Here is a 40,882-nt window from a genome sequence, read left to right as displayed (position 1 = left end):
CTGACCCGTGGCCGCCCCGATGGGGTGGTGGACTACCTGGGCCGGGTCGACCACCAGGTGAAGATCCGCGGCTTCCGGATCGAACTGGGTGAGATCGAGGCGCGCCTGCGTGAGCAGGAGGCTGTGCGGGAAACCGTGGTGGTGGCGCAAAGTGGCCTCAGCGGCAAGCAGTTGGTGGCCTATGTGGTACCGGTGGACCCGGAGCTGGTGAGCGACGCCGTGGCGCAAGCGCAATGCCGCGACGCGCTGCGCCAGGCGCTCAAGGCGCGCCTGCCGGACTACATGGTGCCGGCGCACCTGATGTTCCTCGAACGCATGCCGCTGACTCCTAACGGCAAGCTGGATCGCAAAGGGCTGCCACAGCCGGACGCCAGTCAGTTGCAGCAAGCCTATGTGGCTCCGCAGAGTGAACTGGAAGGGAAAATCGCAGCGATCTGGGCCGAGGTCCTGCGCCTGCCACGGGTGGGAATCAACGACAACTTCTTCGAGCTGGGCGGTGATTCGATCATCTCGATCCAGGTGGTGAGCCGTGCGCGGCAAGCCGGCGTGCGCTTTACGCCCAAGGACCTGTTCCAGCACCAGACCGTGCAAAGCCTGGCCTCGGTCGCCAGGGAGGGGGGCGAAGGCCTGGTCATCGACCAGGGGCCGGTAGCAGGAGATGCACTGCTGCTGCCGATCCAGCAGTTCTTCTTCCAAGAGGACATTGCCGAGCGCCAGCATTGGAACCAATCTGTGGTTCTGCGCCCTGGAGAATTGCTCGACGGATATCTATTGCAGCAGGCACTTGGAGCTTTGATCGCACACCACGATGCCTTGCGTTTGAGCTTTACTGAAGCGCCCACGGGTTGGCAGGGACATTATCGTGGCCTGGATGAACTGCAAGCGGCTGAAGGCTTGCTCTGGCAAGTGACCCTTGACTCTGTCGAAGCGCTCGAGCCTTTGGGTAACAAGGCGCAGCGTAGCCTGGACCTGGCCCAAGGGGTATTGTTGCGCGCTGTCTTGGCTGAGCTGCCCGATGGTTCCCAGCGATTGCTGTTGGTAATCCACCATCTGGTTGTCGATGGTGTGTCTTGGCGGATTCTTCTAGAGGATCTGCAAACGGCCTATTGCCAGGTTCGCGCTGGGGCTCAGGTGGTATTACCTGCCAAGACCAGCTCTACCAAGGCTTGGGCTGAGCGTCTGCGAGTTCACGCACAGGGGCCTGCGCTCCAGGACGAATTGGGGTTCTGGCAAGCGCAATTACGAGGCGTCGAGTCTGGATTGCCTTGTGACAACCCCCAAGGCGGCTTACAGAACAAGCTGGCGCTATCCGTAAGCACGCATCTGAATCAATCCTATACCCGTCGATTGTTGCAAGAGGCTCCGGCAGCTTATCGCACCCAGATCAACGACCTGCTTCTGACGGCGCTTTCACGGGTTATCACCCGTTGGACCGGCCATGCTTCGCTGCTGGTCAAGCTTGAAGGACATGGTCGTGAAGATCTGTTCGATGACATTGACCTGACCCGTACCGTGGGCTGGTTCACCAGCCTGTATCCCGTGGCATTGACCCCTGCGCAGACACTCGCTGACTCGATCAAGCGGATCAAGGAGCAGTTGCGTGCGATTCCCGATAAGGGCGTTGGTTTTGGGGCTCTGCGTTACCTGGGTGATGAGCACGCGAGGAAGACCCTCGATGAGTTGGCAAAACCCAGAATCACCTTTAACTATCTGGGCCAATTCGATGGCAGTTTCGATGATTCTGCAGACCGCCCATTCTTTACTCCCACCGGTGAAGCAGTCGGCCCGGATCAGAGTGATGAGGCCATGTTGGGCAACTGGTTGGAAATCAACGGCCAGGTTTATGGTGGTGAGTTGAGCCTGAACTGGAGTTTCAGTCGTGAGATGTTCTCCGAGCAAACCGTGCAGCACCTGGCCGATGATTACGCGCTGGAGCTGCAGGGTTTGATCGAGCATTGCTGCCTACCGGCAAGCCGCGGTTTTACTCCATCGGACTTCCCCCTGGCGAAGCTCAGCCAGGGGCAATTGGATTCTTTGGCATTGATGGAGGTAGATGATCTCTATCCGTTATCACCCATGCAGCAAGGGATGCTGTTCCACGCACTGTATGAGCCGCAGGCGGGCGACTACGTCAACCAGATGCGGGTCGATGTAGAGGGGTTGGATCTGCCGCGGTTCAAGGCTGCCTGGCAGGCCACCGTAGAAAATCACGACATCCTGCGTACCGGTTTCATCTGGCGTGGCGATCTGGAGCAGCCGCTCCAGGTGGTTCATCGCCATGCAGAGGTATCTTTCATCGAGGCGGATCTACAAGACAGGAGCGAATCGCCACGGGAGCTGGATACCTTGGCCGAATCCGAGCGAGTGCAGGGCTTCAACCTCGAGTGCCCGCCCTTGATTCGACTGGCGGTGGTTCATACCGGTATGCAGCGTTGTCATTTGATCTACACCAGTCACCACATCCTGATGGATGGCTGGAGCAGCTCACAACTGTTTGGTGAGGTATTGGAGCGTTATGCCGGGCATGTTCCAGAGGCCCAGCTAGGTCGCTACAGGGATTTCATCGCCTGGCTGCAGGTGCAGGACAAATCGTCCCAGGAGGCATTCTGGAAAACCCAGTTGGCCAATCTGGATGAGCCAACGAGATTGTTCCAAGCACTGTCGCAGAACCTGCGTCACGGGTCTTCGGGGTTGGGAGAGCTTGCACATGAGTTGGATCGCCAGCAGATGATCAAGCTCAAGAGCTTCGCCCAGGGCCAGAAGATAACACTCAATACCTTGGTGCAATCGGCATGGTTGTTATTGCTGCAACGCTATACCGGACAAGACACTGTGGCTTTCGGCGCTACAGTATCAGGTCGTCCGGCAGAGTTGCGTGGGGTAGAGCAGCAGGTTGGTTTGTTCATCAATACCCTGCCCGTGGTTGCGACATTGAGACCGGATGTGCCTGCAGCGCAATGGATGCAGCAGATACAGGGGCAGAACCTTGCGCTGCGTGAGCAAGAGCACACGCCCTTGTTCGAAGTGCAGCGCCTGGCTGGCTTGGGAGGCGAGACGTTGTTCGACACCATTCTGGTGTTTGAAAACTATCCTGTTTCGCAGGTATTGGAGCAAGGAGCGCCTCAAGGCGTCCGTTTTGGCAGCGTAGTCAGCCGGGAACAGACGCATTACCCATTGTCGATAGCGGTAGGTGTCGGAGAGACCCTGACGCTGCACTACAGCTATGACCTTGCTGAGGTTTGCCCGGAAACCATTGAACGTCTCAATCAACATTTACTGCATCTGTTGAGTGAATTGGTTGAGAGGCCTCAAGCCCCCCTGGGCTCGCTGATGCTGCTGACTGATATGCAGCAACAATGTTTGGCGGCTAACGAGCATGGACTCTCTGCAGAGTACTCTTGGGCCCCAATACAGCATCTGATCGAGCAGCAAGTCGAACGCACTCCTCAGGCCACGGCACTTATTTTTGGTGAGCGACAACTGACTTATCGTGAACTGAACAGCCATGCCAACCGATTGGCTCATGCGTTGGTCGAGCGTGGTGTCGGAGCCGAGACGCTGGTCGGGATTGCGGTGGAGCGTTCCTTTGAAATGATTGTCGCGCTGCTGGCGATTCTCAAGGCCGGGGGGGCTTATGTGCCTCTGGATCCTGAGTATCCGGAAGAGCGCCTGGCCTACATGATCAAGGACAGCGGCGTGAAGTTGCTGCTGAGTCAATCCCATCTGCAGTTGCCATCCAGCGATGGGGTACAACGCTTGGATTTAGACGGTGATCATGCCTGGTTGGCGGGTTACGGCGAGGCCAATCCGCCGCAGGTAGTGAGCGGCGAGAATCTCATGTACGTGATTTACACCTCTGGATCTACTGGCAAGCCCAAGGGGGTGGGAGTCAGTCATGGGGCGCTGGCACAACGCTTGCTTTGGATGCAGGCAACTTACGCCCTTCAGGTCGATGATGTGCTGCTGCAGAAGGCTCCGATGAGCTTTGACGTATCGGTCTGGGAGTGCCTGTGGCCGTTGTTCACAGGTTCTCGGCTGGCTTTGGCAGCGCCAGGCGAACACCGTGATCCGGTACGTCTGATGGAGCTAGTACAGCGTTATGCCGTAACCACTTTGCACTTTGTGCCGCCATTGCTGCGGATGTTCATGGACGTACCAGGTATTTCTGCTTGTACAAGCTTGCGCCGGATGTTTTCCGGGGGGGAGGCGCTGACGACCGACTTGCGTGACCAGGTGCTGAAGCTGCTTCCGGGAACGATCCTGCACAACCGGTACGGACCTACGGAAACCGCAATCAATGCCACTTACTGGCATTGCACCCCGTTAGATGGTGCGCGTTCGCCGATAGGCCGTCCTTTGGGGAACGTAATTTGCCGAGTGTTGGATCGTGACCTGAATCCTCTTCCCACAGGTGTGGCCGGAGAGCTGTATGTCGGTGGTGCTGGCCTGGCTCGTGGTTACCTCGGACGTCCGGGATTATCAGCCGAACGTTTCATCGCCGATCCTTTCATGGGCGAAGGTATGCGGTTGTATCGAACCGGCGACCGTGTGCGTTGGGCTGAAGATGGGGCATTGGAGTACCTGGGGCGTCTCGACCAGCAGATCAAGGTTCGGGGGTTCCGGGTTGAGCTGGATGAGATCCGCTCCTTGCTGCAGGTCCAGACCGGTGTGGTTCAGGCCGAAGTGATTCTGCGCCAGGGAGAGGCAGGCAACCAGTTGCTGGGTTATTACATCGCTGAGTCTACAGCTCTTGAGGAGACCGAGCACAGCCACCGGCTACGTAGCGCTCTGCAGGACCAGCTTCCGGAGTACATGGTGCCGAGGCTGCTCATGCGCTTGCCCCATATGCCCCTTACTCCAAGCGGAAAGTTGGACCGCAAGGCCTTGCCCGAACCAGACACTCGTGTGTTGCAGGGCGAATACGTGGCTCCCCGAAGTGACTTGGAAAAGCAGCTTGCTGCTATATGGCGGGATGTTTTGGGCGTTGAGCAAGTGGGTCTTACCGATAACTTCTTCGAGCTGGGCGGGCATTCGTTGCTTGTCATCAATGTCATGTCCCGTATCCAACTCGAGCTAGGGGCGAAGATCAGTGTGCAGGAACTCTTCCAGCATGCCGAACTGCAGCAGTTGGCGCAGCGGCTGCAAGCACAGGATTCGGCCGTCAGCATGGAGAAGCTGTCGTTGCTGGATTCTCTTCTCGATGAAATGGAGCAGCTGTGATGGATAGTCTGGTAGCGAACAAGATTGTTAAACGTTTTATCGGACTGCCATTGGAGCAACGTAAGGTCTATTTGCAACGAATGCAGCAGGAAGGTGTATCACCTGCCAACCTGCCCATCCCCGAGGTGCGGCTTGAGACCCATGGTATTCCGCTTTCTTATGCGCAGGAGCGCCAGTGGTTTCTTTGGCAACTGGAGCCTGACAGCAGCGCTTACCACATTCCTAGCGTGATGCGCTTGAAAGGCGAGTTGGATGTAGCTGCGCTACAGGCCAGCTTCCAGGCGTTGATCGCACGGCATGAAAGCCTGCGTACGCGATTTCGCCAGGAAGGTGAGCGGATGCTGCAGGAGATTCTGCCTGACGCCACGGTAGACATCGTTTTCGAGGATATGGAGGAAGATGCGCTACAGGCACGTGTCGAGCAGGAGATAGCCCGTCCATTTGATCTGGAGCGCGGGCCGTTGCTACGGATCAACCTGATCCGTCTGAGGGAGCGAGAGCATGTGCTGGTCCTGGTTCAGCATCACATCATTTCCGATGGCCGTTCGATGCATGTGATGGTGGAAGAGCTGGTGCAGCTTTATGGCGCCAAGAGCCGTGGATTGCAGGTCGACCTGCCGCGCTTGCCGATTCAATACGCGGACTATGCGTTGTGGCAGCGCAGTTGGATGGAAGCGGGCGAGAAAGAGCGCCAGCTGGATTATTGGTGTTGCTTGCTGGGTGGAGAGCAACCCGTTCTGGAGTTACCGCTGGATCATCCACGTCCAGCAATACAGAGCTATAGAGGGGCGTCGCTGGATCTCATGCTGGACAAAGCCCTGGTGTCAGGTGTCCGGGCATTAGCTCAGCGTGAAGGCGCCACCAGTTTCATGGTCCTGCTCGCCTCGTTCCAGTTGTTGCTGCATCGCTATAGTGGCCAGCAGGACATTCGCGTCGGTGTACCTACGGCCAACCGCAACCGGGTAGAAACCGAGCGACTGATCGGTTTCTTCGTTAATACCCAGGTCATGAAGGCAGACATCGATGACCTGACGAGTGTCAGCACACTGTTGCGCCAGGTTCGCCAGCGAGCGTTGGAAGCGCAGGCCCACCAGGACCTGCCTTTCGAGCAGTTGGTAGAAGCCTTGCGTCCTGAGCGTAGTACCAGTTACAGCCCGTTATTTCAGGTGCTGTTCAACCATCAGAGCCACTCAGGGGGCGGTACCTCGGAACAGCCTGCCTCAGAACTTGTTCTGGAGAGGCTGGACTGGACCAGCCGCACTGCGCAATTTGACTTGAGCCTGGATATCAATGAGGGCGAGGACCGTATCTGGGCCTCATTCAGCTATGCCACCGATCTCTTTAGTGGGGCGACCGTCGAGCGTATGGCTCGACATTGGCAGAGCCTGTTGCGTGCCATGATCGATACGCCTGACGCCAGGGTCGATACCCTTGAAATGCTCGATGCCCAGGAGCGCACCCAGATCGTCGACGGTTGGAACTCCACTCAGGTCGTGTATCCATTCGAGCGACGCGTTCATCAGTTCTTCGAGGAGCAAGTCCTGCGGGTACCCGATGCTCCAGCACTTGTCTTCGCTGCGCAATCTTTGAGTTATGCACAGTTGAATCGCCGGGCTAACCGTCTGGCCCACGCACTGATGGAATTGGGAGTAGGTCCTGATAGCCTGGTGGGGATCGCATTGGAGCGCTCCCTGGAGATGGTGGTAGGGCTGCTGGCCATTCTAAAGGCGGGAGGCGCCTATGTGCCCCTCGACCCGGACTATCCGCCGGAGCGGCTGCAGTACATGCTTGAAGACAGTTCAGTGAAGCTGCTTTTGAGCCAAGCGCACTTGCATTTGCCGGAGGCAGAGGGCGTAAAGCGTATTGATCTCGGCCAAGATGATGCCTGGCTCGAGAGGTTCAGCGAGTGTAATCCGGCCATTGAGCTGGCTGGTGAGAACCTTGCCTATGTGATCTACACCTCTGGTTCTACTGGGAATCCCAAGGGGGCAGGTAATAGCCATCGCGCATTGACCAATCGACTGTGTTGGATGCAGCAGGCCTATGCGATTAGCGGCAATGATACGGTGTTGCAAAAAACACCGTTCAGTTTCGATGTATCGGTATGGGAGTTCTTCTGGCCTCTGATGACAGGAGCGCGCCTGGTGATGGCCGCTCCGGGTGATCACCGTGATCCAGCGAGGTTGGTCGAGCTCATCAATCGTGAAGGGGTTACTACGTTGCACTTCGTGCCATCGATGCTGCAAGCGTTTCTCCAGAATGACGAGGTGCAGAGCTGTAAGGAGTTGCAACGTATCATCTGTAGTGGCGAAGCGTTGCCGGTCGATGCCCAGCAGCAAGTGTTCGGGAAATTGCCACAGGCAAGGTTGTATAACCTATATGGTCCTACCGAGGCAGCGATCGACGTAACTCATTGGTCCTGTATCGATGAGGGCAAGGATTCGGTGCCGATTGGCATCCCGATCGCCAATCTTGGCTGCTATATCCTCGACAGTAATCTGGAGCCGGTTCCTGCTGGAGTGCTCGGTGAGCTGTATTTGGCCGGCAAAGGATTGGCCCGTGGATATCACCGTCGGCCTGCCCTGACGTCCGAGCGCTTCGTTGCCAGTTCGTTTGTGCCAGGAGAGAGGATGTACCGCACGGGTGACCTCGCACGTTACCGTGCCGACGGAGTGATCGAGTACGCCGGTCGTATTGATCATCAGGTCAAGTTGCGTGGTTTACGTATTGAATTGGGTGAGATCGAGGCCCGCTTGCTGGAGCACGAGCAGGTACTGGAGGCTGCAGTGCTGGCCCTGGATAGTGTCCAGTTGGTTGGTTATGTCGTGTTGGAGGGCGATGTGCCGCGGTGGAAAGAACTCCTTGTTTCGCATCTCGCGCAGAGCCTGCCAGGGTTCATGGTTCCTGCTCAGTGGATGAAGTTGGATCGTATGCCGTTGAGTCCTAATGGCAAGTTGGAACGCAAGGCTTTACCACGACCAGATACACAGAGCCGATTACATGAATATGTTCCGCCTCAGACTGTGTTGGAGCAGAAAATCGCGGACATCTGGCAGGATATCCTGGGTGTTGAGAAGGTGGGGCGCGAAGACAATTTCTTCGAGTTGGGTGGTCATTCGCTGTTGCTGCTGATTGTGAAGGAGCGCTTGGCCAGCCAATGCGGACTGTCCCTGACAGTCAACCAGTTAATGACCCGTTCGACGGTAAAGGCATTGGCCGATGATGCCAGTGAAGAGCCGCAGCGATCTTTGATCGTCAATCTGAATGGTTATAAGGGCGCCACGGGACTTTTCCTGCTCCATCCAAGCTTTGGTTCGGTGCACTGCTACAAGGCCGTTGCAATGGCTTTGCGCGGTGAGATGCCGGTGTACGGGATTATTTGTCGGGCACTGATAGAGCCGCAAAGCCAGGTGCCAAGCTGGAGTGAAATGGTCCGGGAGTATGCAGAGCAGATCCTGGATACCCAACCTGAAGGGCCTTGCTTCCTCGGTGGCTGGTCCTTGGGTGGCAACCTCGCGTTGGAGGTTGCCGAGTACCTGGAGGCTCGCGGAAGAACAGTAGCGTTCGTCGGTGCGATTGATGCTCCACCGCCGATGCATGTCAGCGCGTTCTGGGATCGAGATAGGACCATGGTTGAGGAAGTTGTCGCAGCCGGCTCGGATGATGACAAGCGCATCGAGTTGCTGACAGTCATGTTTGGGGAGTCCGCTGAGGCCATTGAACAGGCCTGGCAGGACATCAAACACTCGGATAGGCCAGCAGAGCAGCGTTGGAAGAAATTCGCCGAATGGGCTGAGTTGCATCTGGGGCAGGCATTCATCAGCTTGTGTGACGAGCTGGCGCAGGGCGGTGAGCTGGAGGTTTCATGGGCTCTGAAGCGCGTGCTTGACGAGCGTTTGCAGGACGCTGACTACAAGCCTCTTCTAGCGCCCATCAGTTGTTGGTGGGCTGCTAGGAGCAAGTCTGAAATGGATCGCCAGGTTATTCAGTCAGCGTTGGAGAAGGGAACCGGGCAGCGCCTGAATGCTTCGCTGGTGATCGACTCTACCCATGATCGAATTGTTGATAACCCCGAATTTGTCGAGTCCTTTGCAAGGCTTTTGAAAGAGGCCAGGCACTAACCTGGCTTTATTCAGGTTCGTTGTGTCGCAACCATGAAAAACCCCGCCTAGGCGGGGTTATTCATGGTGCTCATAGGTACTTGCTTTAGAAGTCCCAGCGAGTGCTTACCATCACGTTGCGTGGGTCTCCATAGTAAGCAGTGTTATAGAAGCCAATGTTGGTGTAGTAGAACTTGTCGAACAGGTTGTTAATGTTCAGGGAAGCAGACAGGTTTTCCGTGACCTGGTACCGCGCCATTACATCCACCAGCCAATAGGCCTCTTGCGAGAAGTCTTCGTAGCTTTTCTTGGGGCGGTTGTACAGGTTCTGCCAACTCTTGTTCTGCCAGCGAGCGCCGCCACCGATTGTCCAGCGGTCCAGAGGGCCCTTGAGTTTGTATGAGGTATAGAAGCTGAGTTGGTCCTGGGGTTCCCAGGTCGAGACTTTGGTACCACCCTGGTCACGCACCACCTTATGGGTATAACCCGCTTGGGCTTGCCATCCGGGAGCCAGCTCACCGGACATTTCTGCCTCGAACCCTTTGGTCTTGGCGGTAATGCCTTTGTATGCGTAACCGACTGCCGGATTGGTAGGATTGCCATTGTATTCAGCGTCCGGTTCCCGACGGTTGTCTTCATGTACTTCGAAGTACGCCAGGCTGGTATTGAGTCGGCCGTCGAAGAATTCGCCCTTCAGACCCACTTCGTAGTTCTTGCCCTCATCCGGTTCCAGCAACTTGTTGTTGCGGTCGCGATCGACCTGAGGCATGAAAATATCGGTATAGCTGGCATACGCGGTGAAGTTGTCGTTCAGGTCGTAGGTGGCGCCGACATAAGGCACCAGCCTTCCGGTTTCCTTGGAGTCATCGGTTCCTGTCAATCTGTAGTTGGCGACCCGGGTTCCAAGAATAAGATTCAGATCGTCCGTGAGGTTGAAGCGACCAGTGATGTAGGTGGCGGTTTGCCGGGTAGTCTGATCATTAATCTGGGATGGTTCTCCCCAGTCTGGCTCCGGGAAGTTACCGTTGAAGTTCCAGAAATCGATGACGTTGCCATTGGCATGGATCGGAGCACCATAGCCCTTGCCTTTCCAGTGGGCCGTTGAAGCTGCGGCACCTATGACCAGTTCATGTTCACGGCCCAGCAGGCTAAACGGGCCGCTGGCGTACACATCGACCGCATCGGTACGGGTCTTCCCAGTGTACTTGTTTGCATAGAGAGTCGATTTGCCGGTAGCAGGGTACGGGCCGAGCTGGATCGCTCCCAGCGGGGCGTCATAGCCATTGATCTGGTGAGTCAATTGACCCTTGGCTACCCAGCCATTTGCGAAGCTGTGTTCCAGGGTCGAGAACACGCTTTGAGTGTACTGTTCCCAACTGCTCCATTTGGCTCCGTTGTTGAAAGAGCGTTTGGCGTCGATCCGGTCGCCGTTGCGATCGAACAGAGGACGGCTACCCGACCATCCTGCGTTGCGAGGATCGCTGTTCTGATAGTCGAATCCTACAGTCAGCAATGTGTCATCGGTCAGGTCTGCCTCCAGAGTGCCGAAGTACACGCTGGTCTTGCGTGAGTAGCGGTCCATGAACGAGCGCTTGTCCTGATATGCCGCTACTGCACGTCCGCGCAGATTGCCACTGTCCGTCAGTGGGCCGCTGACGTCGATTTGCGAACGATAATTGTCCCAGCTGCCGGCACCCAGTTCGAGGCTGCTCTTGAAGTCGCGAGTCGGTTTCTTGCGTATCAGGTTGATGGTGGCGCCGGGAGCACCAGCTCCGGTGAGCAAGCCCGTGGCCCCCTTGAGGATTTCCACCCGATCATAGATGGCCATGTCGCTCAGGGTTTGACCAGAGGAGTAAGCCGAGTTGCGCAGGGTAGGGATGCCGTCATACTGGAAGTTCTCGACGGAGAAGCCCCGTGCATAGTAGTTGGTTCGTTCGCTGTCATAAGTCGACACGGTAATACCCGGCGTGTGCCGCATCACATCGTCGATGGACTTGAGTGCGAAGTCATCCATGTGCTGGCGCGTGATGACAGTGATCGATTGTGGAGTTTGCCGGGGAGTCAAGGCCAATCGAGTCGCGGTGGCAATGGTACCGGGCGTGTAGGAGCCTGTGCCTTCGGTAACGTTGCCTAACTGGTTGGCAGTTACTTGGGTCGGGGCCAGTTCAAGTCCGGCGGAGCTGGCGCCGAGAGCATTGATGGTCAGCGAGCTACCATTGAGGCTGTAGTTCGTACGGGTCCCTATCAGCAGCTTGCGAATGGCTAGCTGGGGTTCCATCTTGCCTTTGACTGCAGTGCTTTGCTGACCCTGTACATCCGCCGGGTTATACAGCACCTGCAGGTTAGTCTGCCGACCGAATTCCTGGAGGGCACTGCCCAGAGATTGCGCCGGTACATCGATTTCGATTTCCTGAGCTTGAACGTAACCGGCGATCGGCATCGAAACTGCCAGCGCCAGGGCGCTGGGTAGCAGGTTAACGTTCAAGGCTCGTCGCATGGATCGCGCTTTACTCAGGGAACTGAGACCGAGTAGTGCAGACATGGATGATTTCTCTTCTGTGTAGTGGGCAGTTATAGATATTTATTGCGGTTAATTCTCATTACCACTGGTAAGACGTTCCTCCTTGAACAAACCGGAAAAAAAACTCAAGCCGGTTCCATTTCGTGTACGACCTTGCCGGCGCGCAGGCGCACCAGTTGGTCGGCGATGTCGAAATAACGGTCGTCGTGGCTGATCACGATGATGGTCTTGCCCAGGCGCTTGAGGTCGGGCAGCAGCTCGGTATAGAAAATCCGCCGGAAGGCCGGGTCCTGGTCGGCGGCCCATTCGTCGAACACCAGCACCGGTCGTTCTTCCAGCCAGGCGTTGACCAGGGCCAGGCGCTTGCGTTGGCCGGTGGACAGGTCGGTGGTGGTGAACGCGCCATTCTTGACGCTGACCTTGTGGGCGATCTCCAGGCGATCCAGGTACTGGGTGGCGACGTCCAGCGATTTGCCGGCATTGCCCTGGACCAGGTCGTCGAACAGGTAGTAGTCGGCAAAAACCGTGGTGAACAGTTGCCGGTAGTCGTCCCGGGCCTGGTCGGTCACGGTTTCGCCGTTGAGGCGGATCTCCCCGGACTGGGGCTGGTACAGGCCCAGCAGCAGCTTGATCAGGGTGGTCTTGCCGCAGCCGTTCTCACCGACGATGAAGACGATGTCGCCCTGCTTGATGCTCAGGTTGATCGGCCCCAGGTGGAACGGTTCGCTGCCCTCTACCGGTGGAGGGCTGTAGCTCACCCCGCGCAGCTCCAGGCTATGGACTACCGACTGCGGGGCTTCGCTATCGACCAGTAGTAAATGCGGTTCAGGTGAGGAGAAGCGCTCGGACAACTCGGCAATACGCCTGAACGCGATCTGTGCGCGGCTGACGATGGGAAGGGCGGTAACTACGTGCTCGAGTGGTCCCTTCATGTAAAGCAGTACCAGCACGAAGCCGGTGATAACTGAGGGGTCTGGATCCGGATTAAAGGCCTGGATGGCCAGTGCCAAGCCGATGACCACGAAGAACAGCATTGAGCCGAATGTTTTGGCAACGATGAAGATGTTGACCGAACGCACTTGAATATCGCTGATGCGGTCGGCGGTAGCCTGAATTCGATGCGCGTTCATCCGGAAGCGCCGAGGGCGGTGTATACGCAGCTCCTTGGCGCCGGAAGCAATTGCGGTGTAGTAGCGTTGTAGTTCGTCTTCCTGGTCGCGAGCGGCATCGAACCCCTTGATACCTGCTGAGCGCGCTACGTACTGCACGGCAGTACCGATCACAATCGCCAGCACCATCATCAGGAACATGGGGATTGAAAGGTACGCCAGGTAACACAGGCAGCCGAGGGTGACAGTGCTAGCGATGGCTAGTGGAGTGAAGGAAAAGGAAAAGTCGCTGATGGTATCGACATCATGGGTCAGTACCGGGATCAGGCGATGGGTGCGATATCGCTCGATTTGCTCGATGGGCGCTGAGAGCACCTTCTCGCCCAGGTCCTTGCGCAGGGCGGCGATGATCCTCTGGCCCACGTAGTTGGTACCGACGTCCGAGACGATCGAACTGACCAGGGCCAATGCGCAGAGTGCGGCGAAGGTCAGGACCACGCCCTGGGTCATGCCGCCGTCCGAGTGCAGGGCGTTGTTGATGGTGGCCAATAGCAGGGTGATGGCCAGGCCGCCGGCCATGCCCAGGGCAACGGAAACCAGCACTATGCTGCGAAAGGGCCTGAGCAATGCGAGCAGGCCTTTGAAGGCGCCGCGCTTGGGGTCGGTCATAAGTACTTCCCAGAGAGTGGATAGAGGGTCGGGGCACACGGACCCTTACCCCTGAACAAACGAAGCGTCGCGGCGACTATTTAGCTTTGCCGGCCACCACCGGGCGCAGGCGTCCCGGATAAATTGCCCGGAGCCTGGTTCGTTCTTGTTCTGTGGGCGCACGTGTATCGACGCAGTGCCTGATCCATTGAGCGAGAGCGAACGAATGACGAAGAAGAATCTGGTGTATGTCTGGTCCCTGCGAAACGCCGCGGCCGACAAGGCGGGGCAGCCGGTGGCCTACAAGGACCACGAGCGCTACATGAAGTCGGTGCTGGAGTCCCTGGTGGAGGCGTTGAACCAGACTCCTCTGGGCGAGGCCTACAACCTGGTGGGCGTGGTCTACGACGATGACGAGCAATCGCCACGGGACCAGAAGCTGGTGAGCGACTACGGTTTCGCCTACCAGCCGGGGCGCCAGTGGCTATATCCGGCGGACCTCGCCGTGCAGGGGCGCTTGGTCAACGACCTGCTGCTGAGCGTGCCATCCACCTACCGTCGCCATCCACGCGGCAGCGCCGAGCACATCGCTGGCAAGCAGGATTTCGAACGTCGCCTGTACGACACCCTGGTGGAGCTCAAGGCCGATATTGTGGTGCTGGACGGCTTGCTGGTGATCCTCGACGAGCTGGTGCGCCCGGGTGCGCCGTTCGCCCGGCGGATCATGAACATCCATCCGGGTATCACTCGTATCGAGTCGCCCTATGAGCGCCGCGGTGCCTACGCCACCTGGAATGCCTTGTATGGCGCCCGGGGCGAGAAGGTGGTGGATTGGGCGACCCGGGAGACCGTGCCAACCGAACCGCTGTATCTGACAGGGGCTTCCTTCCACTACGTGGACAACGGTATCGACTCCGGCGAGGTATTCCACGACGTGCTCAATACCGAGATTTCCCCCGAAGACACCATCCTCGAATTGCGCTGGAACAACTTCAACAACAGCCTGTTCCCGGCCTTGCACGAGGGGCTGGCGTTGTTGGCCAAACAGCCCTGAGTTGGCTTGCGGCGCGGCATGGCAGGCTTGTCCTGTAGCCGCTGTCGCAGGCTGCGACCAGCTGCACAGCAGCCGTAGGCAGAGGGTGTGGGGCCAGGCTATTGGTGCCGTCAGGGTTGACGGCCTTTGTGGTGGGCCTCGTAGCCTGCGGTAGCGGCTACACCGGTTGCGGTGTAGCCGACAGGAGAGGATTAGAGGACGCGTACCACGCGAAAACCGATCCAGTCGCCGCGGGTTTGCGGGTAGATATTGTTGCGGTTGCCCGAGCGGGAGAACACCGGGGCCTCGCCCCAATCGTTGCCGCGCAGTTGCAGCGATTCACAACCCGGATCGACCCAGGCGCTGCCGTCGGTGGGGGCGCCTACATAGTTGGGGTGTTCACAATCGGCGATCCATTCATAGACGTTGCCGTGCATGTCGTACATGCCGAAGGCGTTGGCCGGGTAGCTGCCTGCCGGCGAGGTATAGCTGTAGCCGTCTGCCGGACCGTAGGTATTGGCATGCTTGGCGATGCTGTATTCCTTGCCTTCATCGAAGGGGAAGGGAAAGGGGCCGGTGGAGCCGGCGCGCGCCGCATATTCGCGCTGGGCTTCGCTGACCATCTGGTATTGGTGGCCGGTCTTCTTCGACAGCCAGGCCACGTAGGCCTGCACCTCGGCAAAGTTCATGCACACCGCCGGCTGGCGCGGCCCCTGGGGGTAGCGCGGCTTGCTGGCGATGCATTCACGCCCGGGGCGGGTGTCGCCATCGGGGATCTTGACCCCGGTCTGGCGGATGTAGCTGTCCCACTCCGCAGCGGTGATCTGGAAGCGGCTCATGGCAAAGGGCTTGGCGAAGGTCACTTCGTGCATTGGGCCTTCATCGGGCTCGCGGCCGACCTCGTCGTCCGGGGTGCCCATGATGAATTTGCCGGCTGGCAGCACCACCATTTCCGGGCAGTCCTTGCAGTCCTTGAAGACTTTGCCCGGTTGCGGTTCGCCGGCTTGGGCGGTGCCCGGCAGGAGGCCGGCCAGCAGGGCGCCCAAGGCCAGGGTAGCGAGTGCCTTGAACGGCGGTCGGGAGGAACTCTGGTCTGAATTCATGAGTGTTCTCGATCAGGGTTGGAGGAGGTGCAGCGGCTCAGAGCCGCTTGGCCAGCAGTTTCATGAAGCGCTCGATTTCACCTTCGTTGTTGAGCAGGCCGGGAGCAGTGCGCACCACTGGGCCGACATCGCGGTCCACGGCGTCGACCACGACCCGGTTCTGCATCAGGTAGGCCGCCACTTGGTCGCAGTCCTGGCCCTTGACCCGGAAGAAGGTGAAGCCTGCCGACAGGCTCGGGTCCAGCGGGGTGACCAGCTCGATCCCGGAATGGGCCTGCAGGCGCTGCTTGAGCTCGCTGTTGAGCTGGTGGATGCGTGTCTCGACCTTGGCCTTGCTCAGTTGCAGGTGCAGTTTGAAGGCTTCGTCCGCAGCCCAGCGATGCTCGAAGGCGTGGTAGCCGCCCGGGGTCATCGAGGTAGCGAAGTTGCGGTCCTCGGAGAAGGTCGGGATGGTCGGGGTCAGGTCCTGGAGCTTTTCCGAGCGGGCGCAGATGATCCCGGTGCCGCGAGGGCCGAACATCCATTTGTGGGTGCCGGCGATGAAGTAGTCGCAATGCATCTGCGGGAAGTCCAGATTGTCCACGCCGAAACCGTGCACGCCGTCGACCACGTAGATGATCCGGTCCTTCTCGTCGCGGTCTCGGTTGAGCTCGTCCACCAGTTGACCGATGGCTCCGATCGGCAGTTTCACGCCGCTGCCCGACTGCACCCAGGTCATGCCCAGCACTCGGGTATTGGGGCGGATGGCGCGTTTGATGGAGTCCAGCACTTCGGCGCTGGAAACCTGGCTGGAGTTTTCGAACAGCTTGATCTTGCGGACCTGGGTGCCTTGCTTGCGCATCCGGAAGTCCAGGCTGAACTCGGTGGCGTAGTGTTCATGCACCGTGGTCAGGATTTCCTGGTCCGGGCGGACGTGCAGGCCACCGTAGATCATTGCCAGGCCTTCGCTGGTGCTGCCGGTGAGGGCGATCTGTTCGGGCTTGGCTTGCAGGTAGCGGCCGGCCCACAGGCGTACCTGGGCTTCGCGTTTCCAGGTTTCCTGCAGGTCCCAGTCCATGGCCAGGCCCGGATTGCGGTCGATTTGCGCGCGATAGCGCTCGATGGCCTCTTGCACCGGCCTGGGGTGGGTGGTTACCAGGAAGTTGGCGAAGTGGATGTAGTCCGGGTCCTGGGTGAACAGTTGGCGCAGCTCGGGCCAGGAGGCGATGGGCTGCGAGGAAGCGGTTCTGGTTGCGGTCGACAGGGCAGGCTGGGTGGCGGCGCCTGCCGCCATGGGCAGGCCCACGGCGAGGATCCCGGCCTGCTTGAGAAAACTACGACGGTCGGTCATGAAGACAATTCACTTCTAGGCAGATAAGGACTTAACGAGTAGCGACGGGCTTGGCAGATTTTTGCACCTGGTCCCAGACCCGCAGGAAGTTGCCACCCCAGAGCTTGGCGATATCGGCCTCGCTGTAGCCGCGTTGCAGTAGCTCGGCGGTGATGTTGCGGCCCTCGCTGACGTCCTTCCAGCCGTCCAGGCCGCCGCCATCGTTGAAGTCCGAACTGATGCCTACGTGGTCGATGCCAACCTTCTTCACGGCGTAGTCGATGGCATCGCCGAAGTCCTTGAGGGTGGCCTTGGGTTCTGTCTCGAGAATGCCGTACAGGGCGCTGGCGTATTCGCCAAAGCGCTGTGGCGGCCAGACGGTGATGATCGGGTCGCCGGGCATCAGGGCCATTTCCAGGCCGGTCAGTGGCTGCAGGTCGAAGCGCGCCCGCAGGGCATTGAGCTTGTCCCGGGTGGGCTGGCTCAGAGGGCGGATGTAGGCGCCGAAACCGACGATCTGCACCACGCCGCCGCTGTTCTTGATCAGCTGCATTTCCTTGTCGCTGAGGTTGCGCGGGATGTCCACCAGGGCCCGGGGGGCGGAGTGGGAGGCGACGAAGGGCGCGCGGCTCAGCTGGCTGACCTGCTCCAGGGCCTTGGTCGACATCTGCGAGACGTCGATGATCACCCCCAGGTCGTTGAGGCGGTGCACCGCCTGCTTGCCCAGCTCGGACAGGCCGCCGAGGGCGTCCGGGGTGTCGTTGAAGAACGGTAGCGGCCGGGATGAGTCCGACCAGGCATTGTTGCCCACGTAGCTGAAGCCGAACATGCGCATGCCGCGAGCGGTCCAGTGGTCCAGCTGGTCGAGGTCGGTACCCAGGGGGTAGGCGTTGAGCATGCTGAGGAATATGGCGAACTTGCCTTCGCCGTGCAGCCGACGGAAATCATCCGGGGTATAGGCGATGGCGACCTGGTTGGGGAAGTCGCGGACCATGCCGGTGAGGATCTTGTAGCGGGCCTCCTGCTCGTTGCGCGCGGCGTCGACGAAACCGTCGGTGGGGCGATGCGGTGCGTTCGGGCCGTTCCAGATTTCCGGCCAGCCGAAGATCGTCAGGGCGGCGCCCGAGAGTCGCCCGCGCCCGGCCTTGGCCAGGTCGAACTGGCCGGAGCCGTCCTTGTCCGCCTCGTTGCCGGTACTGCCGAAGTCCAGTGGTACGGTCACATGGCTGTCGAAGGAAATAATCCGCTCTTGCAGCTCCTCTGCCTGTTTCATCACCTTGACCGGGTAGCCGGGGTTGTCCCTGAACCAATAGTCCCAGGCCAGGAAGCCGGCGCCGGCACCAATCGCCAGGGCCAGTGGCAGGCCAATGTAGAGAGCCTTCTTCGAACGTGGTTTAGTCATTGCCATCTCAGTCGGATTCGCCATCAGGGTGCAGGCACAGGAGCCTTTGCTATCTGGGGAGAACGAGCGGCGGCGGGGGAAATTTAACGTGGTGGCGCGGCCGGTAAATTTCCCCCGGCAGCAAACGTCCTTGCTTGGATAAAGCCTGCTTCATGGCTGACACAGGTAGGGCAATGACGATTTCTCGACGAGGGTTCATGGCTGGCTTGGCGCTGACTGGCGCTGCGGTGCCGGCGGCGCTTTACGTGCATCGTGAGTTGACGCGTGAAGAAGAATTTCCGATCACCCCCGGCGAAGCGGCGGTGGAGCTGGCGGATACCGCCGGGCAGCGCCTGGCGGACCAACTGCGAGGTATCTGGAGCATTCGCTTCGAGGGCGCTGACGCTGGCCTGGAAGGCCTGCCATCCCGGAATCTGGAGCTGTTCATCGACGTCGCCCAGCGCGGGCGTGGCTTGCGCGGCTACCTGGATACCGCCGAGGGGCTGCGAGGGCCGGGCGAGCCGCGCTACCAAGTGGTGGGCGACCTGGTCAGTCCGCAACCCGGACAGATGTACTGGCGCCTGATTCGCTCCGATGCTCTGGATGGTGCTGCCAGCTACGAGTTCAGCATGACCCTGGATGAGGTCTGGGCTGATTTCGGCAACGCCGGCAGCGGCACCCTCAGTGGCCGGGTCGAGCGATTGGACCGGCCGCTGATGCTGGTTGCCCAGGACAATCGCTTCGTAGCCACCAAGCACCTGTTCCCCGAAGCCCGGCAACGTATCGCGCTCAACTCGACCCTGATGACCTGGCTGATATCCCCCGAACATCGGCTGTTCCACCAGCTGTGGCATGCCACCCGGGACAAGTGGCATCGATTGACCGAGGAAAAACGTGAGGCCCTGCGTGGTATCGGCTGGCAGCCAGGCCCCAGGGACAAGGAGCGTGATGCCCGTGGCCCGAAGAAGGATCGCAATGGTTCGGGGATCGATTTCTTCTTCATGCACCGGCACATGCTCGGTACTGCGCGGTCCATGCAGGACTTGCCGTCCTGGCAGCACTTTCCCCTGCCGCAGCCGGAGTTGTTGCGCGATCGCCTGGGCTTCGCTCGTTACTTCGACAATCACGATGGCGGTTCCCTGCCGCCCTGCTGGTTGGCCCAGGACGATGACGAATACAGCCAGTGGGTCAGCGATATCAAGGCCACCGAGACCTACCAGGGCAACTTCCTGGTCTGGGAGTCGCAATATCGCGACCCGCGCTACCTGGCGAAGCTGACCCTCGGCCAGTTCGGCTCGGAGATCGAGCTGGGCCTGCACGATTGGTTGCACATGCGCTGGGCGTCGGTGCCGCGTGATCCTTCCAGTGGCGTACCGGTGCCCATGGCCCGCGATCCGGCGGACTTCTCCGCACGCTGGTACCAGTCGGAAAACGACTTCCTGGGAGACCCTTTCTCATCCCATGTCAGTCCGGTGTTCTGGCGTTTCCATGGCTGGATCGACGATCGCCTGGAAGACTGGTTCCGTGCCCACGAGCGCTTCCATCCTGGAGAGCTCGAACGCCTGGAGGTCAACGGCGTGCCCTGGTTCGCTCCCGGACGCTGGGTCGAGGTGGATGACCCGTGGCTGGGGCCGGTGACCCATGGTTGCAGCACCACGCCGGGATTGCAGGTGGGCAAGAGCGTGGAAATGGACCCGGAAACCATGAAGCTGGCCCTGCGCATCACCTTCATCGACGATGAAAAGCAGCTGGCCGACCTGTTCCGCAAGGTGCCGCGTCGCCCCTGGTATGCGCGGCACTTGAAGGTCAAGGAGCGGCTGTTCTAGCGGCAGGAGCCGCCTTGGTTCCGGGCGGCGCCACGTTCAGTTGGCAAGGGCCGTGGCGGCCAGGAAGCTGAACAGTCCTGGGTACTTGGTCTGTTGCCATTGTTCGAGGCCGTGGTCGAAAAACAGCACCTGCTCCAGGCATTGGCCGTTTTCTATCCCGAAGCCGTAGAAGTCGCCGCAGCCATTGTCTGAAAACAGCAAATGGCTGCTGCCGGCGCTGTTGTTTCTACCCAGGTTGAAATCGCTGGTTGGGTCCAGCGAATACACGATTCCCAAGGCAAAGTAACCGCCGCCACATACCTTGAGGAAATGCCGGTATTGAGCAGGGAGGCGCAGCGCCATGGCCTTTTCAAATTCGATGATTGCAGCTTCGCTGGCGAGGCTGTCCGAGGGCAGTTCGAACCAGATGGGGTTGGCCTTGCGCTGGTGGTCCAGCTGTTGCTTGAAGTGGTCGAAATCCATTGCTCGGTCCGTCGATGCGTCGGGTATTCAGTCGTCAGCCAGGAGCTTGGCGACGCCGTGGCGGTGCAGGTGGGTGTTCAGCGATGCGATCGCCTGCTGGCTGGGTTTGGCGAGGGTCACGGCCTGGTGGATGTCGTTCAGCACGAGTGCGGGGTCGCGCTGGGTCAGCTGCGCAACGACTTGCGCCAGGTTGCGATCGGAAAAGTGCTCATACAGGACGGCCAGCAGGGCGTGGTAGTCGGAGGGCGCGACACCGTCGGGGAAGGCCTCCTTCAACGCTGATACGGCTTCTGCCAATGGCTCGTCCAGCTCGGTTCTGCAGGGCATTGGTCGCTTTGCTCGGGGATGGGAGGACGAACCGTCGATTCTAGGCGAACAACCGACCGGTTGTCCTGGCGGCTGGCGATGCACAAGGTTTGGCCAGCCGTCCAGGGGCTTTTGCAGGCTTAGCGCGTCGGTGCCGTGGATACCTGCCAGCCGCCCCCCAGCGCCTTGTACAGCGCAACGCTCGATTGCAATCGCGACAGGCGCAGTTGCACATTCTGGTCCTGTGCAGCGTAGAGGGTGCGCTGGGTGTCCAGGACCGATAGCAGGTCTTCGGCCCCGGCCTGGTAGCGACTCTGGGCGATATCGAACGCCCGTTGCGCCTGTTCCAGCTCCTCGCTCTGCCATTGCCGTTGCTGGTCCAGGCCGCGAATGTTGTTGAGGGCTTTTTCCACATCGGCGAAGCCGTTGATGATCGCCCCGCGGTAGGTCTCCAGCAGCTCTTCCTGGCGTGCCGTGGCCCGGTCGCGTTCCGCGCCCAGGCGCCCGGCATTGAAGATCGGTGCCACCAGGCCGGAAGCCAGGTTGTAGAAGGGGTTGCGCAGGACGTCGTCGAACTTGTTGGCGCTCGAGCCCAGCCTTGCCGTCAGGGTCACGGTGGGCAGCATGGCAGCCCGGGCCACACTGACATCGGCCTGGGCTGCCGCGAGCCGGACTTCGGCGCTGGCGATATCCGGGCGGCGGGTCAGCAGTTCGCTGGGGACTCCGGCATCGATGTCCGGCCAGGTCAGCTCGGCGAAAGGTTGTGCGTTCAGGGCCAGGCTCTGCACTGGCCGGCCGAGCAAGGTGGCGAGGGTGATCAGGGCTTCTTCGGCCTGCTGTTGCACCAGCGGTACTTGGCGTTGCTGGCTCGCCACCAGGCTCTTTTGCTGGGCCAGTTCCAGGGCCGTGGCCGAGCCTGAGTCGTAGCGGGTCTGGACCAGGCGCAGGACGCGCTGGGCGTTGGCCAGGTTGAGCTCGGCGATCCGCGTTTGTTCCCGTAGCGCAAGTAGTTGGGCGTAGTTGTTGGCCACGCCGCTGAGCAGGGTCAGCTCCACGGTGGCGCGGTCGAATTCGCTGGCTTGGGCGCCGAGCAGAGCGCTATCGCGGGCTGCGCGCCTGCCCCCCCAGAAGTCGACTTCGTAGGTGGCGCTGAGCCCGGCGTCGAACGTATTCGTGGTCTTGTCGCTGCTGGTGCTGTCTTGCTGGTTGCTGCCTTTGCCGCCCATGCGCTTTTGCCGGCTGGCATTGAAACTGCCTTCGACCGAGGGCAGGAGCGGGGCGCCGGCCACGATGGCGCTGGCCTGGGCCTGGCGGACGCGGGCCATGGCCGCTGCCAGGTCATGGCTGCCGGTTCGCGCTTCGGCGATCAGGCGGTCCAGTTCCGGGCTGCCGAAGCGGGCCCACCAGCGCGGGTCCTGTTGCTGGCCTTCGCGGTTGTTGGGGGCATGCCAGGCCGTTGGCGCTTGCAGGCCGCTGTCCGGGTGTGGAGTGGAGCTGCTGCAGGCCGCCAGCAAGATGCTGGTGGCAATCAGGGTCAGGGTGGTCTTCATCGATCGATCATTCACTGGTAAGGGCCGTGACCGGGTCGAGCCGGGCAGCTTTGCGGGCCGGCATGAAGCCGAAGACGACACCGGTGACCAGGGCGCAGGCGAAGGCGCCGAGTACCGCGGCCAGGGAAAATGCTACCGCCACTTCGCTGAGGATCAGCACGCCGCCGATGATCAGCGCTACGCCGATGCCGGTCAGTCCGCCGACCACCGAGAGCATCACCGCCTCGGTGAGGAACTGGCGCAGGATGTCCCGCTGGCGGGCGCCGGTGGCCATGCGGATGCCGATCTCGCGGGTACGCTCGCGCACGGTCATGAGCATGATGTTCATCACACCGATGCCGCCGACCAGCAGGGAGATGGCGGCGATGGCGCCGAGCATCAGCGACAGGGTGTTCTGGGTCCGGGCCTCGGCCTGGATCATCGCGGCGTTGTTGGTCAGTTCGTAGTCGCGTTTGCCGTGGTGCAGGCGCAGCATCAATTGGTCGATGGCTTGCTCGGTTTCCTTGACCTTGCTGGCATCGGCGGCGGCAATGGCGACGTATTCCGGGTTGCGGCTGCCGAACAGCCGGGTGCTGGCAGCGGAATAGGGCACGGCGATGCGATCGTCGCTGTCGCTATCTCCCGAGCTGGCGCCCTTGCCCACCAGTACGCCCACCACCTGGAAGGGAACGTTCTCGATCAGGATGTATTGGCCGATGGGGTTGGCCACATCCTTGAGCAGTTTTTCCCGCACCTTGTGGCCGATCACGGCCACGGCGGAGGCCGCGTGCTCGTCGGCGTCGCTGAAGTAACTGCCTTCGGCTACCGGCCAGTTGAAAATATGCGGAAAGTTGGTGTCGTTGCCGCCTACATAGGCCATGTAGTCACGGTTGCCGAAGCGCACGCCTGCCTCTGAGCCATTGACCGGCATGATGCGCTTGACCTGGGGCAGGGCGCCTACGGCGGCGACATCGTCCAGGGTAATGATCCCGGCGGGTGTCCGCGGGTTTGGCGAGTAGCCGCTGAGGTAGATGATGTTGGAGCCAAAGGCACCCATCTGTGCCATGACCTGGCGCTTGCTGCCTTCGCCCACGGCCAGCATCACCACTACCGAGGCCACGCCGATGATGATCCCCAGCAGGGTGAGGGCGGTGCGGAACCGATTGATCCACATCACTCGCCAGGCGGCTTGTACTGCTTCCACCAGCTCGCCTTTCCAGGCGCCGGTAGGTTCGCTGCCATCGGCCAGGCGCTGGCGCAGGTCCACGGCTTGCAGGGCGCCGATATTGGCAGTCGCCTGTACGCTAGGGTCGGTATCGGCGGTGTCGCTGATGATCTCGCCGTCGCGGATCTCGATGATGCGCTTGGCCCGGGCGGCCACTTCGCGGTCATGGGTAATGAGGATCACCACGTGACCCTGGCTGGCCAGTTCGTCCAGCAGGGCCATGACCTCGGCGCCGCTGTGGCTGTCCAGGGCGCCGGTGGGTTCGTCGGCGAGGATGATGTGGCCGCCGTTCATCAGCGCGCGGGCGATGGATACCCGTTGTTGCTGGCCACCGGAGAGTTGGTGCGGGCGGTTGCCGGTACGGCTGCCCAGGCCCAGGCGTTCCAGCAGGGCTGCAGCCCGCGCATGGCGCTCGGCGGCCGGGGTGCCGGCATAGATGGCCGGCATCTCGACGTTTTCCTGGGCCGAGCCCGAGGGGATCAGGTGGTAGCCCTGGAATACGAAACCGAAGGCTTCCCGGCGCAGCCAGGCCAGCGCGTCGCTGTCGAGGTGGGCGACGTTCTCACCGGCGAACAGGTACTCGCCGCAGGTTGGCCGATCCAGGCAGCCGAGGATGTTCATCAGGGTCGACTTGCCGGAGCCCGAGGCGCCGACGATGGCTACGAATTCCCCGGCATGGATCGACAGGTCGATGCCGCGCAGGACGTCGACCTGCGGACTGTCGCCACCACCGTAGGACTTGCGGATGTTCCGAAGGTCGATCAGGGGCGTCTGCATTCAACCTCCGCTGCTGTTGGCAGGGCCGATCAGCAGGTGATCACCTTCGTTCAGGCCATCGAGGATCTGCACCCGCAGGCGATCGCTGATACCGACCTTGACCTGGCGTTCGCTGACCGCGCCGTTCTCGGCCACCACCCGGGCAATCTGCTGGCCTGGCGCCGCGCCGTCCTGCAGGGCGGCGATGGGCGCGGTGAGTACGTCCTTGACCGAGTTGGCGACGAAGAACACCTGGGTGGTCATCTCCGCCATCAGCGCGTTGTCGGCGTTGTCCACATCCAGCAGCACGGTATAGAGCACCACCCGGCCGCTACCGCTCTTGCTGGTGCTGCTGGGACTGCCGCCCCCCTGGCTGGTCTCGTTAAGCGGCTTGGGCGGGATCGGCAGGATTTGCCGTACGGTACTGGTCCAGCGCCGGCCGCCGCCGCTCAGGGTGGTGAAGTAGGCGCTCATGCCGGGCTTCACATGGCCGATGTCGGCTTCCGAGACCTCGGCCCAGACCGTCATCGGCGACAGCTTGGCGATCCGCAGGATCAGCGGGGTCTGCTGCTGGGCGTTGAGGGTCTGGCCTTCGCGGGCATCCACCGCGACCACGGTGCCGGACATCGGCGCATAGATGCGGGTATAGCCCAGTTCGGCCTGGTCGCTGCGCAGGCTGGCCTGGGCCTGGCGGATCTGCGCCTTGAACATATCGATCCGCGCCTGGGTGGCCTTGAGCTCGGCCTGGGCGGTTTGTACGTCCTCATCGCGGGTCGCCCCGCCGGCGGCGAGGTTCTGCTGGCGCTGGTACTTCTGCCGGGCCAGTTGGTTCTGGGCGTATTGCTCTTGCAACTGGGCCTGCAGGTTCTCGATGGCGAAGCGGCTGGCATCCAGCTTGGCTTGCTGGGTGGAGGGGTCGATTTCCACCAGCAGCTGGCCTTCCTTGACCGCATCGCCGGCTTCCACATGGATCTTGCGTATTTGCCCGGAGGCCTGGGCGCCGACATCCACATAGCGGCGCGGTTGCAAGGTGCCCAGGGCCGTGACGCTGCTTTCGATATCGCCCCGGCGCACTTGCACGGTGCTGAACTGGTCGCGCCCTGATGGAATGAACTTCCAGGCGACGATGGCGACGATGGGGATCACACAGAGTGCGGCAAGCAGGGCGCGTCGGGAATTTCGAGGACGTTTCATGCAGGGTTCCGGCCAAGAGGTATCGGCCCGTCGGTCCAGCGCCGGCACAGGGAACAGGCTGACTGCTGGTTGCCAAGCAAACGGCAGGGACGGGGAGCTGTCAGGTAAACGAGAGGCCGCAGGGGGAATTTAACTGCCGACATATGGCGTTACAGCTGCCCGGATAGCGAAATAAACCCACTGCGGCCCTGCGGTACTTTAAATCTATATGAGAATTACTATAAATTACGCAGGGTCGAAACTGCCATCATTGAATCACCGGGCCAACCGGCTAACGTCGGTCTCGCTCAAGGAAATAACCGTCATGGGGGCGGTTGGGAGCCATGTTGGAAAGTTACTATCGCGAGCTGATGTGCTTCCTCCATGCCAAGCTGGGTAACCGCCAGGTGGCCGAGGATGTAGTGCACGACGCTTACGTCCGGGTGCTGGAGCGTTCCAGCGACACGCCCATCGAGCAGCCGCGGGCCTTCCTCTATCGCACGGCTCTGAACCTGGTGATCGATGGCCATCGGCGCAACGCCCTGCGCCAGTCCGAACCCCTGGAGGTGCTGGACAACGAGGAGCGCTACTTCAACCCATCGCCGCAAACCAGCCTGGACCAGGGCCAGCGCCTGGAGATGCTGCAACGGGCACTGACCGAGCTGCCCCGCCTGTGCCGCGAGAGCTTCCTGCTGCGCAAGCTCGAGGGCATGTCCCACCAACAGATCGCCGAACAGCTGGGAATTTCCCGCAGCCTGGTGGAAAAACACATCGTCAATGCGATGAAGCACTGCCGGGTTCGCCTGCGTCAGTGGGAGGCCCAATAGGCCAAGCGCAGTGCGTCTTATTTAGTTAAATTTTTTTTCACTGTCCTCGTCCCTACTCAACAGACGATCTGCTGACCTTTGCGGGCCAGTCGGGTCACCGTGACACTTTATCCCCCGCGTTGAGGCGGTTTATCCAGAGGACACTGGAAATGACACAGGCAATTGCATCGGCCCACGTTCACGATTTGATCGGTATCGGTTTCGGCCCCTCGAACCTGGCGCTGGCCATTGCGCTGGAAGAGCGCGGCCAGGAGCACGGTCCGCTGGACGCGCTGTACCTCGACAAACAAGCGGACTATCGCTGGCACGGCAACACCCTGGTGACCCAGAGCGAACTGCAGATTTCCTTCCTCAAGGACCTGGTGACCCTGCGCAACCCGACCAGTCCCTACTCCTTCGTCAACTACCTCAAGCACCACGGGCGCCTGGTGGACTTCATCAACCTGGGCACCTTCTATCCGTGCCGCATGGAGTTCAACGACTACCTGCGCTGGGTGGCCGGGCATTTCCAGGAGCACAGCCGCTACGGTGAAGAAGTGCTGGGCATCGAGCCTGTGCTGCACAACCAGCAGGTCGAGGCGCTGCGGGTGATCTCCCGCGATGCCCAGGGCGCCGAGCAGGTGCGCACCACCCGTTCGGTGGTGGTCAGCACCGGTGGCACGCCACGGGTTCCGGAGCTATTCAAGGGGCTCAAGGGCGATGCGCGGGTCTTCCATCATTCCCAATACCTGGAGCGCATGGCCCAACAGCCTTGCGTCAACGGCAAGCCGATGAACATCGCCATCATCGGTGGCGGGCAGAGCGCCGCGGAAGCCTTCATCGACCTCAACGACAGCTTCCCCTCGGTGCAGGCCGACATCATCATGCGCGGCTCGGCCCTCAAGCCGGCCGACGACAGCCCGTTCGTCAACGAAGTGTTCTCCCCGGCCTTCACCGACCTGGTGTTCCAGCAGAACGACAACGAGCGCGAGCGCCTGGTCAGCGAGTACCAGAACACCAACTACTCGGTGGTGGACATCGACCTGATCGAGCGCATCTACGGGATCTTCTATCGCCAGAAGGTCTCCGGCGTCCCGCGGCATGCGTTCCGTACCCTGACCACCGTCGAGAAGGCCACCGCCACTGACCTGGGCATCGAGCTGATCCTGCGCCATGGCGCCAGTGGCGAGCGTGAAGTGCGCCACTACGATGCCGTGGTCCTGGCCACCGGCTACGAGCGCAACCTGTACCGCGACCTGCTGGCGCCGCTGCAGGCCTACCTGGGTGACTTCGAAGTGGATCGCAACTACCGCCTGATCACCGACGAGCGCTGCAAGGCCGGTGTCTACCTGCAGGGCTTCAGCCAGGCCAGCCACGGCTTGAGCGATACCCTCTTGTCGGTACTGCCGATCCGTGCCCAGGAGATCGCCGATTCGCTGTACGAGCATGGCAAGACCCGCGGTCACAGCCGCTCGGTTCGCGACATGCTGCTGGCCACCGCCAGCTGACGCGCCGGCCGCTGCCGCAGCCCTGCGGTAGCGGCCGCCGAAGTCATGAAAGCTTCATGTTCCACTCCTTCCTGAACCTGCGCTGAAGAACTTTTCAATTCCCCCCGGCAAGGTTTTTTCCCAGGTTTACTCTATAAAACGTGCGGCGTAAGCTGCGCGCGTTTTCAATCAATGGAGGCCCAGTGTGGGTACTTGTTCGAGTGACAGGAGTCAGCCGGTCTCGATAACCGGCGTGGTCCCGGCAAGATAACGCGCAGCCTTGATTCCTGCCGTTGTCTCGCCATCCAGCGAGAGGCGGCGTCCCGGTCGCGACCCATCCTGGTCGCCCCGATTTCCCTTCTTGATGACTCCGATCGATGCCCGATCCGGCCTGGTGCCGTGTCGCGGCTGCTTCGACGCGCAGGTTCCATGGACCTGCGGGCCGGTCCTGCGTGGGCGTTCGACGCGCCCTGTGGCAGCTCCGGCGGTACCTGCCTGTGGCGTTTCCAGCGCCGTCCGTCCAGGGGAACAGCCATGGGATACACCCGTCAGCGTCAGCATCGCCAGCAACATCGCCTATCCCTGATGGGGCGATTGCTTCAGGCGTGAGCCCAATCCTGCCTTGTTCCATCTCCCTGACTGTTTCGTTTCAACGCGGCCGTTTTTATGTCATGCACCGGCCGTGCAGGAGTCATCATCATGAAGCTCACCCTGTTGAAAGAATTCTTCGCCGGTTTCCTGCGGACCCGGCATTTCGCCCGGCACTTCCGGCGCCTGGCCCTGCTGGAAAGCTTCAGCGACGCCAGTGTCAGTCGCGATGTCCCGCCAACCCTCGCACAAACCCTGGTCGCGGCGGCCAACAGCGACGCGACGCATCTGCTGGACCAGCTCGGCAGCCACACCGATGGCTTGAGTACCGAGGAAGCCGAGGCCCTGCGTGAGCGCCACGGCCTCAATGAAGTCGAGCACGAGCAGGCGCTGTCCTGGTGGACCCACCTGTGGCACTGCTACAAGAACCCCTTCAACCTGCTGCTGACCCTGTTGGCGGTGATCTCCTGGCTGACCGAGGACATGAAGGCGGCCACGGTGATCTTTTCCATGGTGGTGCTCTCGACCTTGCTGCGTTTCTGGCAGGAGGCCAAGTCGAACAAGGCCGCCGATGCCCTCAAGGCCATGGTCAGCAACACCGCCACCGTGATGCGGCCGGACTCGCCATCCCTGGCGCCGGCCACGCCCGGGCGCTTGCCGGCAGCCGTCGAGGTCGCAGGTGCGCGACGCATCGAGCTGCCCATCAAGCAGTTGGTGCCGGGGGACCTGATCGTGCTCTCGGCCGGCGACATGATTCCCGCCGACTGCCGGGTGCTCAGTGCCAAGGACCTGTTCGTCAGCCAGGCGGCCATGACCGGTGAATCCATGCCCGTGGAGAAATTCCCGCGCCAGCAGGATGCCGATACCAGCAACCCCCTGGACCTGGACAACATCCTGTTCATGGGCACCAACGTGGTCTCCGGTTCCGCCACGGCGGTGATCCTGACCACCGGCAACAGCACCTACTTCGGCGCCCTGGCCCAGCGGGTGAGCGCCACCGACCGCGCGCCTACCTCGTTCCAGAACGGGGTCAACAAGGTCAGCTGGCTGTTGATCCGCTTCATGTTCGTCATGGCGCCGCTGGTGTTGTTCATCAACGGCTTCACCAAGGGCGACTGGATGGAGGCGCTGCTGTTCGCCCTGTCCATCGCCGTGGGCCTGACCCCGGAAATGCTGCCGATGATCGTCACCTCGACCCTGGCCAAGGGCGCGGTGTTCCTGTCGCGCAAGAAAGTCATCGTCAAGCGCCTGGATGCGATCCAGAACTTCGGCGCCATGGACGTGCTGTGCACCGACAAGACCGGCACCCTGACCCAGGACAAGATCTTCCTGGCGCGCCACGTGGACGTGTGGGGCGAGGAGTCCGACGACGTGCTGGAGATGGCCTACCTCAACAGCTACTACCAGACCGGGCTGAAGAACCTGCTGGACGTGGCGGTGCTCGAGCATGTCGAGATCCAGCGTGAACTGGCCGTCGGCACGGCGTTTCGCAAGGTCGATGAAATCCCCTTCGACTTCACCCGCCGGCGGATGTCGGTGGTGGTGGCGGAGCAGGGCCAGCCGCATTTGCTGATCTGCAAGGGGGCGGTGGAGGAAGTGCTGGCGGTATGCCGCAGCGTGCGTCATGGCGAGGCCGAGGAAGTCCTCAGCGAGGAACTGCTGGCACGGATCCGCCGGGTCACTGCCGATCTCAACGAAGAGGGCCTGCGGGTGGTGGCGGTAGCGGCCCGGCCCATGCTCGAAGGACGCGACACCTACAGCCTGGCCGATGAGCGTGAGCTGACCCTGATCGGCTACGTGGCCTTCCTCGATCCGCCCAAGGACAGCACCGCGCCGGCGCTCAAGGCCCTGGCCGAGCACGGCGTGGCGGTCAAGGTGCTGACTGGCGACAACGAGCTGGTGACTGCCAAGATCTGCCGTGAAGTGGGCCTGGAGCAACAGGGCCTGTTGATGGGCAACGACATCGAGCGCATGAGCGACGAGCAACTGGCCAAGGCGGTGGAGACCACCAATGTCTTCGCCAAGCTGACCCCGACCCACAAGGAGCGCATCGTCCGCCTGCTCAAGGCCAACGGGCACGTGGTGGGGTTCATGGGCGACGGCATCAACGACGCGCCGGCGCTGCGTACCGCCGACATCGGCATTTCGGTGGACAGTGCGGTGGATATCGCCAAGGAAGCGGCGGACATCATCCTCCTGGAAAAGAGCCTGATGGTGCTGGAGGAGGGCGTGCTGGAAGGACGGCGGACCTTCGCCAACATGCTCAAGTACATCAAGATGACCGCCAGCTCCAACTTCGGCAACGTGTTCTCGGTGCTGGTGGCCAGTGCCTTCATCCCGTTCCTGCCGATGTTGCCGATGCACCTGCTGGTACAGAACCTGTTGTACGACATTTCGCAGATCGCCATTCCCTTCGATAACGTCGACGACGAGATGCTCAAGCAGCCCCAGCGTTGGCAGCCGGCGGATGTCGGGCGTTTCATGGTGTTCTTCGGGCCCATCAGCTCGATCTTTGATATCACCACCTTCGCCCTGATGTGGCATGTATTCGGCGCCAGCACTCCAGAGCAGCAGACGTTGTTCCAGTCCGGCTGGTTCGTGGTGGGGCTGCTGACCCAGACCCTGATCGTGCACATGATCCGCACGCCGAAGATTCCGTTCCTGCAAAGCCGGGCGGCCATGCCGCTGATGGTCATGACCGGAATCATCATGGCCGTGGGCATCTTCCTGCCGATGGGGCCGCTGGCCCACTACTTCAAGCTGCAGGCCTTGCCACCACTGTATTTCCTGTACCTGCCGCTGATCCTCGTGGCCTACATGGCCCTGACCCAGGCGGTGAAGGGTTTCTACAGCCGGCGCTTCGGCTGGCAGTAACGGGCAGTACTGGCACGCGGCGGGTTTTCAGGGGGCGGTGGGCTGCCTGTAACCTGCCACGGCTAGCCTGCCGCAGGTCGCCAAGAGGATCTTCGCCATGCAAGCCTTGCACAACGTCAACCTGGACTCGCTGATCGATACCCTGGTCAGCCTTAGCGCAGCGTTCATCCTAGGTGGGCTGATCGGCTTCGAGCGCCAGTTCCGCCAACGCACCGCCGGGCTGCGCACCAACGTGCTGGTGGCGGTGGGGGCGGCGATCTTCGTCGACATGGCCAACCGCCTGGGTGGCGCCGAAGGGGCCGTGCGGGTAGTGGCCTATGTGGTCTCGGGGATCGGTTTCCTCGGCGCCGGGGTGATCATGCGCGAGGAGGGCAATGTGCGAGGGTTGAATACCGCCGCCACCCTCTGGGCCTCGGCGGCGGTGGGGGCTTGCGCGGGTGCCGACCTGATCCTCGAAGCCCTGCTCGGCACCTTGTTCGTGCTGGCGGCCAACACCCTCTTGCGGCCTATCGTCAACAACATCAACCGCCAGCCGCTGGATGTGATCTCCGCCGAGGTCACGAATATCGTCTACGTGATCGCCCATCGTTCCCGGCAGAAAGCCGTGTTCGCCTTGCTGGAGGCCGAGTTGGCGCGTTGCAACCATCCGGCCAGCGACGTCGACGTGCACGCCTTCGGCAGCGAGGAAGTGCAGATCGAGGCGACGCTCGCCAGTACCTCGGTGGACGGTGACGAGCTGGACGCGCTGGTGGCCCGGCTCTCGGGCTCGTCGTTGGTCCAGCAGGCGTTCTGGAGCCCCAGTACCACCGAGTGATGGCCAGCCCAGAGTCTTCGAAACAATTACCCTCAGACACCTTGCTGCCTTGAGTGTTGATCGCCGCTTAATGTGGTTCGCAGCCTTGCGCGGATCTGACGACGAACTGTCGTCTATTTCATCGGCACGTGCGCTGTGCCGATGGCAGGACCGAGCTGGAGCGGTTTCAGAACGATCTCATGGCAGGCCCTGGGATGCTTATTCCAGCCTTCTACCGATTCAGGAGGACAAGACCGGTTCCTGCCGGTCGCCACCCAGCAATAGGATCAGAAGAATGTCCAACAGAGCGCTGCGCATACTGATTGCCGACAATCAGCATTTTCAACGGATGCAAATCGAGAGAGCCCTCAACCAGCTGGGTTATTACCGTATCGCTCCCGTACACCGGCTCGAGGAGCTGCTGACCCTGGTGGAGTACTCCAGCGCCCCGTTCGACCTGGCGATCATCAGCGCTAGCTTCGATGTCGCGGACGGCTTCGACCTGCTGGCCTTCTGCATGGACAACCGGCAATTGCACCAGGTGCTGATCTACGATTGCCCGGGCTGGCCAGGAATCGCCAGCCACAGGCGCCAGAGCATCCATGTCAGCCAGGCGCAGTTGCCGGACCGCGAGGCGCTCGGGCAACTGATGCGGTTGATCGATCCAGCGGATTATCCAGCCCAGGCAGGCCCCTGTCCGCGGTAGCTCAATCCCTGGGCTGGAGGATCATGCAGGTGGTGCTGCCGGTGGCATACAGCCGGCCATCCACGTCATAGATCCGGCCCTCGGCCAGGGCCGTGCTGCGGCCCAGATGCACAATCTTGCCCTCGGCCCGCACCGGGCCGCTGTCCCCGGTCAAGGCCCTTACATAACTGATGCGCAGGTCCAGGGTGGTGTAGCCCTGGCCCTGTTGCAGGCGGGTATGGATCGCACAACCCATGCATGAATCCAGCAAGGTGGCGGCGTAGCCTCCATGCACGGTGCCCAGTGGGTTGTAGTGACGGTTATCCGGGGTGCCCTGGAACACGAACAGGCCATTGCCCCACTCGATAGGTATGAAATCCAGCAGGCTGCCGATGGGCGGTGAAGGCAGCTCGCCGTTGCCGATCCCGGCGAAGAACTGTTCCGGCGTGAGGGCGCTGACCTCGGCCAGGGACAGGCTCCCGGGGCCGGCCAGGCGCGCACGCATGGCTTGTTCCTGGGCTTGCCATTGGGCCAGGGTGGCTTCACGGGTTGGGCTGTGCATGGGCTTCTCCTCGGCTGGGCGACAGGGTTTGGGGAAAATATTATGGCTGGAATATTTTCTTGCCCAGTGCCATACCTGCCATGGATCAGCCGTTTCCCGCGTTTCAGGCCATGTCGCTGTGGCTGAACTCCTCGCCGAGAAAATCGATCAGGCTGCGCACCGAAGGCAGCAGGCCGCGGCGTGAAGGGAAGATGGCATGGACGATCCCGCAACGCGGCGCCCAGCCGGGAACCAGTTCATGCAGGCGCCCGGCCTCCAGGTCCTCGCGCACCACAACCCGGGGCAGGTGGGCGATGCCGATCCCGGCCAGCAACGCATGGCGCAGCGCGATCAAGTCGTCGGTGACCAGCCGTGGATGATGGCGGATCAGGGCCTCGGCCTCGTCCGGGCCCTGCAATTGCCATTGGTAGTCCCGTTGCCCCGCGCCCCAGTGCAGGCTCGGCAGGCCGCTGAGATCGGCCGGCGAGGGCGGGCTCGACAGCCGCTGGAGAAAGTCCGGGTGCCCCACCAGGCATTGGGTGCTGTTGCCCAGCACCTTCATCACCAGGTCGGTGCTTTCCAGTGGCGGGAAGCGCACCCGCAGGGCGATGTCGAACCCTTCGTGGATCAAGTCGACCCGGCGGTTGGTGCTCTCGATGAACAATTCCACCAAGGGGTACTTGAGCATGAAGCGGGTGAGCATCGGCCCGACCCAGGAGTTGAGCAGGGCGGTGGGGCAAGCCACCCGTACCAGCCCCTGGGGCTCGGAACGATTGCGCTCGATGACTTCCGCCGCGCCTTCGGCCTCGACCCGCATGGCCAGGCAACGCTGGTAGTACTCCTGGCCGATCTCGGTCAGCGAGCAGTGCCGGCTGGTGCGCTGGATCAGGCGTACGCCCAGGCGTTCCTCCAACTGGGCGATGCGCCGGCTGAGCTTGGACTTGGGCATGTCCAGGGCCCTTCCGGCGGCGGCGAAGCCGCGATGTTCCACTACCTGGGTGAAGTAGTAGAGGGTATTGAGGTCTTCCAAGATCGTTCTCCAAATAGAACGCTAAGGGCGATTTTTGCAGTCTAGCGGGTCAAAGGTGCTGGATTTAAGGTGTGTCCATCAGAAAGTTCTGGAGGACTACATGAAAAACATCATCGGTATCTACACCAGCCCCAGGCCCCATTGGGTCGGCGACGGGTTTCCGGTCCGCACCCTGTTTTCCTACGACCAGATGGGCCAGCACATCAGTCCGTTCCTGCTGCTCGACCACGCCGGCCCGGCGCAGTTCAGCCCCACCAGCGCCCGGCGCGGAGTCGGCCAGCACCCCCATCGCGGCTTCGAGACGGTGACCATTGTCTACGATGGTGAAGTGGAGCACCGCGACTCCACCGGCAGCGGCGGCAAGATCGGCCCGGGTGACGTGCAGTGGATGACCGCGGCGTCGGGGATCCTCCACGAGGAGTTTCACTCCGCCGATTTCGCCCGCCGTGGCGGCAACCTGGAAATGGTCCAGCTGTGGGTCAACCTGCCGGCCCGGGACAAGCTCGCTGCGCCTGGCTACCAGACCATCCTGGCCAACGACATCCCGCAGCTGCCACTGCCGGGCAACGCCGGCAGCCTGCGCCTGATCGCCGGTCAGTTCGGCGGTCGCCAGGGCCCGGCCCGGACCTTCACCGCGATCGACGTCTGGGACCTGCGCCTGCGGGCCGGCAAGCCCCTGGACCTGGAGCTGCAGGCCGGGCGTAACACGGCCTTGGTAGTGTTGCGCGGCACCTTGCAGGTCAATGGCCAGGAGCGGGTGCGCGAAGGCCAGCTGGTATTGCTGGAGCGCGATGGCGACCTGCTCGGCCTGGAGGCCGACAGCGACGCGATCGTGCTGCTGCTCAGCGGCGAGCCCATCGACGAACCCATCGTCGGCCACGGCCCGTTCGTGATGAACAGCGAAGAGGAGATTCACCAGGCCTTCGTCGATTTCCAATCGGGACGCTTCGGCCAGATGGACGCCGCCGGTCACTGACCGGCAGCGCTTGCGCGACGACCAGGGGCAACTAGGCTCTGCCAGTCGCGCGCTACACCCCGGCGCCCGCCACCTTCGGGTGGTGTGGGCACGGGCTTCACTCAGGCCGGATTGCCCGGCATCGATCATTAGCGAGGACTTCATCATGACTACTGCTTACAAACGCCTGGACAAGGACAACGCTGCCGTTCTGCTGGTAGACCACCAGGCCGGCTTGCTGTCGCTGGTGCGCGATATCGACCCCGATCGCTTCAAGAACAACGTCCTGGCCCTGGGCGACCTGGCCAAGTACTTCAAGCTGCCGACCATCCTAACCACCAGTTTCGAAACCGGCCCCAATGGCCCGCTGGTGCCCGAATTGAAGACGCTGTTCCCCGATGCGCCGTACATCGCCCGTCCTGGCCAGATCAATGCCTGGGACAACGAGGACTTCGTCAAGGCGGTCAAGGCTACCGGCAAGAAGCAACTGATCATCGCCGGCGTGGTGACCGAAGTCTGCGTGGCCTTCCCGGCGCTCTCGGCCCTGGAAGAGGGGTTCGAGGTGTTCGTGGTCACCGATGCCTCCGGTACCTTCAATGAACTGACCCGCGACTCTGCCTGGAACCGCATGTCCGCCGCCGGCGCCCAACTGATGACCTGGTTCGGCCTGGCCTGCGAGCTGCATCGTGACTGGCGCAACGACATCGAGGGCCTGGGCACCTTGTTCTCCAACCACATCCCCGACTACCGCAACCTGATGACCAGCTACAACACCCTGACCCAGGGCAAGTAAGCCGGCCCTGGTAGCCGCTGCCGAGCCCGTGAGGCTGGCAGCACCCGCCATGCGCGGTACCCAGGCTCATCGCCCAGGCAGGTTGGGCAGCTCGTGCCGAACCGGGCGCAGCCTGTGGCAGCGGCTATATCCGATAGGCCTGTGAAGCCGCCGTATCCCGGCGGCTGATCTCTTTCCCTCCATGCCCGGCTTTTGCGGCTATACCTGCTGCATGCCCTTTCGTGCGATCTTGCCGTCCTCGTCTTGCCGGAGCGCCTCGATGTTTTCCCTGTTCACCGACCATCCGTTGTTGGCCGCGTTGTTCCTGCTGTTCCTGGATATCGTGCTCTGGCGGGTGATAGGCGCCCGTGGCGAGTACTGGAAACTGGCGGTGCGGGTGCTGATCTTCTGCCTCTACAGCCTGATGCTGTTCAACCAGGGCATGAACCCCCTGCAAGCTGCGCCCTGGCCGGACGATGTACCGCTGCACCTGGCCGCCACCGGCCTGGAGATCGGCTGGTGGCTGTTCGGCGCGCGGACCCTGACCGTATTGCTGGGCACCCTGATGATGCAGCAGGTCGGTCATACCGGACGGTTGCTGCAGGACTTGATGGGGGCGCTGATCTTCCTGGTCGCCATCATCGCCGCCCTGGCCTATGTGCTGGAACTGCCGGTCAAGGGCGTGCTGGCGACCTCCGGGGCCTTGGCGATCATCGTCGGCCTGGCGTTGCAAAGCACCCTCAGCGACCTGTTTTCCGGGATCGTGCTCAACACCACCAAGCCCTACCAGATCGATGACTGGATCGCCATCGACGGCACCGAGGGACGGGTGCTGGACATCGACTGGCGAGCCACCCGGCTGCAAACCTCCCAGGGCAGCATGGTGGTGATCCCCAACTCCCTGGCCTCCAAGGCCAAGATCACCAACTTCAGCCGGCCCAGCGATGTCCATGGGGTGGCGGTGAGCCTGCAGGTCAGCCCCCATGCCCGGCCGCAGAAGGTCATCGAGGCCCTGGAGCGCGCGACCCTGGGCTGCCGGTTCCTGTTGGCCAGTCCGGCTGCCAGCGTCGCCATGAAAAGCACCAGCAGCACTGGCGCGGAGTACGAGATCAGCGGTTTCGTCGCCAGCATGGGGCAAAAACGCGAAGTGCGTAATCAACTGTTCGACCTGGCGTTCCGTCATCTGCAGGCCAGTGGCGTCAGCCTGTTGTCCAGCAACGAGGCCAGCCAAGCGGCGGGCGCATCCCGACCCCGGGCGCTGCTGGACACCTCGAGCATATTTTCCACCCTGCGCCAGGAAGAGAAGGACACCTTCAGCCAGAACATGCAGTTGCAGACCTTCCGTGCCGGCGAGGTCATCCTGCCGGCTGGCGAGGTCAGCGATCATTTGTTCATCATCGAGTCCGGGGTGGTGTCGGTGACCATGCAGCGCGAAGGCCAGCCGTTCGAGGCCGGGCGCATGGGGCCGGGCGAGGTGATCGGCGAGGCTGGGGTGGTGTCCGAGGAGGCGACCCTGGCGCAGTTCTCGGCCAAGACCTTCTGCAGCCTGTACCGCATCGACAACGAGTTCCTCAAGCCGTGCCTGGATGCCCGCCACGACATCAACGAAGCCATGAAGAACCTGCTGGATTTCCGTCGGCATATGGCCCAGAGCCTGACCCAGGCCCAACCCAAGCCGGTGCTGAAAAAGGGCTTCATGCAATGGCTGCGTAGCCGCACCTGAGGCGCGCCGACAGAGCATCGCGCAACCGCGCCAGTCCCTGTAGCCGTTGCCGAACTGGCGAGGCTACGACCGGGTGCGCAGCGCCCGCTGGCACGCGCTCGCAGGCCTATTGCATAAACCGAGCGGGCGACACGAAGCAGCAGGTCAAGCGGCTACACGAAGCACCGGGCATTGGTCTAGCCAAGTTCCCGGGGATTGGTCATTGGTCACGACCAGGGGCTGGCGTAACGTGGCGGCATCCTCACTGACCCGGAGTTTCCCCTCATGCAACCGCGCCTGGATTTCTATACCGCCTCGCCCGAGGCCCTCAAGGCCATGCTCGCCCTGGAGGCCGCGGTTTCACGGCTGCCACTGGAAAAATCCCTGATCGAGTTGGTCAAGCTGCGAGCGTCCCAGATCAATGGCTGTGCCTTTTGTGTCGACATGCACAGCGTCGATGCCCTCAAGCAAGGAGAGACCGAGCGCCGCCTGTTCGCCGTGGCGGTCTGGCGCGAAAGCCCGTTCTTCACCCCTCGCGAGCGTGCCGCCCTGGCCTGGACCGAAGCCCTGACCCGGCTCGCCGAGACCCAGGCGCCGGACGCCGACTACGAGCAGTTGGCCGGCCAGTTCAGCCCCAGCGAATGCGTCGACCTGACCATGGCGATCTCCACCATCAACAGTTGGAACCGCCTGGCGGTGGGTTTTCGCAAGTTGCCCCAGGCCTGAGGCGCCGAGCCTCACTTGAAGTAGGCGCGAGGCGTGGTACCGGTCATGGCCTTGAAGAAGGCGATGAAGATGCTGTCGCTGGCAAAGCCCAGTTCGAAGGCGCTGTAGCTGATGCTGCGCCCGGTGGCGAGCAATTCGATGGCCCGCATCAGCCGCCATTGCTGGCGCCACTGCTGGTAGCCCAGGCCAGTCTCGCGCTGGAAAATGCGGCCGATGGTCCGGCTGCTGGCGCCCACCCGGGTCGCCAGCACCTGCAGTTCCGGCGGCAGGCTTTGCAGGTCGTCCAGCAGCGGTCGCAGGCGTTTGTCCCGGGGCAGGGGCAAGGACAGCGGTTGGCGCGCGGCCGTAGCGATTTCCTCGAGGCACAGGCCCAGCAGGTGCGGGTAGCGCCCCTGGCTCCAGTCACAATCGAAGGCGGCCTGGGCCATGGGCTCCAGCACCGCATGCAACAGTGGGCTGACCTCGATCACTGCCACCTCCGCAGGCAGCTGTGGGGCCAGTTCGCGGCAGAAGTACAGTGAGCGGTAATCCACGCTTTGCTGCATCTGGGCGCGATGGCGGACGCCGGAGGGTATCCATGCCGCTCGTGAGGGGGGCAGCAGGCACAGGCGGTCGGCCAGGGTGATGCGCGTGCAGCCCTGGCGGGTGTACAGCAACTGGCCGCGCTGGTGCTGGTGCAGGCCGGAGTCATGATCGCCCAGGGTCGCGGCGATGCCGACCACCAGGGTAGTGAAGGCGTCCGGGTCGAAGCGGGCCTGGGGCTCGAGCCATGCCATGGTTGTCTGGTTTCCAATGTTTATTGGCAGGATTTCGATAATACGCCAGTGATGCCTGCCTAGAATCGCCGGCATGTTTTTCTTGCCGAGCAGCCTGATGAATCCCCGTACCTTATTGCCCCTGGCCATGGTCTTGCTGATGTTCGCACCGATTGCCCAGATCCTCTACAGCCCGGCCCTGGCCGATGTCGGCCAGGCCTTCGACGTGCCTGCGGAGCAGGCGGCCCAGAGCCTTTCGGTATTCATCCTGGGTATTGCCCCGGGCGTCGTCTTGTGGGGCCGCCTGAGCGATCGCTGGGGCCGACGCCCGGCCTTGCTGGGCGGCCTGGCCCTGTATGCCCTGGCCCAGTGCCTGGGACTGCTGGCCCGCGACTTCGCTGCCTTTTTGTGCTGCCAGGCCCTGGCCGCCGTGGGCGTGGCGGCATGCTCGGTGGTGACCCAGACCTTGTTGCGGGACCTGTTCCAGGGGCGTGAGCTGGCCCGGGTATTTTCCCTGGTCGGCATGGTGCTGGCGGCCAGCCCGGCCATTGGCCTGTTCGCCGGTTCGGGCCTGACCCAGGCCCTGGGGTATCGCGGAGCCTTGGGCGCGCTGTTGGGGCTGGCCCTGATACTGCTGGCCTGTTGTGTCCGAGCGCTGCCGGAAACCCGTCCGCAGGCCCAGCCCCTGGCGCCCCTGGCCGGGACCCTGTGGCAGATGCTGCGCGATACCGGTATCTGGCGCTCGGCGCTGCTGGTGGCGGCGTTCAACATCGCGTTGCTCAGCTACTACAGCCTGGGTCCCTTCCTGTTCCGCCAACTGGGCCAGGGCGAGCAATGGTTCGGCTACAGCGGCGCGTTACTGGCCCTGGGCTCCGGTTGTGGCGCCTGGTGCAATCGCTGGCTGCTCGGGCGCGGTTGGCAGAGTGCCCGGCTGCTGGTGCTGGCGGCCCTGGCGGTGCTGGCCGGAGGCCTGGGAGTACTGGCCTTGCAACACAGCCTGTGGCTGGTGTTGCCCATGGGCGGCGTGGTGCTGGGTTTCGGCCTGGCGATCCCGAATATCCTCGGTTCGGCCCTGGCGGCCTATAGCGATCGGCTGGGCAGCGCCGGGGCCTTGTTCGGACTGTTCTATTACTTGTTGATCGGTGCCGGATTGCTGCTGGTGGGTTGGGGCCAGGCCCTGGGGGCGAGCCTGTGCCTGTGCGGCGCAATGGCCCTGTTGCTGTGCTTGCCGGGCTTGCGCCGCTAGTCTTGATGGAGAAGCGCTGGCGCCGTTGATGCGTATCAAGGCGTTCGTGGCTGCCAGGCTCGACACTCGAGGCCACTGCCCAACAAGGAGGTGCACCATGAGCCAGTACCAGCGTCTGCTGCTGATCGCCGATCCCCAGCAGCACCAGTCACCCGCCGCCCGCCGGGCCGCCGCCCTGGCCCGGGCCAGTGGCGCCAAGCTGCATGCCCTGGTGTTCGTCG

At 61.9% G+C, this 40,882-nt stretch carries 27 protein-coding genes and 1 pseudogene (1 of these 28 running past the window's edge); 15 read left to right on the top strand and 13 right to left on the bottom strand.

What is annotated here, in order from left to right; all coding sequences use genetic code 11:
- A pseudogene (locus AC3WK8_RS24455) lies at positions 1 to 8,408 on the top strand (amino acid adenylation domain-containing protein); the annotation flags it as partial.
- The gene (locus AC3WK8_RS24450; protein ID WP_404943306.1) at positions 8,409 to 9,341 is read left to right on the top strand and encodes a thioesterase domain-containing protein; all 933 of its coding nucleotides are present in this window, start codon (positions 8,409 to 8,411) and stop codon (positions 9,339 to 9,341) included.
- A gap of 85 nt (positions 9,342 to 9,426) precedes the next feature.
- Here the strand turns inward: AC3WK8_RS24450 and AC3WK8_RS24445 are convergent, their stop codons facing one another.
- Both AC3WK8_RS24445 and AC3WK8_RS24440 read right to left on the bottom strand, forming a co-directional pair.
- Positions 9,427 to 11,862, bottom strand: a complete 2,436-nt coding sequence (locus AC3WK8_RS24445; protein WP_103326020.1) for a TonB-dependent siderophore receptor — start codon at positions 11,860 to 11,862, stop codon at positions 9,427 to 9,429.
- A gap of 104 nt (positions 11,863 to 11,966) precedes the next feature.
- On the bottom strand, positions 11,967 to 13,619 hold the full coding sequence (locus AC3WK8_RS24440; RefSeq protein ID WP_103326021.1) for a cyclic peptide export ABC transporter: 1,653 nt from the start codon (positions 13,617 to 13,619) through the stop codon (positions 11,967 to 11,969).
- Positions 13,620 to 13,824: 205 nt separating this feature from the next.
- Between AC3WK8_RS24440 and AC3WK8_RS24435 the strand changes: the two genes are divergently transcribed.
- Entirely contained in the window at positions 13,825 to 14,652 is an 828-nt protein-coding gene (locus AC3WK8_RS24435) for a formyl transferase (protein WP_068582731.1), read from the top strand.
- Between the two features lie 191 nt (positions 14,653 to 14,843).
- On the opposite strand, the gene pvdO is transcribed toward AC3WK8_RS24435, so the two are convergent.
- The 3 genes from pvdO to pvdM are packed head-to-tail and all read right to left on the bottom strand — an operon-like array spanning position 14,844 to position 18,445.
- The gene (gene pvdO / locus AC3WK8_RS24430) at positions 14,844 to 15,734 is read right to left on the bottom strand and encodes a dihydropyoverdine dehydrogenase (protein WP_085600139.1); all 891 of its coding nucleotides are present in this window, start codon (positions 15,732 to 15,734) and stop codon (positions 14,844 to 14,846) included.
- A 37-nt stretch (positions 15,735 to 15,771) separates the two neighbouring features.
- Positions 15,772 to 17,064: a pyoverdine-tailoring periplasmic protein PvdN gene (pvdN, locus tag AC3WK8_RS24425; protein WP_103326022.1), complete on the bottom strand. Its 1,293-nt coding sequence runs from the start codon at positions 17,062 to 17,064 to the stop codon at positions 15,772 to 15,774.
- 31 nt (positions 17,065 to 17,095) lie between these two features.
- The gene (gene pvdM, locus AC3WK8_RS24420) at positions 17,096 to 18,445 is read right to left on the bottom strand and encodes a pyoverdine-tailoring dipeptidase-like protein PvdM (RefSeq protein ID WP_085600135.1); all 1,350 of its coding nucleotides are present in this window, start codon (positions 18,443 to 18,445) and stop codon (positions 17,096 to 17,098) included.
- 173 nt (positions 18,446 to 18,618) lie between these two features.
- On the opposite strand from pvdM, the gene pvdP reads away from it, so the two are divergent.
- Positions 18,619 to 20,250 carry a pyoverdine maturation tyrosinase PvdP gene (gene pvdP, locus AC3WK8_RS24415; RefSeq protein WP_085600133.1) on the top strand — a complete coding sequence of 544 codons (1,632 nt, stop codon included), beginning with the start codon at positions 18,619 to 18,621 and terminating at the stop codon, positions 20,248 to 20,250.
- A 36-nt stretch (positions 20,251 to 20,286) separates the two neighbouring features.
- On the opposite strand, the gene AC3WK8_RS24410 is transcribed toward pvdP, so the two are convergent.
- The 5 genes from AC3WK8_RS24410 to AC3WK8_RS24390 form a co-directional block, all read right to left on the bottom strand.
- The gene (locus AC3WK8_RS24410) at positions 20,287 to 20,712 is read right to left on the bottom strand and encodes an SMI1/KNR4 family protein (protein ID WP_103326023.1); all 426 of its coding nucleotides are present in this window, start codon (positions 20,710 to 20,712) and stop codon (positions 20,287 to 20,289) included.
- Positions 20,713 to 20,739: 27 nt separating this feature from the next.
- Entirely contained in the window at positions 20,740 to 21,039 is a 300-nt protein-coding gene (locus AC3WK8_RS24405) for a DUF3349 domain-containing protein (RefSeq protein ID WP_085600129.1), read from the bottom strand.
- Between the two features lie 119 nt (positions 21,040 to 21,158).
- On the bottom strand, positions 21,159 to 22,568 hold the full coding sequence (locus AC3WK8_RS24400) for an efflux transporter outer membrane subunit (RefSeq protein ID WP_103326024.1): 1,410 nt from the start codon (positions 22,566 to 22,568) through the stop codon (positions 21,159 to 21,161).
- Between the two features lie 7 nt (positions 22,569 to 22,575).
- The gene (locus AC3WK8_RS24395) at positions 22,576 to 24,549 is read right to left on the bottom strand and encodes a MacB family efflux pump subunit (protein WP_103326025.1); all 1,974 of its coding nucleotides are present in this window, start codon (positions 24,547 to 24,549) and stop codon (positions 22,576 to 22,578) included.
- Positions 24,550 to 25,722, bottom strand: coding sequence for an efflux RND transporter periplasmic adaptor subunit (locus AC3WK8_RS24390; RefSeq protein ID WP_085600123.1), 1,173 nt, complete (start codon positions 25,720 to 25,722; stop codon positions 24,550 to 24,552). It lies immediately after the preceding gene.
- Between the two features lie 323 nt (positions 25,723 to 26,045).
- Here AC3WK8_RS24390 and AC3WK8_RS24385 point away from each other — a divergent pair, with 323 nt between their 5' ends.
- From AC3WK8_RS24385 to AC3WK8_RS24365, 5 genes are all read left to right on the top strand, one after another.
- Complete coding sequence (locus tag AC3WK8_RS24385) at positions 26,046 to 26,528, top strand: sigma-70 family RNA polymerase sigma factor (protein WP_177409198.1); 483 nt, start codon at positions 26,046 to 26,048, stop codon at positions 26,526 to 26,528.
- Positions 26,529 to 26,677: 149 nt separating this feature from the next.
- The gene (locus AC3WK8_RS24380; RefSeq protein WP_031320204.1) at positions 26,678 to 28,015 is read left to right on the top strand and encodes a lysine N(6)-hydroxylase/L-ornithine N(5)-oxygenase family protein; all 1,338 of its coding nucleotides are present in this window, start codon (positions 26,678 to 26,680) and stop codon (positions 28,013 to 28,015) included.
- A gap of 678 nt (positions 28,016 to 28,693) precedes the next feature.
- A complete protein-coding gene (gene mgtA, locus AC3WK8_RS24375) occupies positions 28,694 to 31,456 on the top strand; it encodes a magnesium-translocating P-type ATPase (RefSeq protein ID WP_103326026.1) in 2,763 nt (920 codons plus the stop codon).
- Positions 31,457 to 31,553: 97 nt separating this feature from the next.
- Positions 31,554 to 32,270, top strand: a complete 717-nt coding sequence (locus AC3WK8_RS24370; RefSeq protein WP_053137281.1) for an MgtC/SapB family protein — start codon at positions 31,554 to 31,556, stop codon at positions 32,268 to 32,270.
- 328 nt (positions 32,271 to 32,598) lie between these two features.
- Positions 32,599 to 32,955, top strand: a complete 357-nt coding sequence (locus AC3WK8_RS24365) for a response regulator (RefSeq protein ID WP_306310251.1) — start codon at positions 32,599 to 32,601, stop codon at positions 32,953 to 32,955.
- Between the two features lies 1 nt (position 32,956).
- Here AC3WK8_RS24365 and AC3WK8_RS24360 read toward each other — a convergent pair whose 3' ends face one another.
- Positions 32,957 to 33,496, bottom strand: a complete 540-nt coding sequence (locus AC3WK8_RS24360) for a PaaI family thioesterase (RefSeq protein WP_085600117.1) — start codon at positions 33,494 to 33,496, stop codon at positions 32,957 to 32,959.
- 103 nt (positions 33,497 to 33,599) lie between these two features.
- Positions 33,600 to 34,508, bottom strand: coding sequence for a LysR substrate-binding domain-containing protein (locus tag AC3WK8_RS24355; protein ID WP_103326027.1), 909 nt, complete (start codon positions 34,506 to 34,508; stop codon positions 33,600 to 33,602).
- Between the two features lie 97 nt (positions 34,509 to 34,605).
- On the opposite strand from AC3WK8_RS24355, the gene AC3WK8_RS24350 reads away from it, so the two are divergent.
- From AC3WK8_RS24350 to AC3WK8_RS24335, 4 genes are all read left to right on the top strand, one after another.
- On the top strand, positions 34,606 to 35,481 hold the full coding sequence (locus AC3WK8_RS24350; protein WP_053137284.1) for a pirin family protein: 876 nt from the start codon (positions 34,606 to 34,608) through the stop codon (positions 35,479 to 35,481).
- Positions 35,482 to 35,626: 145 nt separating this feature from the next.
- A complete protein-coding gene (gene ycaC, locus AC3WK8_RS24345) occupies positions 35,627 to 36,253 on the top strand; it encodes an isochorismate family cysteine hydrolase YcaC (protein ID WP_022639815.1) in 627 nt (208 codons plus the stop codon).
- A gap of 259 nt (positions 36,254 to 36,512) precedes the next feature.
- Positions 36,513 to 37,955 carry a mechanosensitive ion channel family protein gene (locus AC3WK8_RS24340; protein ID WP_085600113.1) on the top strand — a complete coding sequence of 481 codons (1,443 nt, stop codon included), beginning with the start codon at positions 36,513 to 36,515 and terminating at the stop codon, positions 37,953 to 37,955.
- Positions 37,956 to 38,219: 264 nt separating this feature from the next.
- A complete protein-coding gene (locus tag AC3WK8_RS24335) occupies positions 38,220 to 38,660 on the top strand; it encodes a carboxymuconolactone decarboxylase family protein (protein WP_103326028.1) in 441 nt (146 codons plus the stop codon).
- Positions 38,661 to 38,671: 11 nt separating this feature from the next.
- Here AC3WK8_RS24335 and AC3WK8_RS24330 read toward each other — a convergent pair whose 3' ends face one another.
- Positions 38,672 to 39,436 carry an AraC family transcriptional regulator gene (locus tag AC3WK8_RS24330; protein WP_085600109.1) on the bottom strand — a complete coding sequence of 255 codons (765 nt, stop codon included), beginning with the start codon at positions 39,434 to 39,436 and terminating at the stop codon, positions 38,672 to 38,674.
- Between the two features lie 97 nt (positions 39,437 to 39,533).
- Between AC3WK8_RS24330 and AC3WK8_RS24325 the strand changes: the two genes are divergently transcribed.
- Complete coding sequence (locus AC3WK8_RS24325; RefSeq protein WP_103326052.1) at positions 39,534 to 40,661, top strand: MFS transporter; 1,128 nt, start codon at positions 39,534 to 39,536, stop codon at positions 40,659 to 40,661.
- Between the two features lie 97 nt (positions 40,662 to 40,758).
- Positions 40,759 to 40,882: the beginning of a universal stress protein gene (locus AC3WK8_RS24320; protein WP_103326029.1), read on the top strand. Its footprint extends 788 nt past the window's final position; the window shows 124 of its 912 coding nt (coding positions 1-124); its start codon is at positions 40,759 to 40,761; its stop codon lies off the right edge, out of view.

Source organism: Pseudomonas sp. FW507-12TSA, from assembly GCF_058781435.1.
The sequence above is the reverse complement of the archived record's forward strand: the minus strand, read 5'-3'. Positions and strand labels throughout refer to the sequence as shown.

Bases quoted from the DNA above. Each gene is read 5' to 3' on its own strand.
- AC3WK8_RS24450 (WP_404943306.1), top strand. From the start codon at position 8,409: ATGACCCGTTCGACGGTAAAGGCATTGGCCGATGATGCCAGTGAAGAG.
- AC3WK8_RS24445 (WP_103326020.1), bottom strand. From the start codon at position 11,862: ATGTCTGCACTACTCGGTCTCAGTTCCCTGAGTAAAGCGCGATCCATG.
- AC3WK8_RS24440 (WP_103326021.1), bottom strand. From the start codon at position 13,619: ATGACCGACCCCAAGCGCGGCGCCTTCAAAGGCCTGCTCGCATTGCTC.
- AC3WK8_RS24435 (WP_068582731.1), top strand. From the start codon at position 13,825: ATGACGAAGAAGAATCTGGTGTATGTCTGGTCCCTGCGAAACGCCGCG.
- pvdO (WP_085600139.1), bottom strand. From the start codon at position 15,734: ATGAATTCAGACCAGAGTTCCTCCCGACCGCCGTTCAAGGCACTCGCT.
- pvdN (WP_103326022.1), bottom strand. From the start codon at position 17,064: ATGACCGACCGTCGTAGTTTTCTCAAGCAGGCCGGGATCCTCGCCGTG.
- pvdM (WP_085600135.1), bottom strand. From the start codon at position 18,445: ATGACTAAACCACGTTCGAAGAAGGCTCTCTACATTGGCCTGCCACTG.
- pvdP (WP_085600133.1), top strand. From the start codon at position 18,619: ATGACGATTTCTCGACGAGGGTTCATGGCTGGCTTGGCGCTGACTGGC.
- AC3WK8_RS24410 (WP_103326023.1), bottom strand. From the start codon at position 20,712: ATGGATTTCGACCACTTCAAGCAACAGCTGGACCACCAGCGCAAGGCC.
- AC3WK8_RS24405 (WP_085600129.1), bottom strand. From the start codon at position 21,039: ATGCCCTGCAGAACCGAGCTGGACGAGCCATTGGCAGAAGCCGTATCA.
- AC3WK8_RS24400 (WP_103326024.1), bottom strand. From the start codon at position 22,568: ATGAAGACCACCCTGACCCTGATTGCCACCAGCATCTTGCTGGCGGCC.
- AC3WK8_RS24395 (WP_103326025.1), bottom strand. From the start codon at position 24,549: ATGCAGACGCCCCTGATCGACCTTCGGAACATCCGCAAGTCCTACGGT.
- AC3WK8_RS24390 (WP_085600123.1), bottom strand. From the start codon at position 25,722: ATGAAACGTCCTCGAAATTCCCGACGCGCCCTGCTTGCCGCACTCTGT.
- AC3WK8_RS24385 (WP_177409198.1), top strand. From the start codon at position 26,046: ATGTTGGAAAGTTACTATCGCGAGCTGATGTGCTTCCTCCATGCCAAG.
- AC3WK8_RS24380 (WP_031320204.1), top strand. From the start codon at position 26,678: ATGACACAGGCAATTGCATCGGCCCACGTTCACGATTTGATCGGTATC.
- mgtA (WP_103326026.1), top strand. From the start codon at position 28,694: ATGAAGCTCACCCTGTTGAAAGAATTCTTCGCCGGTTTCCTGCGGACC.
- AC3WK8_RS24370 (WP_053137281.1), top strand. From the start codon at position 31,554: ATGCAAGCCTTGCACAACGTCAACCTGGACTCGCTGATCGATACCCTG.
- AC3WK8_RS24365 (WP_306310251.1), top strand. From the start codon at position 32,599: ATGCAAATCGAGAGAGCCCTCAACCAGCTGGGTTATTACCGTATCGCT.
- AC3WK8_RS24360 (WP_085600117.1), bottom strand. From the start codon at position 33,496: ATGCACAGCCCAACCCGTGAAGCCACCCTGGCCCAATGGCAAGCCCAG.
- AC3WK8_RS24350 (WP_053137284.1), top strand. From the start codon at position 34,606: ATGAAAAACATCATCGGTATCTACACCAGCCCCAGGCCCCATTGGGTC.
- ycaC (WP_022639815.1), top strand. From the start codon at position 35,627: ATGACTACTGCTTACAAACGCCTGGACAAGGACAACGCTGCCGTTCTG.
- AC3WK8_RS24340 (WP_085600113.1), top strand. From the start codon at position 36,513: ATGTTTTCCCTGTTCACCGACCATCCGTTGTTGGCCGCGTTGTTCCTG.
- AC3WK8_RS24335 (WP_103326028.1), top strand. From the start codon at position 38,220: ATGCAACCGCGCCTGGATTTCTATACCGCCTCGCCCGAGGCCCTCAAG.
- AC3WK8_RS24330 (WP_085600109.1), bottom strand. From the start codon at position 39,436: ATGGCATGGCTCGAGCCCCAGGCCCGCTTCGACCCGGACGCCTTCACT.
- AC3WK8_RS24325 (WP_103326052.1), top strand. From the start codon at position 39,534: ATGAATCCCCGTACCTTATTGCCCCTGGCCATGGTCTTGCTGATGTTC.